This is a genomic window from Corynebacterium sp. HMSC06G04 (genome assembly GCF_001807365.1).
In the GTDB taxonomy this organism is placed as follows: domain Bacteria; phylum Actinomycetota; class Actinomycetes; order Mycobacteriales; family Mycobacteriaceae; genus Corynebacterium; species Corynebacterium simulans.
In genome coordinates this window covers 115,344-171,129 of the sequence record NZ_KV788598.1, presented here as the reverse complement: position 1 = coordinate 171,129, position 55,786 = coordinate 115,344, and the positions used below count along the sequence as shown (strand labels likewise).

General features: G+C 59.9%; 58 protein-coding genes and 1 riboswitch (2 of these 59 only partly in view). Of the genes, 24 read left to right on the top strand and 34 right to left on the bottom strand.

Annotated elements, in window-relative coordinates; all coding sequences use genetic code 11:
• Together nusA and rimP are read right to left on the bottom strand one after the other, a co-directional pair.
• Positions 1-762 carry the 5' portion of a transcription termination factor NusA gene (gene nusA / locus HMPREF3158_RS02635; RefSeq protein WP_061923138.1) on the bottom strand. Its footprint begins 255 nt before the window's first position, so 762 of the gene's 1,017 nt are visible here — the first part of the coding sequence; the start codon lies at positions 760-762; its stop codon lies beyond the left edge, outside the window.
• Positions 759-1,325, bottom strand: a complete 567-nt coding sequence (gene rimP, locus HMPREF3158_RS02630) for a ribosome maturation factor RimP (protein WP_061923141.1) — start codon at positions 1,323-1,325, stop codon at positions 759-761. Before rimP ends, nusA begins: the two co-directional genes overlap by 4 nt.
• A 37-nt stretch (positions 1,326-1,362) precedes the next feature.
• Between rimP and HMPREF3158_RS02625 the strand changes: the two genes are divergently transcribed.
• From HMPREF3158_RS02625 to HMPREF3158_RS02615, 3 genes are all read left to right on the top strand, one after another.
• Positions 1,363-2,250, top strand: a complete 888-nt coding sequence (locus HMPREF3158_RS02625) for a hypothetical protein (protein WP_070497220.1) — start codon at positions 1,363-1,365, stop codon at positions 2,248-2,250.
• Positions 2,251-2,386: 136 nt separating this feature from the next.
• Positions 2,387-2,608, top strand: a complete 222-nt coding sequence (locus tag HMPREF3158_RS02620) for a hypothetical protein (RefSeq protein WP_070497218.1) — start codon at positions 2,387-2,389, stop codon at positions 2,606-2,608.
• Complete coding sequence (locus HMPREF3158_RS02615; protein ID WP_371326193.1) at positions 2,587-2,808, top strand: hypothetical protein; 222 nt, start codon at positions 2,587-2,589, stop codon at positions 2,806-2,808. The genes HMPREF3158_RS02620 and HMPREF3158_RS02615 overlap by 22 nt, the downstream gene beginning before the upstream one ends.
• Here HMPREF3158_RS02615 and HMPREF3158_RS02610 read toward each other — a convergent pair.
• Positions 2,777-3,154: a DoxX family protein gene (locus tag HMPREF3158_RS02610; protein ID WP_070456424.1), complete on the bottom strand. Its 378-nt coding sequence runs from the start codon at positions 3,152-3,154 to the stop codon at positions 2,777-2,779. The two genes, HMPREF3158_RS02615 and HMPREF3158_RS02610, sit on opposite strands and share 32 nt — an antisense overlap.
• Positions 3,155-3,362: 208 nt before the next feature.
• Between HMPREF3158_RS02610 and HMPREF3158_RS02605 the strand changes: the two genes are divergently transcribed.
• On the top strand, positions 3,363-3,698 hold the full coding sequence (locus tag HMPREF3158_RS02605; protein WP_070456422.1) for a transglycosylase family protein: 336 nt from the start codon (positions 3,363-3,365) through the stop codon (positions 3,696-3,698).
• Between the two features lie 424 nt (positions 3,699-4,122).
• Here HMPREF3158_RS02605 and HMPREF3158_RS02600 read toward each other — a convergent pair whose 3' ends face one another.
• Positions 4,123-5,892 carry a proline--tRNA ligase gene (locus HMPREF3158_RS02600; RefSeq protein WP_070497216.1) on the bottom strand — a complete coding sequence of 590 codons (1,770 nt, stop codon included), beginning with the start codon at positions 5,890-5,892 and terminating at the stop codon, positions 4,123-4,125.
• Positions 5,893-5,923: 31 nt separating this feature from the next.
• On the opposite strand from HMPREF3158_RS02600, the gene yaaA reads away from it, so the two are divergent.
• A complete protein-coding gene (gene yaaA / locus HMPREF3158_RS02595; RefSeq protein ID WP_070433238.1) occupies positions 5,924-6,664 on the top strand; it encodes a peroxide stress protein YaaA in 741 nt (246 codons plus the stop codon).
• A 17-nt stretch (positions 6,665-6,681) separates the two neighbouring features.
• Here yaaA and HMPREF3158_RS02590 read toward each other — a convergent pair whose 3' ends face one another.
• Positions 6,682-7,989 (bottom strand): DUF4921 family protein, encoded by a 1,308-nt coding sequence (locus tag HMPREF3158_RS02590; protein WP_179294359.1) that lies wholly within the window; start codon positions 7,987-7,989, stop codon positions 6,682-6,684.
• Between the two features lie 56 nt (positions 7,990-8,045).
• On the opposite strand from HMPREF3158_RS02590, the gene HMPREF3158_RS02585 reads away from it, so the two are divergent.
• Together HMPREF3158_RS02585 and HMPREF3158_RS02580 are read left to right on the top strand one after the other, a co-directional pair.
• Positions 8,046-8,861 (top strand): PhzF family phenazine biosynthesis protein, encoded by an 816-nt coding sequence (locus HMPREF3158_RS02585; protein WP_070497214.1) that lies wholly within the window; start codon positions 8,046-8,048, stop codon positions 8,859-8,861.
• 2 nt (positions 8,862-8,863) lie between these two features.
• Positions 8,864-10,198, top strand: coding sequence for a protein adenylyltransferase SelO family protein (locus HMPREF3158_RS02580; protein WP_070497212.1), 1,335 nt, complete (start codon positions 8,864-8,866; stop codon positions 10,196-10,198).
• A 9-nt stretch (positions 10,199-10,207) separates the two neighbouring features.
• On the opposite strand, the gene mqo is transcribed toward HMPREF3158_RS02580, so the two are convergent.
• Entirely contained in the window at positions 10,208-11,710 is a 1,503-nt protein-coding gene (mqo, locus tag HMPREF3158_RS02575) for a malate dehydrogenase (quinone) (RefSeq protein WP_070497211.1), read from the bottom strand.
• A 317-nt stretch (positions 11,711-12,027) separates the two neighbouring features.
• Here mqo and HMPREF3158_RS02570 point away from each other — a divergent pair, with 317 nt between their 5' ends.
• From HMPREF3158_RS02570 to HMPREF3158_RS02555, 4 genes are all read left to right on the top strand, one after another.
• A complete protein-coding gene (locus tag HMPREF3158_RS02570) occupies positions 12,028-13,062 on the top strand; it encodes an alpha/beta hydrolase (protein ID WP_070497209.1) in 1,035 nt (344 codons plus the stop codon).
• Between the two features lie 56 nt (positions 13,063-13,118).
• Positions 13,119-14,531, top strand: a complete 1,413-nt coding sequence (gene mtr, locus HMPREF3158_RS02565; RefSeq protein ID WP_070497208.1) for a mycothione reductase — start codon at positions 13,119-13,121, stop codon at positions 14,529-14,531.
• A 319-nt stretch (positions 14,532-14,850) separates the two neighbouring features.
• Entirely contained in the window at positions 14,851-15,204 is a 354-nt protein-coding gene (locus HMPREF3158_RS02560) for a hypothetical protein (protein ID WP_062038504.1), read from the top strand.
• Between the two features lie 33 nt (positions 15,205-15,237).
• Entirely contained in the window at positions 15,238-15,666 is a 429-nt protein-coding gene (locus HMPREF3158_RS02555) for a hypothetical protein (protein WP_070497206.1), read from the top strand.
• A 172-nt stretch (positions 15,667-15,838) separates the two neighbouring features.
• On the opposite strand, the gene map is transcribed toward HMPREF3158_RS02555, so the two are convergent.
• The 5 genes from map to dxr all read right to left on the bottom strand — a co-directional run bounded on the left by map (position 15,839) and on the right by dxr (position 22,426).
• Positions 15,839-16,708 carry a type I methionyl aminopeptidase gene (gene map / locus HMPREF3158_RS02550; protein WP_070497204.1) on the bottom strand — a complete coding sequence of 290 codons (870 nt, stop codon included), beginning with the start codon at positions 16,706-16,708 and terminating at the stop codon, positions 15,839-15,841.
• Positions 16,709-16,787: 79 nt separating this feature from the next.
• The gene (locus HMPREF3158_RS02545; protein ID WP_070497202.1) at positions 16,788-18,644 is read right to left on the bottom strand and encodes a penicillin-binding transpeptidase domain-containing protein; all 1,857 of its coding nucleotides are present in this window, start codon (positions 18,642-18,644) and stop codon (positions 16,788-16,790) included.
• Between the two features lie 102 nt (positions 18,645-18,746).
• On the bottom strand, positions 18,747-19,910 hold the full coding sequence (gene ispG, locus HMPREF3158_RS02540; RefSeq protein ID WP_070433246.1) for a flavodoxin-dependent (E)-4-hydroxy-3-methylbut-2-enyl-diphosphate synthase: 1,164 nt from the start codon (positions 19,908-19,910) through the stop codon (positions 18,747-18,749).
• 125 nt (positions 19,911-20,035) lie between these two features.
• Positions 20,036-21,244, bottom strand: coding sequence for a M50 family metallopeptidase (locus HMPREF3158_RS02535; RefSeq protein ID WP_070433247.1), 1,209 nt, complete (start codon positions 21,242-21,244; stop codon positions 20,036-20,038).
• 15 nt (positions 21,245-21,259) lie between these two features.
• A complete protein-coding gene (gene dxr, locus HMPREF3158_RS02530; protein WP_061923187.1) occupies positions 21,260-22,426 on the bottom strand; it encodes a 1-deoxy-D-xylulose-5-phosphate reductoisomerase in 1,167 nt (388 codons plus the stop codon).
• 158 nt (positions 22,427-22,584) lie between these two features.
• On the opposite strand from dxr, the gene HMPREF3158_RS02525 reads away from it, so the two are divergent.
• The gene (locus tag HMPREF3158_RS02525) at positions 22,585-23,034 is read left to right on the top strand and encodes a DUF2631 domain-containing protein (RefSeq protein ID WP_061923190.1); all 450 of its coding nucleotides are present in this window, start codon (positions 22,585-22,587) and stop codon (positions 23,032-23,034) included.
• Positions 23,035-23,204: 170 nt separating this feature from the next.
• On the opposite strand, the gene rlmN is transcribed toward HMPREF3158_RS02525, so the two are convergent.
• Positions 23,205-24,311 (bottom strand): dual-specificity RNA methyltransferase RlmN, encoded by a 1,107-nt coding sequence (gene rlmN, locus HMPREF3158_RS02520; protein WP_070497271.1) that lies wholly within the window; start codon positions 24,309-24,311, stop codon positions 23,205-23,207.
• Between the two features lie 94 nt (positions 24,312-24,405).
• Between rlmN and HMPREF3158_RS02515 the strand changes: the two genes are divergently transcribed.
• A complete protein-coding gene (locus HMPREF3158_RS02515) occupies positions 24,406-24,786 on the top strand; it encodes a LapA family protein (RefSeq protein WP_061923193.1) in 381 nt (126 codons plus the stop codon).
• Positions 24,787-24,906: 120 nt separating this feature from the next.
• Here the strand turns inward: HMPREF3158_RS02515 and HMPREF3158_RS02510 are convergent, their stop codons facing one another.
• The 5 genes from HMPREF3158_RS02510 to rpsB all read right to left on the bottom strand — a co-directional run bounded on the left by HMPREF3158_RS02510 (position 24,907) and on the right by rpsB (position 29,224).
• Positions 24,907-25,788 carry a phosphatidate cytidylyltransferase gene (locus HMPREF3158_RS02510; protein ID WP_179294363.1) on the bottom strand — a complete coding sequence of 294 codons (882 nt, stop codon included), beginning with the start codon at positions 25,786-25,788 and terminating at the stop codon, positions 24,907-24,909.
• 83 nt (positions 25,789-25,871) lie between these two features.
• Positions 25,872-26,429, bottom strand: coding sequence for a ribosome recycling factor (gene frr, locus HMPREF3158_RS02505; protein ID WP_070433248.1), 558 nt, complete (start codon positions 26,427-26,429; stop codon positions 25,872-25,874).
• Between the two features lie 98 nt (positions 26,430-26,527).
• Positions 26,528-27,274 carry a UMP kinase gene (pyrH, locus tag HMPREF3158_RS02500; RefSeq protein WP_061923198.1) on the bottom strand — a complete coding sequence of 249 codons (747 nt, stop codon included), beginning with the start codon at positions 27,272-27,274 and terminating at the stop codon, positions 26,528-26,530.
• Positions 27,275-27,451: 177 nt separating this feature from the next.
• Positions 27,452-28,264 carry a translation elongation factor Ts gene (gene tsf, locus HMPREF3158_RS02495; RefSeq protein ID WP_070433249.1) on the bottom strand — a complete coding sequence of 271 codons (813 nt, stop codon included), beginning with the start codon at positions 28,262-28,264 and terminating at the stop codon, positions 27,452-27,454.
• 153 nt (positions 28,265-28,417) lie between these two features.
• Positions 28,418-29,224: a 30S ribosomal protein S2 gene (gene rpsB / locus HMPREF3158_RS02490; RefSeq protein WP_061923205.1), complete on the bottom strand. Its 807-nt coding sequence runs from the start codon at positions 29,222-29,224 to the stop codon at positions 28,418-28,420.
• Between the two features lie 393 nt (positions 29,225-29,617).
• Between rpsB and HMPREF3158_RS02485 the strand changes: the two genes are divergently transcribed.
• The gene (locus tag HMPREF3158_RS02485) at positions 29,618-30,175 is read left to right on the top strand and encodes a M23 family metallopeptidase (RefSeq protein WP_083286117.1); all 558 of its coding nucleotides are present in this window, start codon (positions 29,618-29,620) and stop codon (positions 30,173-30,175) included.
• On the opposite strand, the gene HMPREF3158_RS02480 is transcribed toward HMPREF3158_RS02485, so the two are convergent.
• The 8 genes from HMPREF3158_RS02480 to lepB (HMPREF3158_RS02445) all read right to left on the bottom strand — a co-directional run bounded on the left by HMPREF3158_RS02480 (position 30,153) and on the right by lepB (HMPREF3158_RS02445) (position 37,021).
• Positions 30,153-31,052: a tyrosine recombinase XerC gene (locus HMPREF3158_RS02480; RefSeq protein ID WP_061923208.1), complete on the bottom strand. Its 900-nt coding sequence runs from the start codon at positions 31,050-31,052 to the stop codon at positions 30,153-30,155. The two genes, HMPREF3158_RS02485 and HMPREF3158_RS02480, sit on opposite strands and share 23 nt — an antisense overlap.
• A gap of 91 nt (positions 31,053-31,143) precedes the next feature.
• Positions 31,144-32,322: a DNA-processing protein DprA gene (dprA, locus tag HMPREF3158_RS02475; protein WP_070497200.1), complete on the bottom strand. Its 1,179-nt coding sequence runs from the start codon at positions 32,320-32,322 to the stop codon at positions 31,144-31,146.
• Positions 32,319-33,839: a YifB family Mg chelatase-like AAA ATPase gene (locus HMPREF3158_RS02470; RefSeq protein ID WP_070497198.1), complete on the bottom strand. Its 1,521-nt coding sequence runs from the start codon at positions 33,837-33,839 to the stop codon at positions 32,319-32,321. Before HMPREF3158_RS02470 ends, dprA begins: the two co-directional genes overlap by 4 nt.
• Entirely contained in the window at positions 33,826-34,194 is a 369-nt protein-coding gene (locus HMPREF3158_RS02465; RefSeq protein ID WP_061923217.1) for a YraN family protein, read from the bottom strand. Before HMPREF3158_RS02465 ends, HMPREF3158_RS02470 begins: the two co-directional genes overlap by 14 nt.
• A gap of 266 nt (positions 34,195-34,460) precedes the next feature.
• Positions 34,461-34,766: a DUF2469 domain-containing protein gene (locus HMPREF3158_RS02460; RefSeq protein ID WP_061923219.1), complete on the bottom strand. Its 306-nt coding sequence runs from the start codon at positions 34,764-34,766 to the stop codon at positions 34,461-34,463.
• Positions 34,767-34,832: 66 nt separating this feature from the next.
• The gene (locus HMPREF3158_RS02455) at positions 34,833-35,474 is read right to left on the bottom strand and encodes a ribonuclease HII (RefSeq protein ID WP_070456400.1); all 642 of its coding nucleotides are present in this window, start codon (positions 35,472-35,474) and stop codon (positions 34,833-34,835) included.
• Entirely contained in the window at positions 35,461-36,240 is a 780-nt protein-coding gene (gene lepB / locus HMPREF3158_RS02450) for a signal peptidase I (protein ID WP_070433252.1), read from the bottom strand. The genes HMPREF3158_RS02455 and lepB (HMPREF3158_RS02450) overlap by 14 nt, the downstream gene beginning before the upstream one ends.
• Entirely contained in the window at positions 36,218-37,021 is an 804-nt protein-coding gene (gene lepB / locus HMPREF3158_RS02445) for a signal peptidase I (RefSeq protein WP_061923229.1), read from the bottom strand. Before lepB (HMPREF3158_RS02445) ends, lepB (HMPREF3158_RS02450) begins: the two co-directional genes overlap by 23 nt.
• A 160-nt stretch (positions 37,022-37,181) precedes the next feature.
• Between lepB (HMPREF3158_RS02445) and HMPREF3158_RS02440 the strand changes: the two genes are divergently transcribed.
• Positions 37,182-37,373, top strand: coding sequence for a hypothetical protein (locus HMPREF3158_RS02440; RefSeq protein ID WP_141740980.1), 192 nt, complete (start codon positions 37,182-37,184; stop codon positions 37,371-37,373).
• A 139-nt stretch (positions 37,374-37,512) separates the two neighbouring features.
• On the opposite strand, the gene rplS is transcribed toward HMPREF3158_RS02440, so the two are convergent.
• Complete coding sequence (rplS, locus tag HMPREF3158_RS02435) at positions 37,513-37,857, bottom strand: 50S ribosomal protein L19 (protein ID WP_062038443.1); 345 nt, start codon at positions 37,855-37,857, stop codon at positions 37,513-37,515.
• 175 nt (positions 37,858-38,032) lie between these two features.
• A riboswitch (TPP riboswitch) is annotated at positions 38,033-38,148 on the top strand.
• Between rplS and thiC the strand changes: the two genes are divergently transcribed.
• The 6 genes from thiC (at position 38,145) to HMPREF3158_RS02405 (ending at position 43,804) form a co-directional block, all read left to right on the top strand.
• Positions 38,145-39,902: a phosphomethylpyrimidine synthase ThiC gene (gene thiC / locus HMPREF3158_RS02430; protein WP_070497197.1), complete on the top strand. Its 1,758-nt coding sequence runs from the start codon at positions 38,145-38,147 to the stop codon at positions 39,900-39,902. (Overlaps the previous riboswitch by 4 nt.)
• On the top strand, positions 39,895-40,536 hold the full coding sequence (locus HMPREF3158_RS02425) for a thiamine phosphate synthase (protein ID WP_083281306.1): 642 nt from the start codon (positions 39,895-39,897) through the stop codon (positions 40,534-40,536). The genes thiC and HMPREF3158_RS02425 overlap by 8 nt, the downstream gene beginning before the upstream one ends.
• Entirely contained in the window at positions 40,533-41,657 is a 1,125-nt protein-coding gene (gene thiO / locus HMPREF3158_RS02420) for a glycine oxidase ThiO (protein WP_070456395.1), read from the top strand. Before HMPREF3158_RS02425 ends, thiO begins: the two co-directional genes overlap by 4 nt.
• A gap of 47 nt (positions 41,658-41,704) precedes the next feature.
• Complete coding sequence (thiS, locus tag HMPREF3158_RS02415) at positions 41,705-41,902, top strand: sulfur carrier protein ThiS (RefSeq protein ID WP_070456393.1); 198 nt, start codon at positions 41,705-41,707, stop codon at positions 41,900-41,902.
• Between the two features lie 4 nt (positions 41,903-41,906).
• Positions 41,907-42,686, top strand: coding sequence for a thiazole synthase (locus HMPREF3158_RS02410; RefSeq protein ID WP_070497195.1), 780 nt, complete (start codon positions 41,907-41,909; stop codon positions 42,684-42,686).
• Positions 42,686-43,804, top strand: coding sequence for a ThiF family adenylyltransferase (locus tag HMPREF3158_RS02405; RefSeq protein WP_070497193.1), 1,119 nt, complete (start codon positions 42,686-42,688; stop codon positions 43,802-43,804). The genes HMPREF3158_RS02410 and HMPREF3158_RS02405 overlap by 1 nt, the downstream gene beginning before the upstream one ends.
• Positions 43,805-43,818: 14 nt before the next feature.
• Here the strand turns inward: HMPREF3158_RS02405 and HMPREF3158_RS02400 are convergent, their stop codons facing one another.
• The 6 genes from HMPREF3158_RS02400 to rimM form a co-directional block, all read right to left on the bottom strand.
• The gene (locus HMPREF3158_RS02400; protein ID WP_070433311.1) at positions 43,819-45,924 is read right to left on the bottom strand and encodes a YhgE/Pip family protein; all 2,106 of its coding nucleotides are present in this window, start codon (positions 45,922-45,924) and stop codon (positions 43,819-43,821) included.
• Between the two features lie 118 nt (positions 45,925-46,042).
• Positions 46,043-48,373, bottom strand: a complete 2,331-nt coding sequence (locus HMPREF3158_RS02395) for a Tex family protein (protein WP_070433260.1) — start codon at positions 48,371-48,373, stop codon at positions 46,043-46,045.
• Positions 48,374-48,555: 182 nt separating this feature from the next.
• Complete coding sequence (locus HMPREF3158_RS02390) at positions 48,556-49,134, bottom strand: hypothetical protein (protein WP_070433261.1); 579 nt, start codon at positions 49,132-49,134, stop codon at positions 48,556-48,558.
• Between the two features lie 202 nt (positions 49,135-49,336).
• Positions 49,337-49,699, bottom strand: coding sequence for a hypothetical protein (locus HMPREF3158_RS02385; RefSeq protein WP_061923253.1), 363 nt, complete (start codon positions 49,697-49,699; stop codon positions 49,337-49,339).
• On the bottom strand, positions 49,689-50,555 hold the full coding sequence (gene trmD, locus HMPREF3158_RS02380; protein ID WP_070433262.1) for a tRNA (guanosine(37)-N1)-methyltransferase TrmD: 867 nt from the start codon (positions 50,553-50,555) through the stop codon (positions 49,689-49,691). The genes HMPREF3158_RS02385 and trmD overlap by 11 nt, the downstream gene beginning before the upstream one ends.
• The gene (rimM, locus tag HMPREF3158_RS02375; protein WP_061923255.1) at positions 50,552-51,052 is read right to left on the bottom strand and encodes a ribosome maturation factor RimM; all 501 of its coding nucleotides are present in this window, start codon (positions 51,050-51,052) and stop codon (positions 50,552-50,554) included. Before rimM ends, trmD begins: the two co-directional genes overlap by 4 nt.
• A 131-nt stretch (positions 51,053-51,183) precedes the next feature.
• On the opposite strand from rimM, the gene HMPREF3158_RS02370 reads away from it, so the two are divergent.
• Together HMPREF3158_RS02370 and HMPREF3158_RS02365 are read left to right on the top strand one after the other, a co-directional pair.
• On the top strand, positions 51,184-51,609 hold the full coding sequence (locus HMPREF3158_RS02370; protein WP_275436958.1) for a cupin domain-containing protein: 426 nt from the start codon (positions 51,184-51,186) through the stop codon (positions 51,607-51,609).
• Between the two features lie 23 nt (positions 51,610-51,632).
• Positions 51,633-52,349, top strand: coding sequence for a TetR/AcrR family transcriptional regulator (locus HMPREF3158_RS02365; RefSeq protein WP_070433263.1), 717 nt, complete (start codon positions 51,633-51,635; stop codon positions 52,347-52,349).
• A 105-nt stretch (positions 52,350-52,454) separates the two neighbouring features.
• On the opposite strand, the gene rpsP is transcribed toward HMPREF3158_RS02365, so the two are convergent.
• On the bottom strand, positions 52,455-52,961 hold the full coding sequence (gene rpsP / locus HMPREF3158_RS02360; RefSeq protein WP_062038405.1) for a 30S ribosomal protein S16: 507 nt from the start codon (positions 52,959-52,961) through the stop codon (positions 52,455-52,457).
• 456 nt (positions 52,962-53,417) lie between these two features.
• On the opposite strand from rpsP, the gene HMPREF3158_RS02355 reads away from it, so the two are divergent.
• On the top strand, positions 53,418-55,694 hold the full coding sequence (locus HMPREF3158_RS02355; RefSeq protein WP_070433264.1) for an acyltransferase family protein: 2,277 nt from the start codon (positions 53,418-53,420) through the stop codon (positions 55,692-55,694).
• Positions 55,695-55,764: 70 nt separating this feature from the next.
• Here the strand turns inward: HMPREF3158_RS02355 and HMPREF3158_RS02350 are convergent, their stop codons facing one another.
• Positions 55,765-55,786, bottom strand: partial view of a TIGR04053 family radical SAM/SPASM domain-containing protein gene (locus HMPREF3158_RS02350; RefSeq protein WP_070456387.1) — the final stretch only. The gene runs 1,121 nt beyond the window's last position; 22 of the gene's 1,143 nt are visible here — the last part of the coding sequence; its start codon lies beyond the right edge, outside the window; it ends in the stop codon at positions 55,765-55,767.

Below are 55,786 nucleotides of genomic sequence, written 5' to 3'. Positions count from 1 at the left end.
GATGTTGTTGACGCGCTGGCCACGTGGACCAATGCAGGCGCCCTTGGCGTTAAGGCCCTTAGCGTGGCCCACCACTGCCACCTTGGAGCGGTGTCCGGCCTCACGCGCGATGGCCACGAGCTCGACGGTGCCGTCGCCCACCTCAGGGACTTCCAGCTCGAACAGGCCGCGCACCAGCTCCGGGTGGGTGCGCGAAAGGGTGATCTGCACCTGCGCGCCGTTGCGGGTAACTCCCACAACATATGCCTTGATACGGTCACCGTGCTCGAGTTTCTCACCCGGCAGCTGCTCAGCGGGCAGCAAGATAGCGTCCTGGGAATCCAGTTCAGTACCGAGCTGGACCACAACGACGCCGCGCTCGTTGGCGCGCACATCGCGCTGGACGACGCCGGATACGACGCGCCCAGTCAGTTCCGAATAGGACTCATAGGTTTGCTCGGCTTCTGCCTCGCGCAGCTTGCGGATGATGGCCTCGCGCACTGCCTGCGCACCGAAGCGACCAAAGTTTTCTGGCGTATCGTCGTATTCGCTCAAAGTCTCGCCAGTTTCCAGGTCGGTCTCCGTAACGATGACGGAAACTGCACCGGTGTCGGCGTCGATGTCTACGCGGGACTTGGTGCCCTCCGCCTTGGTTTCTGCCGACTGCTTGCGATAATCCAGGTACGAATACAACAAGGCACTCGCGATCGCTTCGAGCAGGTCCTTGACGTGGACGCCGCGCTCGTTCTGGATCGTACGGAGTGCCTCTAGATCAATATTCACTTTTCATCCTCTCGGGTTGCCGAGTTCTGCTCGGCGTATTCAAACGTCTGCTGCGCTGCCTCCTGCTCGTCCGCAGAAGGTTTAGCAAATTCAATTTCTACCACCGCGCGGTGGATATTTTCCAATCGCTCGATGCGGAATTGGACGTCCTTCTTCACCGTAGTGATAAGCGCTACCGCAGCCTCATCCGCGGAAAGCGCACCAATACGAGCCACTTCGGTCTGGCCCGGAGTGGTTTCAAATGCGACGAGGCGGCCACGGTTGCGGCGCCAGTGGCGCGGGGCGGTAAATGGCAGATCGACGCCCGGGGTAGAGACCTCCAGGGTGTAGCCTGCGCCAAAGTTCAACTCGCCTGATTCTTCCTTGGCATCGAAGAATTGGGAGATCTGATTGGAGACTTCTTCCAGGACATCGGAGCTCGGGCGCGTATCACCATCGATGCGGATGATGACCTGGGATTTCTTTCCCGCCTTGGTGGTCTTTACGTCCTCCACGTCGAGTCCGCGGGGCTCCAGCAATGGTTGGAGTAGTTCAGTTAATTGTTCTGCATCTGGAAAAGCCATGCGCTCTAGCCTAACTGTTACGTGTAAGGTCTTTTGCGTGAACCGCCGTGCCCTAGCCCCCATCGCAACGCTTACCGCCCTTGGCGCACTCGCGCCCGCGCTGAGCGGATGCCAAGCCGTCGACTCCATCGTCGACTACTTTGGCCCCCGTCCCGATGAGGCACTCGTGGGCTTAGGCCGCAGCGCCGACGCGGACGCGCAGCAGCTCGCTGCGGTCGATCCCCACGCTTCGCAGTTGCGCTCCGAGCAGGCCGACGCCCTTTATGCCGAGGTCGAGCGGCTTTGCGGCCGCAACGAGAAAGGCGCTGCCCCGCGCTCCTGCGAGGTCCAGCGCGACCCGCAGGCCGCCGACCAAGAGCCGGCCGCAGAAAATATTGATGTCATCGAAGTCATGGACCAAGCCGCGGTGCATACCCGCGACGCCCTGAGCGAGGTCAGCGCGGAGTCCCGCGCGCTGGTGACCAACCAGGCCATCATCTTGGACGCGTGGGAGCCTTCCCAGCTGCCGGAGTCCCCGGAGCTTGAACCCAGCGAAGCCGCCCGCGCCCGAGAGCTTCTGGAATGGGAATACGAGCAGGTCTACGGCCTGGACTTCGCCCGCTCCTACGCCGCGCCGTCGATGGAAGAAAACATCGATGACCGCCTCGAGATGCACGAAAAACGCATCGCAGCGCTGCAAAAGTCACTCGCTCCGCTTGGCGAAGTCCCCCAACCGGCTCCCGCTTACGAGCCAACGCCTGAGGAAATGCCGCTGCCTAGCGACGCTGCTTCCGCCCAAGCTTTCGTCGACCACCTGGGGTGGAATGACTCCCTCGAGTGGTCTTCTGCCGCGTCACAAGCCGCCGCCCCCACTGCCGAGGGCGAGGAACGCGTGGCCTGGCGCAACTGGCTCATCGCCGTTGCTGCCCAATCCCGCGGTTTATAGAAAAGCGTGAATCCCTAAACAAGTTTTCGGGCCCCGCCTTAAGGCTGGGCTTTTACAATGGCCAGGGTGTCTCACCAGAAAATACGCCACTTTAGATGGCTCGCTCATCCCTAGCAAGGACGGCAACTCAGCCATCGTGCCAGTCCAGGTAACGGCCGGGACCTCTACCGAAAGCGCCGACAAGGTCACCCAGCTGCGCGAGTACTTCGGTGAGCACGCCGGCACCCGCAGCGAGGGCTCTGTACTGGTAGGCGGCCCCGACTCCCAGCTAGCTGACGAAGAATCCGCGGCCGCGAGGATGCCCGATCCGATACCCGCCGCGGCATCCTTAGTGCGTTGTCCGCGACGGGCGGCGTGATTACCTCCGCTGGCATCCTGCTCGCGGCAGTCTTCGCCACATTGGGCGTGCTGCCGCTGGTAGTCCTGGCGCAGCTCGGCATCACCGTCTTGGTACCGGCCTTGGTCCAGATCCTCGGCGAGAAGTTCTGGTGGCCCGCACACCTAAAGCGGGCTGCTACGAACAGCGCTAGCGCACAAGCTGCAACGCCTCGCGAATAATCAGCAACTGTGCTGGCTGACGCAGCACGTGATAGAGCTTCTTACCTACTCCCGTGGAGGATTGATTCCAATCCTTGCGGGCGTGATACATATTGGCGGGCCATACCGCGAGCAACAGTGCTACTGCGGACCAGCCGCCGGCGGAACGTGTGCGCTCATTAATTACTGCTGCACCGGTGGCCAGCTCCCAGATACCTGAGGCATAGTTATAGAACCGCGCACCGCCTGGCAGACGCGGCGGCACGATGGATTCAAATTCTTCCTTCTTCACAAAGTGCAGCGTGCCCATGCTTAGCATCACAGAGCCAAACGTAAGGGCACGGGCACGCTTCCAATCAATAGCCATGCCCTGACTCTACATCGCCGAGTTTTCTCCACCGAGCCCACAGCCGCTTAAGGCTTACTGAGTAGCGGCCAGACAATGAGCAGCAAACTTTACGACGCATTTCATTGCGAGGGCCCTCCCACCGCTTTTACGTTGGTTGGCCATGGACACACCGGAGATACCGCGTGGGTGTTCCTTTAATGACACAAAGAGAAGGAGAGCTTTCTCAATGCGTTCAAAGAAGAAGTTTGCAACCCTGTCCGCTGCCGCTGCAATGGGCGTTGCCGCACTGGCGCAACCTGCCGCAAACGCTGCCCCGGCCTCCGCATGGGAACAGGTTGCAGCATGCGAGTCCGGTGGTAACTGGCAGATCAACACGGGCAACGGCTACTACGGTGGCCTGCAGTTCAATGCACAGACCTGGAGCAGCTTCGGCGGCCAGCAGCACGCCCCAACCGCTGACCAGGCAACAAAAGAGCAGCAGATTGCTGTTGCCGAGCAGGTCCTGACTACCCAGGGTGCCGGTGCTTGGCCAAACTGTGGTGGCCCGGTAGGCGGCTACTAAAGCCACACTCATACGTGCCATAAGGCCCTGCCCCTCGAACCGAAAGGGGCAGGGCCTTCGCGTATCCACAGCAACCCACCGCTTTGCATCCCCCATCAACGTACTTCTGTGTGCAAATAGGCCGCCTAAAACACGGCAAACAGCTGCCCTATTTACACAGAGCGGTACTCACCCTCTAGCGGCTCACCTCAACCCCGCGCACCGCACCCCACAAAGCGCACCGCACCCCACAAACCGCACCACCCCACACGGAAACGCCCCGCGAACCCGCGCGGCCGGAGTGACCCCAACTGCCAGGTACTTATATATGCAAATAAGGCCCCCAAATCACAAGATTGGAAGCCTTATTTACATACAGCGGTACCTGCGCCTTAACAGCGCGCTCTTAACAGCACGCGCCAACAGCGCACTCTAACGGCACGCCTCAACCGCGCACGAGCTCCAAGAGCTTGTCCACGATCTGCTCAGCTGGCACCTCAAGCGTTTCGCCACCACGGATGCGCAGCTCGATGATGCCATCGGCAAACGAGCGGCCAAGGATGGCGATGAACGGCATACCCAGCAGCTCAGCGTCCTTGAACTTCACGCCCGGAGATACCTTCGGACGGTCGTCAAAGAGAACCTCGATGCCAGCAGCATCTAGGTCCTCGACCAGCTTCTGCCCTGCCTCAAGCGCAGCGGCGTCCTTGTTCGCCACAGCCACGTGCACCTGGAAAGGAGCAACTTCAACCGGCCAACGCAGGCCCTTCTCGTCGGCCATCTGCTCGGCCAACACAGCCATCATGCGGGAGATACCGATGCCGTAGGAGCCCATGGTCGGAACCGCACGCTTGCCGTTCTCATCCAGGATCTGAACATCGAATGCCTCGGTGTACTTGCGGCCCAACTGGAAGATGTGGCCCAGCTCGATACCGCGCTCCAGGGTCAGGGTGCCCATGCCGTTCGGTGCCGGATCGCCTTCCTTGACCTCGGCGGCCTCGATGAACTCGTCAACCTCGAAGTCGCGGCCAGCAATACAGCCCACCACATGGTGATTAGCCTCATCAGCACCAGTGATCCAGGAAGAGCCCTTCACCACGCGCGGATCCGCATAAACCTTCACGTCGTTTGCGTTGAGCGCACGCGGGCCCACGTAGCCGCGAACCAGGAATGGGTTCTTCTTGAAGTCCTCGTCACCGGCCAGCTCAAACTCGGCAGGCTCAAGGGAGGCCTCAAGGCGCTTTTCGTCCAGCTCGCGGTCGCCCGGAATCAGAACAGCAGCTAGCTGCCATTCCTTTTCTTCCTCGCTTGCCGCAGGCTGTGCCACCTTGATAACCATGCACTTCAGGGTGTCAGCGGCTTCCACCGCACGTCCATCAACCTCGATGCCTTCAGAGTTAGCCCACTGCACCAAAGAGTCAATGGTCGCAGCATCAGGCGTCTGGTATACCTTCGCCTCTGCCTGGCCTTCAATTGCCTTTTCTTCCGGCACAGGAGTAACCACGGCCTCAACGTTAGCCGCGTACTCGCCCTCCGTGGCGCGCACGAAGGTGTCCTCACCTGCCTGAGAGACAGCCAGGAATTCCTCGGACGCGGAACCTCCCATGGCACCAGAGGTTGCCTTGCAGATGGCGTAATCAATCTTCAGACGGTTGAAGATGTTCTGGTAAGCCTTGCGGTGGCGCTGGTAGGACTCGTCCAGGCCCTCGTCGCTCATGTCGAAGGAGTAGGAATCCTTCATCACAAACTCGCGGCCGCGGAGGATGCCCGCACGCGGACGCTCCTCATCGCGGTACTTGGTCTGGATTTGGTACAGGGTAACCGGGAAGTCCTTATAAGAGGAGTACATGTCTTTTACCGCCGAGGCGAACATCTCCTCGTGCGTCGGGCCGAGCAGCATGTCTGCGCCCTTGCGGTCCTTCAGGCGGAAGAGGTTATCGCCGTACTCGGTCCAGCGCTGGGTCTGCTCATACGGCTCACGCGGCAAAAGGGCCGGGAAGAGCATCTCCTGGCCGCCGATTGCGTTCATCTCCTCGCGCACGATGTCTTCAATCTTGGACAGGGTGCGCAGGCCGAGTGGCAGCCAGGTGTAAACGCCCGGCGCGGCGCGGCGGACGTAGCCTGCACGAACGAGGAGCTTGTGGCTGGTTACTTCGGCATCTGCCGGATCTTCGCGCAAGGTGCGAAGGAAGAGATTCGAAAGGCGAGTAATCATGCCTAGCACTCTACCCCGCTAGTATTTAGCTATGCTCATTCTCCTCCCTCCTTCTGAGACGAAAGCCCCCGGCGGCACCGGTGCCCCGCTCGACTTCGGAGCATTGTCCTTCCCCTCGCTGAACCCGGCGCGCCAGGAGATCGCGCAGGCGCTTGCCTCTCTCGAGGTGGATGAGGCGATGATTCAGCTAAAGCTCTCGGAAAAGCTCCGCGGGGAGGCCGAGGCCAACCAGGTAATTTATAGCTCTCCTACCCTGCCGGCCATCGAACGGTATACGGGTGTGCTTTATGACGCGCTGGATGCCGCCACGCTTTCCGACGCCGCTCGTTCCCACCTAGCCATCGGCTCCGCCTTGTTCGGCATCGTCCGCGCCGATGATCTGATTCCGCATTATCGTCTCTCCGGCGGAACGAAGCTGAGTGGAAACACTATGAAGTCTTGGTGGGGTAAGGCGATCACTGAGGCCTTGGAGGAAGTCGCGGCCCATGAGCTGGTGGTCGATATGCGCTCTGGCACCTACCAGCAGCTGGGCAAGCTCAAGACGGCGGCCACGGTTCGCGTGGAATCGGTTCAGCCTGATGGCTCGCGCAAGGTCATCTCTCACTTCAACAAGCACTACAAGGGCCTACTCGCCCGCCACGTGCTCAGCCAGCCGGTGCTTCCAACCACCTTCGAGGAATTTTCCGCAGCCGCCGCAAGCTTCCCCGAGTGGGAGACGGAAATCCGCGGCAGCGAGCGCGCCCCAGAATTGGTGCTCGTGCTTGACTCCTAGGACCGAACACCGGCAAATTAGCTGTTATAGCGCAGGCTATTGCGCTCTAGGCTGCATTCGGTGGCAATCGCAATCCCGGAGGCAAGCTTGCCTCGCTCGCGCAGGCGGTACAGCGAATCAACGATGCGGTCGCGCAATCCCCACGGCGAGATGGTGTTGATATAAATCTTGGTCCCGCCCTCAAAGCCGGCCAGCGTGGACACGCGCAGTTTGATCATCACTCGCCACGGCTGCGCGAGGTCGACCGATGGCGCCTTGTGGTGCCATTCCTCATTACAGGCCACATCGGGGCCAACTGCCGCATGGGCCGCGTGGATAAGGTCAGACATTCCGCGGATTTCCCCAGGCGTTTGCTTCCACGGCTCGCAGTGCTCGGACTTGGAGAAGATCTCCAGTGTGGGATAGCGATGGCCAAAACCGGCAAAGAGTACCGCATAATCGTTTTCTGCAATCACCAGGTTGTGCTGCGCCGCGTAGCCTACGGCCCAGTCGTTGTACATGTTGGGGTGTGCACGCAGGATGTCGTTTTCATGCGCGGCCGACATGCTGAGGTCATCAATGGCCACCAGCTGCTTGTGCAGATGGTCAAAGGAAGCCCCGGCGGGCGCCAGCCAGTTCTGGAAGGCCACCACATAGTCGGCGTAGCGGTTGCGCTCATAAAGGTCACGCATGGAGTCTGCGGTAAACGAAGTAAAGAGGAAATGCTCGTCGGGGCTGAGCGTGCCAGACGAGGCCAACTGCGAATCATCGGTAGCACCGTCCACAAAGTGGCGCGCGCCAATGATGACATCGTGACCGCCACCGAAAAAGCAGCCGGCGTGTGTAAGCAGTTCCTGCTCCCCTAGGTCCGCATCTCGACCGGCCGCCCTGAGCTTCGTCCGCACGATGTTTAGAACGTGCTCGCGGCCTACAGGATTCGCAATGTAGCCCTCCATCCTCTCTTTAGTCTCCGCGTCCATCTCATACTCGTAGTTGGCCTTCCAGTAGTCGAAGGAGACGATCTCAAAGAGGTTCGGTACGCGCCTAAAAGCAGGCTGGGTTGCATCCAACGAATCTGGCGCAACCCCACGCACTATCTCGCCAGAGGCTAAGATGCGTGATTTCTCAGGCGGGGTTTCCAGCTTGCGCGAAGAACAAAAAGCACAGGTGTTTCGCGCGGCATCGGCAGCCAGCGGTTGGGAGCTAGAGGCGGTATGCGCAAACGGACGATTCCCGCGGCCTGGAACGGTCCATACCTCGGTTCCGGAGAAGGGATTGACCTGTTTGACTGTGCCATCCGCCATCACTTGAATTGGCTCGATGCGGCTAAAAAGTGCTTCGCTCATGTTCCATAGGATAGACCGCGGCATGGCGGCTTGCTCGGGCTCGTAAGCTGGTGGCCATGCACCTTGATTACTTCGAAGTCGATGTCTTCGCCACCACGGCCTTTAGCGGCAATCCACTAGCTGTCATCGCCGGGGCGGATGAGCTTTCGACCGAGCAGATGCAGCGCATTGCTAACTGGATCAACTTCTCGGAGACGACGTTCCTGTTGCGCCCTACGACCGCAGACGCTGACTACCGGGTGCGTATCTTCACGCCGCACGAAGAATTCGCTTTCGCAGGTCACCCCACGTTGGGCACAGCACGGGTGTTCTGCGAGCTCACTGGACATACAGGCGACCTCGTTCAGGAATGCGGCGTTGGGCTAGTAGATATCAAGGAAGAAAAGGAAGTCTTTTCCTTTGCCACTCCCGCGCTTTACAAATCTGGGCCGTTGAGCGCGGCCGAGCTGAGCGAGTCCGCCGCAGCACTCGGCATCGATGAGGCCGAAATCTACGACGCCGCATGGGCTGACAACGGCCCCGGCTGGCGCCTAGTGCAGCTTCGCGACGCCGCCGCGGTCCGCACACTGCAGCCCAACAACGCGCGCGGCATCAAGGTCGGTGTCGTGGGACTTGAGTCCCCGCAACGAGCAGGTCAACCGCTCTACGAGATACGGGCTTTTACCCCTGGTTTCGAAGACCCAGTCACAGGCTCTCTCAATGGCACAGCAGCCCAATTCATGCGCAAGCGCGGCCTGGTACCGGCTAGTTACACCGCACGGCAGGGCAGCCAGCTTGGCAGGAACGGCTTGGTGCACATTACTGACGACGGCGCTAATGTCTGGGTCGGTGGAAACGTCCACGTACGAGTTCGCGGAAGCTTGGAGGTTTAGGCATGTCACTTCCCTTCGAACTGCACCACACCTTTGCTAAGCACCTTCCCGGCATGGCGCGGGAAAGCCGCGGCGAGCAGCAATCTGCGCCCCGCTTGCTCATCTTGAACGAGGATCTAGCTACGGAGCTGGGCCTCGACCCAGAGTGGCTGCGCAGCCCCGCTGGAGTCGATTTCCTTTGTGGGCGCAGCGAGGATAGCCCGGCACACGCGATGGCCTATGCCGGTTACCAATTCGGCCAATTCAATCCGCGCATGGGCGACGGCCGCGCCTTACTACTGGGTGAAATCGAGACTCCGGAAGGCCTGCGCGATCTCCATGCGAAGGGAACCGGCCCTACCCCGTACTCGCGCCCTGGGGCTGACGGGCGCGGAACAGTCCGTTCTATGTTGCGCGAGTACCTGTTCTCGGAGGCGATGCACGCGCTGGGCATTCCGACGACACGCTCGCTAGCGGTCCTTTCTACTGGCCGGCGCATCCAGCGCCAGGTGGAGGAAGAAGCCGGCATCTTGGTACGAGTAGCTGCCAGCCACATCCGCATCGGTTCTTTCCACTACGCGGCGCAAACAGGCCAGCTACAGCAGCTGGCGGATTTCACGATCGCCCGGCATTACCCTGGCGCGAGCTACAAGGAGCTGTTTACCCGCGCCCTCGACGCCCAGATTGCTACGGTCGTAGCCTGGCAGCACGTAGGTTTCATCCACGGCGTGTTGAACACGGACAACACCACCCTGTCTGGTGAAACCATCGACTATGGCCCGTGTGCCTTCATGGAGACCTACGATCCTGATACTTGTTTTAGCTCCATCGACACCCGCGGCCGTTACCGCTTTGGGCACCAGCCCGAGATCCTGGGCTGGAACTTCGCGCGTCTGGCGGAGAGCATGTTGCCGCTTTTCGACGCCTCCCCCAACGAGGCCATCAACTTCGCCCAAGAAACCATCAACAGCTACCACGAGCGCTTCGCTTCTCAACTTGAGCGCGACTTCGTCAAGCGCTTTGGCATCAGCACCGATGCTGAAGTCAGCGCTAGCAAGCCCGCTAATCTCCGCAGTGAGTACTTCACCGAGCTGGTAGAAAAGCAGCCGGACTTCACGCTGGCCAACCTAGAGCTGTGGGAGAAGCTGCACGGTACGCAGCCGACGAATCCGCCCGGCGGCCCGAAGAACAGCACCGTTCCGCGAGTCATCCCACGCCCGCACAACGTGGAGGAAGCGCTGCTCGACATTGACGCCTTCCAAGAATTCTTGGACGCCATTACTCGCCCGTTTGCGCCCAACGCCAAATACGAAACGCCCGGCAACCCTGAGGGCTACCGGACGTACTGCGGAACTTAGGCGAAGTTTTTACTTCTCGTCGAGCTTGAGGGTCTTCTGAGTGTAGTCCCACATCTCGTCGTAGAGCTTCTTATCCTTGGCCAGCTTGATGCCGTAGGAAGGAATCATCTCTTGGATCTTGTCGCCCCACTGGATCATGTTCTCGCCGAAGCAACGCTCAAGCAGCTCGATCATGACGGCCGGGGTGATAGAAGCGCCCGGGGAAGCGCCGAGTAGGCCGGCGATGTTGCCCTCTGGGTTGTTAACGAGGGTGGTGCCGAACTCGAGGGAGCCGAAGTGCGGTGCAGCGGCCGGCTTGATGACCTGAACGCGCTGGCCGGCGATGACGGTCTCCCAGTCTGCTGGGTCTGCGGAAGGAACGTATTCCTTCAGCGCCTCGACGCGCTTGTCGAAGTCCTTGAGAACCTCGGAAACCAGGTACTTGGTCAGACCGAACTCCTGCACGGCAACGCCGAGGTAGGAAGGAATGTTGTCCGGGCGGATGGACTTGAAGAGGTCGAGGTAGGAGCCCTTCTTCAGGAACTTCGGAGACCAGCCACCGTACGGGCCGAACAGCAGGCCCTCTTCGCCGTCGATGACGCGGGTGTCAAGGTGCGGAACAGACATCGGAGGAGCGCCGACGGCAGCCTTGCCGTACACCTTCGCGTGGTGCTGCTTGACCAGCTCAGGGTTCTTGGAACGCAGCCACAGCCCGGAAACTGGGAAGCCAGCGAAGCCGGAGACCTCGCGGACGCCTGCTTTGCGCAGCAGATCGAGTGCGTATCCGCCAGCACCAACGAAGACGAACTTCGCGCGGACCACGGAGTAGTCACCGGTATGCAGGTTCTTGGCGTAAACCTTCCAGGTGGAGCCGTCGCGCTTGATGTCAACGACCTCGTGGCCGTAACGGATCTCGGTGCCGGACGCCTTTGCAGCGGTGAAGAACTGCTTGGTCAGTGCACCGAAGTTTACGTCGGTGCCTGCCTCGGTCCAAGAAATTGCAACCTTCTTGGAGTTGAAGTCGCGGCCTTCGGACATCAGCGGCAGCTTCTCCTGGAATACTGCGTCGTCGTCGGAGAACTGCATGTTCGGGAACATGTGGTTGTCCTTGAGGGCCTCGAAGCGGCGCTTCAGGTAATCAACCTGGATGGAGCCCTGTGCGAAGGACACGTGTGGGACCGGGTTGATGAATGCCTTCGGGTCGGTCAGGATGCCGTTGTTGAGCTGGTGAGACCAGAACTGGCGAGAAACCTGGAACTTCTCATTAATGCCCAGAGCCTTAGAAATGTCGATGCGACCGTTCTTTTCTGGGGTGTAGTTCAGCTCGCACAGCGCAGAGTGGCCGGTACCAGCGTTGTTCCATGGGGAGGAGGACTCCAGAGCAGGTCCATCGAGGCGCTCGAAGACCATCTGGGTCCAGCTTGGCTCCAGCTCGCGGAGCATAGCGCCCAGGGTGGCGCTCATGATACCGGCGCCTACGAGGGCTACATCTACCTCATCTACAACTTGTGCTGTCTTCTTGTCGGAGGACACCTTGCTATTACCTCTTCAGATTGAAAGTTATTGCTCCTGGACAAAGCTCTCGCTGGTAAACAAGAGCCTTTTGTGTCTTACGTTCTCGCCCACCTTTTACATTCCACTATCAGGAGGACAAAGCCTGCGGCGGCTTTGGTCACGCAAAGGCCAGACAACTGCCCTAATCCTTTGTCGCTGACAACGGCTCATAACAAGGGACGCGTCACGCATTACCAAACCACCATACGCCCTTAATGTAGAAATTGGGATTCTTCAACCGGGAAAATGTCCGTTTTTCACAGTCCGTATCACCCCACTTTGCCTAGACTGTGCATATGACTGAGTCAACTCTGCAATGGAAACAAGACATTTTGGGCACGGGTTTCCAAGCCGCGGCCTTGCCCCTAGGCGCCGACCCCGACGGCGAAGGCGAAGTCGAGGCCACCTTGATTCGCTATACAGGCACCGCGAACAACGCCGACGAAGCCACGGACCGACAAGACGCCGAGCACACCGGGTTAGATAACCGGGTCGCCGTCGTGTGGGTTCACGGCATGACCGATTACTTCTTCCAGGCACACGTGGCAAAGCACTTCCGCGAGAAGGGTTACGCGTTCTACGCCCTCGATCTTCGCAAGTGCGGCCGCTCCCGGAAGCCGAACCAGAAGTGGCATTACACCACGGACATGCACCACTACTTTATGGACTTAAACGCGGCACTCGACGCCCTCCCGCAGGACAAGGTCGTGTTCTTGGGCCACTCCACCGCAGGTTGCATCCTTCCGCTGTGGCTTGACCAGTTGCGCCGTCGCGACGAGCAGCGCCATAACCGCATTGCAGGGCTTATCCTCAATAGCCCATGGCTTGACATGATGGGTGTGCCGAAGCCGGCTTACACGGCGCTCAAACCAGCCATCTTCGCTTTAGGCAAGCTCGCCCCCACTCTCCCGCTTTACGGCGGCAATCTCACAGCATTCGGTGATTCCATCCATTCCAGCCGCTATGGCGAGTGGAACTATGACCTTGAGAAGAAGCCCCTGGCGGGCCATAAGAAATATATGGGATGGATCCGCGCGGTGTTTAAGGCATTCGACGCCATCCACTCCGGCCGCATCGATGTCGGTGTGCCAATCCTGACGCTGACGTCCACCAAGTCGAATTTCACCGCACCGTATTCGGAGGAAATCAACTACGTGGACGCGGTAATTGATGTCAAGCAAACGCAGCGCTGGGCCAAGGAACTGGGCACGCACTACACGTTGCACCCGATTGAGGGCGCGCGCCATGACGTGTTCTTGTCTCGGGAGCCGATCCGCAACGAGGCCTTCCGCGTAGTCGATGAATGGTTGCCGGGCATACTTGAGCCCTAGCTAAAACAAACTGAATAAACGCACCCTAAAACGTTTCCTAAATAATAAGGAGAAAAATGGCTTCGCAAGATTCCACTTTCCCGGACGCTGAACACTTCGATCTGATCATTATCGGTACCGGTTCCGGCAACTCGATCCCTTCGGAGGATTTCGAGGATAAAAAGATCGCCATCGTCGAGGAAGGAACCTTTGGCGGCACTTGCTTGAACGTGGGTTGCATTCCGACGAAGATGTACGTCTACGCAGCCGACTTAGCGCACGCAGCAAAGGAGGGAAAGCGCCTGGGAATTGATGCGCAGGTAAATAATGTGGACTGGGAATCCATTATTGAGCGCGTCTTCGTCAACCGCATCGACAAGATTGCCGAGGGCGGCGAGGCTTACCGACGCGGCGATGAGACGCCGAATATTACGGTCTTTGACAAGCACGCCACGTTCGTAGGCCCCAAGGCAATTGCGGTGGGCGATGAAGTCATTACTGGCGAGCAGGTCGTCATTGCGGCGGGCTCTCGCCCATCTATCCCTGCGGTATACAAGGATTCCGGCGTGAAGTTCTATACGAACGAAAACATCATGCGCATGCCTAAGCAGCCGGAGAGCCTGATTATCGTGGGCGGCGGCTACATTGCCATGGAGTTTGCCCACGTCTTCGATGGTCTTGGTACGAAGGTCACGGTGGTCAACCGTTCCGAGAAGCTCCTGCGCCACCTGGACCACGACATTGTGGAGCGCTTCAACAAGCTCGCCCGTGAGCGCTTCGATGTCCGCATCGCGAATGCCCAGAACTTGGAGAAGACTGCGGGAGGTGTAGCGCTGACGCTGGAGGATGGTTCCACAGTTGAGGCCGAGGCAATCCTGGTGGCAACCGGCCGCAAACCAAACGGCGACTTGATGGACTTGGACAAGGCAGGCATTAAGGTCCGTGAGGACGGACGCATCAAGGTCGACGAGTTTGGCCGCACCTCCGTGGAGGGCGTTTGGGCGCTTGGCGACGTCTCGTCTCCCTACATGCTCAAGCACGTTGCGAATGCAGAGATGCGCGCGGTGCAGCACAACCTCCTTCACCCTGAGGAGCTTCAGGCTATGCCGCATGAGCACGTCCCAGCAGCTGTTTTCACCCATCCGCGGATCGCCAGCGTTGGTCTAACGGAGGAAGCAGCCCTCGAACAGGGGTACAACATTACCGTTAAGGTTCAGAACTACGGTGATGTTGCCTATGGATGGGCCATGGAAGACAATTCAGGAATTTGTAAGCTAATCGCTTGCAAAGAAACCGGCCGCCTACTAGGCGCACACCTAATGGGACCCCAAGCATCGACTCTTATCCAGCAACTCATCACCGCCATGGTTTATGACGTTGACATGCGCACATTTGCTCGGAAGCAATACTGGATCCATCCAGCTTTGCCGGAGCTCGTGGAAAACGCAGTCCTTGGACTAAACTGGCAAATGACTGTGTTACGTGACTAACATCACAATTACCCCCACAAGGGAACCTCAGAAGGAGAGTTTGCCCACTTGAGCACGGGGACCATCCCGAAATCCATCGTTGTAAATCCGACCGGTTACGGGGGCAGCCCCGACAACTTTCTAAATCAAATTACAAACGTGACGTGCAATTTAAGTACATATGGGCTACCTTGATTGAGGACACCGGCTCGAGCCGAAATTAAACCGGCGACCGTGTGTTTCTGGAAATCCTCTGAAAGCAATTTCGGGAGTAGTTTCCACAAAACACTTAGGTTTTCCATCGAAAGCCTTGCAAGTACGACATTTAAGGATTTTTGATATGCGTATCCGCAATGCAGCCCTCGCCGGCGCAACCGCAATCGCTGTAGCATTCGGTGGCACCACCGTTGCTTCCGCAACTGAGGCTAAGGACACCACCAACGTCAGCCTTTCCTCCAAGATTGGCGCAGCCTTGGAGAAGGACCAGAACGCTGATGGCCAGGCTATCTTCGGTTCCTCCAAGTCCGAGCACGGTGACGCTAATGAGACCGGCGAATACGAGACCCTTTCCTCCCAGCCGGCATGGGCTAAGGCTCTCTACGCCGCAACCATCATCGGTGGCGTTGGTGCCCTTCTTGGCGGCATCATTGGACCTGTCTACAACTTCATCGTTCACGGCCCATTCTCCCGCTAATCCCTTCCGTCAAGAATTCTGAAAGGTAAATAAATGCGTAACTTCCGCACTGCTGCAGTTGCTCTCGCAACCGCTACCACCGTTGCTTTTGGCGGCGTTTCCGCTGCTTCCGCTGCTGAGCTCGAGGACGGCGGCAAGCCATACGGCTCCTCCAACTGGAGCACCTCCGCCAAGGACGGCATCGAAGCCGGCAAGAAGGTCTCCGAGAACGACAACAAGGAGCAGAGCCTGTCCTCCAAGTGGGCAGGTGAGACCGACGGCACCAAGCCGGCACAGGGCCAGAAGCTCCTCGGTTCCTCTGTAGACGACGAGACCAACCCACTTTGGGCCAAGCTCTGGCGCGATGGCACCTACGCTGCACTGGCAGCTTCCGTCATCGGTGGCCTGATCGCTGCTTACAACCAGGCTGTCTACACCGGCATTCTGCCGCAGCACATCCTGGACCCAATCTTCCGCCGCTAATTTACGGTAGAAGGTCCTAGGACTTTCAAAGCGCTGGCGCTCCTCCCCTTTTGGGGACGGAGCGCTTTTCGCGTATCTGGGCCCAGTATTGAGACGGGTCAGATAGAAAAAGTGGCGCCTTCCAAGATGGAGGGCGCCACTATATTGTGTTGGCTTAGGTTTCTAGCTTCGGTTAGTTCTCGTCTGGCAGCGTGAGGATTTCGGCGCCGTCGTTGGTGATGACGAGGGTGTGCTCGAACTGTGCGGTGAACTTGCCGTCAACGTTCTGCACGGTCCAGTCATTGTCCCAGATTTCGTAATCAAGGGAACCGAGGTTGATCATCGGCTCGATGGTAAGGGTCATGCCTGGCTCGAGGATGTCACGGTACGTGGTGGAATCGTAGTGCAGAACCACGAGGCCGTTGTGGAAGGTAGGGCCAACGCCGTGGCCGGTGAAGTCACGGACAACGTTGTAGCCAAAGCGGTTGGCGTAAGACTCGATAACGCGGCCGATGACGTTAACCTCACGGCCTGGCTTTGCCGCCTTAATGCCGCGCATCATTGCCTCGTGGGTGCGTTCAACAAGGAGCTTGTGCTCCTCAGAAACGTTTCCAGCGAGGAAGGTAGCGTTGGTATCGCCGTGGACACCATTCTTGAATGCGGTGACGTCGATGTTGACGATGTCGCCATCCTCAATCACGGTGCTATCCGGGATACCGTGGCAGATGATCTCGTTCAGCGAGATGCAGCAGGACTTCGGGAAGCCCATGTAACCCAGCGTCGAAGGGTATGCACCATGATCCAGCATGTACTCATGCGCGATGCGGTCCAGCTCATCAGTCGTAACGCCAGCAGCGACAGCCTTGCCGGCCTCCTGCAGGGCGTTAGCGGCAATCTTGGATGCCTCGCGCATGGCCTCAATGGTCTCAGGGGTCTGAACGAAAGGCTCACCCATCGCTTCCTGGACGGTTTCCTTCCAGACGTATTCCGGGCGCTCAATGGAATCCGGAACGGTACGGATCGGGGTGGGCTTCTGAGGGGTCAATTTTGCGCGATTACTCATGTTTGACCATGTTAGTCCTGTTCCCCACCCCGCGGCTAACCAGGTTAAGTGCTGCGGCTAGCGCTGGGTTGTGTGCGTTCTATTCGCCTTCTTGTGGCGCGGGCGCCGAACCGTTGCCCTCGGCGCGGTAAGCGTCGAGCTTCTGCAGGAAGTTGTCGGTGATGTTGACCGAGGTATCGGAACCACCGCCCAAGACAACGAGCGTGGCGAAGGCGATGTCATCTTCGCGGTAGCCTGTGAACCAGGCATGGGAGCCTTCGTTGATCTCAGCCTCACCGGTCTTGCCGTAAATGGTGCCGCCGGCCTTCATGCCCGATGCAGTGCCGCCGGTGACCACCGCGCGCATCATGTCGCGGACATTCTCCAGCACGTGCGGGTCAGGTGCCGGGGCGTCCTCAGACGCCTTCGTCTTGTGATTCGACAGTAGAGTCGGCATCGGCGTCTTGCCGGCCGCCACCGTTGCAGAAACCAAAGCCATGCCGAACGGGCTAGCCAAGTCCGCGCCCTGGCCATATCCTGCCTCGGTGCGCTCCAACGGAGTCTTGCCCTCTGGAATGGAGCCCGTGATAGTGGTCAGCCCCGGGATGTCGTAATCAATGCCCAGGCCGTACTCCTTGCCCGTCTTCGCCAGCTCGCCTTCCTTCAAGTTGGTCGAGACCTCAGCGAAGGTGGTGTTACAAGACTGTGCAAAAGCCTGGCGCATCGGCACGCTGCCCAGTGAAAAGCCGTTGTAGTTGGTGACGGTGCGGCCAAACAGATTCATCGTGCCCGGGCACGGGACGATGGTATCTGCCGTAGCACCCTGCTTGTCCACCGCGGCCGAGGCCGTGATGATCTTGAACACCGAGCCCGGAGGGAACTGACCCTGCAGCGCGATATCACCCTTCTTGTCTGCCTGCTCAGTCTGCGCAACGGCAAGGATCTCACCGTTGGAGGGGCGGATGGCAACGAGCATCGCCTCGGAGTCAGCGCGCATGTTCACCGCTTCCTGGGCCGCGCGCTGCACATTGTAGTCCAAGCCAACGCGAATGGAGGGAGATTCCTCGGGTTGATGCAGCTCGACGTCGCTAAGCGCGGCACCGTTTTCATTGACCACCGAAATAGACCAACCAGAATTGCCCTCGACCTCATCCGAAACAATCGAGCGCACGCGCGCCAGGATATCCGGGGCCAGGCCCGTCTCCCTCGTCACCATCGCAGGCTCCTCGTTCAAACGCACGCCTTCGATGTGCTCCAACTGCGGGCGCACCTGCTCCGCCTGGGCCTCATTGAGCATCGTCACCGAGTAGCTATTGCCCTCAGAGCCCTCCAGCTCCTTAGCTAACTCCCCCGCGTCCTTCTCCGGCACGGAATCGTCCTGGGCATGCGCCTGGTTCAACGCGCTTGAAATCTTGGCAGCCAGCGGGCGCATATCCCCCGCCTTTTCCTTGTCCACCACCACGCGGTACTGCAGGCCCGGCGATAGTAGCTCCACGCCGTCGGAGGAAACCACGCTCGCACGCTTGGCGTCAATGGCGCGCAACTCCAAGTGCTGATGCGCTCCCAAGTTCGGGTGAACCAGGCTCGGCTGCCAGCGCACCTGCCAGTCCTTGTCCTTCTTGGTCAAGGTCATCTCGGTGTCGTAGCTCAAGGTGCGGTCCTTGGGCAGATCCCACGTCACCTTGTACTTGGCCGTGGCGTGCGAGTCATCCTGGGTTACATCACCAAGCTCAATATCAAGACCTTCTGCCTGCAGGCCCGAGTAGGTGGCATCCAGCGTAGACGTGGTGGCGTCCGGATTATCCACCAGCGTTGCCAGCTCATCGTTGTTGCGGGCTTCCATGTCCGCGATGAATTTTTCCGCAATAGGCTCCGCCGAAACAGGTTTCGGCGTGCACGCCACCAGCGAGCTAGCCCCAAACGAAGCCGCACATAGCAGCGCCACCATCTTTCTCATGTTTCGGCATACTAGCAGCCGAAAGGGACAAAAAGTCCGCCCCACACCGAAGCGGGAAGCGGACAATTTTTATCGTGTTTTGTGCTGAGTTTTCTGTGGGGTCTAGCGGGTTACGCGGACCTCAGCCTTGGCACCCTCGACGGCCTCCAAGCCTTCCTCGTCAGCAATGCGCATTGCTTCCTCGATGAGGGTTTCCACAATCTGGGACTCAGGGACAGTCTTGATGACCTCGCCCTTGACAAAGATCTGGCCCTTGCCGTTGCCGGAAGCAACACCCAAGTCAGCATCGCGCGCCTCACCTGGGCCGTTAACAACACAACCCATAACAGCCACACGCAGCGGGAACTCCATGCCCTCGAGACCGGCGGTAACTTCCTCGGCGAGCTTATAAACGTCCACCTGGGCACGGCCACAGGACGGGCAGGAGACGATCTCCAGCTTGCGTGGACGCAGGTTTAGCGACTGCAGAATCTGGTCACCAACCTTGATTTCCTCAACCGGATCGGCAGAAAGCGAAACGCGGATGGTATCGCCAATGCCCTCAGAAAGCAGGGCGCCGAAAGCCACGGAGGACTTGATGGTGCCCATGAACTTCGGGCCCGCCTCAGTAACGCCGAGGTGCAGCGGGTAATCGGTCTTCGCAGCCAGCTGGCGATAAGCCTCAACCATCAGGACTGGGTCAGAGTGCTTCACGGAAATTGCGATGTCGCCGAAGCCGTGCTCCTCAAAGAGGCCAGCCTCCCAGATAGCGGACTCGACGAGGGCCTCCGGGGTGGCCTTGCCGTACTTTTCGAGCAGGCGCTTATCCAGGGAACCGCCGTTGACGCCGATGCGGATCGGGATGCCAGCGTCACCGGCTGCCTTTGCAACTTCCTTGACACGGCCGTCGAACTCCTTGATGTTACCCGGGTTCACGCGGATAGCCGCGCAGCCGGCATCGATGGCCTGGAAGATGTACTTCGGCTGGAAGTGGATATCCGCGATGACCGGGATCGGCGACTTCTTCGCAATCGCAGGCAGCGCCTCGGCGTCGACTGGCTTCGGGCAAGCAACGCGCACGATGTCACAACCGGTGGCGGTCAGCTGCGCAATCTGCTGCAGCGTGGCGTTAACGTCGTGGGTCTTGGTGGTGGTCATGGACTGCACCGAAATCGGGTGCTCGGAACCAACGCCAACAGGGCCTACAAAAAGCTGACGCGTTTTGCGTCGTGGAGCCAAGGTAGGAGGTGGGCCGTCTGGGATACCAAGACCGATTGGGGTCGACATGAATGCTCCTTAACCAAGCATGGAATTTAAATGGGGATTTAACGTCACCACTTTAGCACCGCTAAGTGCCTAGCCTCGTGCCCGCCCTGCGCCTGGGACGAGCAATAGCGCTAAGCCAAAGAGGCTTAGCCGAAGAGGCGGATCGGGTTGACCACATCGGCGACGATGATGAGCGCACCAACCACCATCAGCACGGCCGCGATGGCATAAGTAATAGGCATCAAGGCTGTGTAATCGGCCGGACCCTTCGGCTCCTTGCCAAGCAGGCGGCGGATGGCGTCGCGAATCTTTTCATAAATGATGACCGCAATGTGACCGCCATCAAAAGGCGGCAGCGGAATGAGGTTGAACAAAGCCAGGAAGAAGTTCAGCGTCGCCAGCATCATGAAGAAGGTCGACCACAGACTACGCTCGACCAGCTCGCCGCCCACGCGGGAAGCGCCAACCACGGACATCGGACCGTTGACATCGCGCTCGTGACCAAAGATGGAGGCCACTACCCCAGGTACCTTGGCCGGGAACTGAATGATGCCGTCGACAGTCGCGTCTAAGACATAGCCCGCATAACGCGCCGTGGCCGGGAAGGCGCCGATAAAGTCATGCTTTTCCGTGGTATCTACCGGCTGGTTGACCAGGCCGATGGAGCCGGCGTCGACAAGCGCGCCCTCCTGATTCAAACGCTTGACCGAATCCAGAGTGATCTCCAGCGTCTTGTGCTGGCCATCGCGCTCGACCTCGAGTTGCACCTTCTCCCCCGGGCGCGGGAAGACCTCCTCGCGCAGCTGCGCAAAGCTTTGCAAAGGCTTGCCGTCCAAGGCCACGACGATGTCGCCGACCTTCACTCCAGCCTTGCCCGCAGGCCCCTCGCCCTGGCAGTCCGCAAACTCGCCCTGCTGGTTCTGATCTGCTGAGCAAACCACCTCGCCCACTCGTGGGCGCACGTCTGCATCCGGGTTCGGAATGCCCGCCGTCATGGCGATGAGCAGCAAGATGACAAAACCCAAAAAGAGGTTGACCGTGATGCCGCCAGCCAACACGATGACGCGCTGCCATGCCGGCTTTTTGTACATCGCATGCGGCTCTTCCTCCTCCGTGAGGAAGTCATCTTGTTCCGTCATGCCCGCGATGTCGCAGAAACCGCCCACCGGGAAGGCCGCTAGGCCGTACTCGGTGTGCCCGCGAGTAAAGCCCGCGATCTTGGGGCCAAAGCCGATGTAGAAACGGCGCACGCGCATGCCGAAAGCACGAGCGCTGAACATGTGTCCAGCCTCGTGCAAAGCAACGGTGATACCGATTCCCAGGGCGAATAAGACGATGCCCAGGATATTTGCCATAGTGGTGAAAGCTTTCTAGTTAGCCAAAGTGTCCACCAGCGCGTTTGCGCGCCGGCGGGCCTCGCCCTCAACGGCGATTACATCCTCGACGGATGAGGGTACACCAGCGAACTGGGAGGCCTCCCCCACGACCTTGTCAACCACGTCGACGATCTCTGGGAAGTGGATGCGGCCTGCCAAGAAAGCCGCCGCAGCCTCCTCGTTCGCGGCGTTGTAGACCGCCGGATGCGTGCCACCCGCCTCCGCCGCGGCGCGGGCAAGGGAAACGGCGGGGAACGCGGCGTCGTCAAGCGGCTCAAAGTGCCAATCGTGCGCCTTGGAAAAATCGAGCGCCGGCTGCGCACCGGGCACGCGATGCGGCCAATCCAGCGCCAGGGAAATCGGCAGCTTCATCGAAGGTGGCGAAGCCTGGGCAATGGTGCAGCCATCCTTGAAGGTAGCCATGGAATGAATGATGGACTGCGGGTGCACCGTAACGTCGATGCGCTCGGGGGCAATGTCGAAGAGCAAGGTGGCCTCGATAAGCTCCAAGCCTTTATTAATTAAGGTCGCGGAATTAAGCGTATTCATCTGCCCCATGGACCACGTGGGGTGCTGCGCCGCTTGCTGCGGGGTCACGTCCCACATCTCCTCACGCGTGCGGCCGCGGAAAGGGCCACCCGACGCCGTCAACACGAGTTTATCCAGCTCCCCTTCCGCGCCGGAGCGCAGGCACTGCGCCATGGCGGAATGCTCGGAATCGACCGGGATGATCTGGCCCGGTTTTGCCATGCGGGTGACAATATGGCCGCCGGCCACCAGAGATTCTTTATTGGCCAGGGCGAGAAACGCCCCCTGCTCCAGCGTGGCGATGGTAGAGCGCAGGCCCATCGAGCCCACCAAGGCGTTGAGCACCTTGTCTGCTTCGACTTCGCGCACCAACTGCTCAGCGGCATCCGCGCCCGTGCGCACCGGGCCTCCCAAGGCTGCTGAGACTTCGCGTGCAGCCTGCTCACTCGCCACCGCCACGTGGTCAAACGAAAGATTGAGAGCACGGGCCTGCTCTATCACTAATTGCGGGTTGGAACCGCCCGCGGCGATGCCGACTACTTGGAATTTATCCGGGTTATCGGCGATAACTTCCAGTGCCTGGGTGCCGATGGAGCCCGTGGACCCGAGAATAAGAATGCGCTGTGTACTCACCTCTCCAACCCTAGCGAGCCGCGGCCAAAATAGGGTGAGCGAAATTGCCGGGGGTGTTTCTTCGCTAACGCGGCGAGGATGATTTAAACTACTACACAGAATAAATGGCATTTCATGTGCGCGCGCAGAGTGCGCCATGTACACGCAAAGGAGAGCAAGTGTCTTCCCACAAGCCGGCACCGCAGGTTTTCGACGGCGTTTCCACTGAGGACGTCCCGTCCGCAGGTTTTGGTTGGTCCCGCATCAGCCGCTCTGGCGTTCAGATCGCTGGCTGGATTTCTGTACTCTTCCTGCTGGCCTACAACTTCGGTAACCACAAGGGCCACGTTGAGACCGTCTGGCTCATCGCTCTTGCCGTCGTTCTTGCTCTGGGCCTTATCATCTTCGCCCTGCGCCCGAACCTCTCCCAGGTGCGCACCGTCACCGCTCGCAACCAGCCGGTTGGCCACGTTGAGCCGGACTGGGTATATGACCAGAAGACGGTTTCCGGCTCCTACGCTGAGCTTAACGACGCAGAGCTGCGCGCCCTGAACATCGACCCAGCTCGCGTTTCCCACCTGCGCGTCGAGCGCGGCACCGCTCGTGCAGCCCGCAAGGCAATGCACTAAGCGCATACGCGAAATACTCCCCGCCACCCACCTTGTTGTTGGGTGACGGGGAGATTTTTATGCGCTCTTTAGCTGAAGCGCCGCCCAAGGCGAGCTTGGGGCGGCGTAAATGGATTGGGCGGCGTAAATGGGTTGGGCGGCGTGAATGGCTCGGGTGGATTGGCCGAGCTTTAGGCGGACTCGCGCTCGTCGGCAGCGAGCTGGCCGCAGGCGGCGGCGATTTCATCGCCCTTGGTATCGCGGACGGTGCACGGCACGCCTTGAGCGATGACACGGCGGACGAACTCGTCCTGGCGGTCCCTCGGTGCGGCGTCCCACTCAGAGCCCGGGGTTGGGTTCAGCGGGATGACGTTGACGTGCACCTTGGAGCCGAGCGCGCGGTGCAGCTTCTGCCCCAGCATGTCGGCGCGGAAGTCCTGATCATTCTTGTCACGGATGAGCGCATACTCGATGGAGACGCGACGGCCGGACTTGTCAGCGTAGTAACGAGCGGCGTCGAGGACCTCCTCGACCGGCCAGCGGTTGTTGACCGGAACCAGGGAATCACGCAGCTCATCGTCTGGAGTGTGCAGGGAGACTGCCAGGGTGCAGGAGAGGTCTTCGTCGGCAAGCTTGCGGATAGCTGGAGCAAGTCCCACGGTGGAAACCGTCACGTTGCGCTGGGAAAGGCCAAAGCCCGTCAAGTCCTGGCCGGTTATCTGGCGCACGGCGTGGACCACGCGCTTGTAGTTGGCCAGCGGCTCGCCCATACCCATGAACACCACGTTGGACAGGCGGCCGCCTTCTTCCTCCATGAGCTTGGCGGCGTGGCGGAACTGCTCCACGATCTCTGCGGTGGACAGGTTGCGGTCGAGGCCGCCCTGACCGGTAGCGCAGAACGGGCACGCCATGCCGCAGCCGGCCTGGGAAGAAATACACAAGGTGGCGCGGCCCGGGTAGCGCATGAGCACAGACTCGAGCATGGTGCCATCGTGCAGGCGCCACAGGGACTTGGTGGTCTCCCCGTCATCCGTGGAGGTCTGGCGGATGGGAGTCATCAGCGTTGGGAAGAGACGCTCCTGGACTTCCTCACGCTTGCCGGCCGGGATGTCCGTCATCTCGGAGACATCCGCGGTGCGGTGTACGTAGTAGTGCTTTGCCAGCTGGTTCGCGCGGAACTTAGGCAGGCCAATTTCCGCGAGGACGTCAATGCGCTCGTCGTGGGACAGATCCGCGAAGTGCTTCGGCGGCAAACCGCGCCGAGGGGCGGAGAAATTAAGTTTCAATGCTTCAGCCATGGTTCCGCCCATTTTTCCACGTTTTCGGCACTTTTACCCAATTGAAACCGAGGCGAAGTGGCACAATCGACAGCTCGCAGGATTAAATAGACATATGACACAAAACGAATTCCCCGCAGACGAGACCGCCTACGCGCCAGAGACCACCGCTGATAACACCACTGGCACGCACACCGAAGTTGAGTCCACTTACTCCCAGCAAGAGGACACGAAGGTCAAAGGATCTTTCGCAGCTTCCACCTGGGCCGCACTGATCGTGGGATTCCTGCTGCTCATCGTCCTCATCGTCTTTATCCTGCAGAACCAGCAGAAGGTGCCGATGAACTTCCTGAACTGGTCGGGCGAATTCCCGGCTGGCATCGCCTACCTCATCTTCGCCATCGCCGGCGCACTGATCATGGCACTGGTTGGCATGTGGCGCATGTTCGAGCTGCGCCGCCAGGTGCGCAAGCAGGCCAAGGCACGCAACCGCTAAATACCCAGCGAGCCAAACACTAATACATTAAAAATCTCCTCCCGCATCTTCTTAAGTCACGCTCGACGCGTGGCCGGAAGAGAGGGAGGAGTCTTTTAGGTTTTGCCTTCGGCTAAAAATTTAGAAACCGTGGAAATTAGCCAAGAAGTTCACGGCCACCCAGGTCACCATGGCGGAAGGAAGCATGCCGTCGAGGCGATCCATTAAGCCGCCGTGGCCGGGAAGAATCTGGGACATGTCCTTGATACCCAGCTCGCGCTTAAATTGGGATTCCACGAGGTCGCCCAAGGTGGCGCAGAACACCAGACCCAAGCCCATCAGGCCGCCTACCCATGCATCGTGGTGCAGCAGCAGCTTCACGCTAAGGGCACCGGTGGCAACGCCAAAGATGACCGAGCCGATAAAACCTTCCCACGACTTCTTGGGGCTTACTGCAGGAGCCATGGGGTGCGAGCCGAACATCACGCCGGCTACGTAGCCGCCGGTGTCAGAGGCCACGACACAGAGCATGAAGGCCACAATCGACGCCGCGCCAGAGGCGAACGGGGTCTCCACGCGGGACAGCATCGCCGCAAACGTGGCAAACAAAGGAATCCAGGTCAGGACGAAAAGTCCCACGGACATATCGCGCAGATAGTTAATCGGCGGGCGATGCCGGCCGTTGTGGAAGAGACGGCCAAACATGAGTGCCAAGACGGCGACGACGTAGACCGCTACGAGGCCGGGGGCTCCCAGAGGCCAGGAGACCCAAAGCATCGCCTGGCCCAAGACGATGAGCAGGGTGCGAGGCATAAAAAAGGAATGCTCGCGCAGGCGCGTGAGTACTTCCCACATTGCGATAGCGACGGCTACTGCCACGACCATGTACCAAGCAAAGGCACCGGCCCAGACGGCAAAGACAACGAGTGCGCCAAGGCCCACGCCTACCCCGACCGCCGCAGGCAGGTCACGGCCCGCGCCGTTCTTCGGCTTGGGCAGACGACGATTCGACTCGCTAGTCACGCGCGCTCCTTCCACAGGAAGATGGGATACTCACAAAAAAGCGCCGCCGAGCTGAAAGTGCCCGGCGGCCAGGTTCGAGGTGCTTAGACCTCCATCAACTCGTTTTCCTTGTTGGCAACGAGCTTATCCACCTGGTCGATATAACCCGCGGTGGTCTTTTCCATTTCCTTTTCGGCTGCAACGACTTCGTCCTCGCCGGCGTCGCCGTCCTTCTGCAGCTTCTTCAGCTGGTCCATGGCCTTGCGGCGGATGTTGCGGATAGCAATCTTTCCGTCTTCGCCCTTGCCTTTTGCCTGCTTGACGAGGTCGCGGCGGCGCTCCTCGGTCAGCTGCGGGATGGTTACGCGCAGAACGTGGCCGTCGTTGGTTGGGTTAACGCCCAAGTCGGAGTTGCGGATAGCGTTTTCGATCTCTTGGATCATGGACTGCTCATAAGGCTTGATGAGCATCATACGTGGTTCCGGAACGGAGATGGTAGCCATCTGGGTGATCGGGGTCGGCGCACCGTAGTACTCAGCAACCAAGCCGTTGAACATAACCGGGTTTGCGCGGCCGGTACGGATGGTGACCAGCTGCTCGCGGGTGTGCTCCACCGAAGCGGTCATGTGCTCTTCTGCTTCGAGCTGGATCTCGTCGATCATTGGGTTAAAACTCCCCTTTTCGAATTTAAAGTAACTGGGATTGAATCTAGCAGGATCGCACGCCTTCTGGGGCGAAGGACGTGGCCTAAAGTACTTTCTTAGTCTTCCTTGGACTGAACCAGGGTGCCGATCTGCTCGCCGTTGACGGCGCGCTTGATGTTGCCCTCAGTCAGCAGGTTGAACACCAGGATTGGCATGTCATTATCCATGCAGAGGCTGAACGCGGTGGCGTCTGCAACCTTTAGCCCCTTCTCGATGACCTCACGCGGGGTGATTTCGGAGTAGAGCTCCGCATCAGGGTTGGTGCGTGGGTCGTCGGAATAGACGCCGTCAACAGCCTTGGCGAGGAAGAGCACCTCTGCCCCAATTTCCAGCGCGCGCTGTGCAGCGGTGGTGTCAGTGGAGAAGTACGGCATGCCCATGCCAGCGCCGAAGATAACCACGCGGCCCTTTTCCAGGTGGCGGTCTGCGCGCAGCGGCAGGTAAGGCTCTGCGATCTGAGCCATGTTGATGGAGGTCTGCACGCGGCAATCGACGCCCTGCTGCTTCAGGAAGTCCTGCAGTGCCAGGGAGTTCATGACAGTGCCCAGCATGCCCATGTAGTCAGAACGGGCGCGGTCCATGCCGCGCTGGGAAAGCTCGGCGCCGCGGAAGAAGTTGCCGCCGCCAATGACTACGGCGACCTCGGTGCCCTGCTTTGCAATCTCGGCGATCTGCTGGGCGACGTTTTCTACAACGTCTGGGTCGATGCCGACCTTGCCACCTCCGAACATTTCACCGCCCAGCTTAAGCATTACGCGCTTGTATCCGGTTCGCTTGGTGTCAGGGTTAGCCACGGCCTTCATCGTCTCCTTAATGCGGGCGTTTTTAAGTCCGTTCCATCTTACCCATACAAGCTCTATTGCTCATATTCAATGGGGTGGATGCCACCCGCACAGAAAACGCGAAATGGTCCTGCCGCAATTGCGACAGGACCACTAGAAAGTCTGCAGCTAAAAAGCAAGCAGCTTTAGATCAAAGCCTTAGGCGCCAACCTCGTAACGCACGAAGCCCTTGATGGTGGTGCCAGCTTCCTCAGCAACCTGCTTGACGGTCTTCTTGGAGTCAGACAGTGCAGCCTGCTCAAGCAGAACGACGGACTTGTAGAAGCCGTTCAGGCGACCTTCCACGATCTTCGGCAGAGCAGCCTCCGGCTTGCCCTCCTCGCGGGTGGTAGCCTCAGCGATCTCGCGCTCCTTCTCAACGACCTCAGCCGGAACGTCCTCGCGGGTCAGGTACTCAGCGTTCATAGCTGCAATCTGCAGAGCAACAGCGTGTGCACCCTCAGCGTCGCCCTCGTAGGAAACGAGAACGCCAACTGCCGGCGGCAGGTCAGCGGAACGCTGGTGCAGGTAGACAGCGACGTTGTCGCCCTCGAGGGTGACTGCACGGCGTGCCTGCAGCTTCTCGCCGGTCTTTGCGGACTCTTCGTCGACGATCTCAGAAACCTTCTTGCCGTCGATCTCGAGGTTGTTCAGCTCCTCGCCGGAGTTGACCTTAGCCTCGCCAGCAGCCTCAGCGATCTTGGTAGCGAAAGCCTTGAATGCCTCGTTCTTTGCAACGAAGTCGGTCTCGCAGTTGATTTCGACCATGGTGTTGCCGGAAACAGCAACGAGGCCCTCGGTAGCCTCGCGCTCAGCGCGCTTGGAAACGTTCTTTGCGCCCTTGATGCGCAGGAACTCTACGGCCTTGTCGTAGTCACCGTTGGACTCGTCGAGTGCCTTCTTGCAATCAAGCATGCCGGAGCCGGTAGCCTCGCGCAGTGCCTTTACGTCTGCAGCAGTGTAGTTCGCCATAGTTCGGGCGATCCTCCTTGGTTTCAAACAGTATTCGATGTGACAGCGTACTCGACGCTAACGTTTTACGCCGCCCTTGGGGGTGAGTTTTTACAGAAGAATAAACCCCCGCGGCCGTAATCCAACGGTAGCGGGGGCTTAGCCTAAAGTCTTTTACTCTGCGGACTCAGCAGATGCTGGGTCGGAAGCAGCAGCAGCCTCTGCTGCGTCGCGAGCTTCCTTCTCAGCGGAGTCGCCGGCAGCTTCCTTAGCTGCAGCCAGCTGGCGCTCCTCGCGGGCCTTCTTGCCCTCTTCAACTGCGGTGGCGATGATGCCGGACAGCAGTTTGGTAGCGCGGATTGCGTCGTCGTTGCCCGGGATCGGGAAGTCAACGTCATCCGGATCGCAGTTGGTGTCCAGGATGGCAACAACTGGGATGTTCAGCTTCTGAGCTTCCTTAACCGCGATGTGCTCCTTGTTGGTGTCAACAATCCACAGTGCGGAAGGCGCCTTGGTCATCTCGGAGATGCCACCGAGAACGCGCTCCAGCTTGACGCGCTCGCGCGTCAACATGAGAACTTCCTTCTTGGTGCGGCCCTTGTAGCCGTCTTCAGCTGCGTCCATTGCCTGAAGCTCCTTCATGCGCTTCAGACGCTTGGAAACGGTCTGGAAGTTGGTGAGCATGCCGCCCAGCCAACGGTGGTTGACGTAAGGCATGCCAACGCGAGTTGCTTCCTCAGCAACTGCTTCCTGAGCCTGCTTCTTGGTGCCGACGAAGAGGATGGTGCCGCCGTGGGCAACGGTCTCCTTGACGAACTCGAAAGCCTCATCGATGTAGGTCAGGGTCTGCTGAAGATCGATGATGTAGATGCCGTTACGGTCGGTGAAGATGAAACGCTTCATCTTTGGGTTCCAACGACGGGTCTGGTGGCCGAAGTGCACACCAGCGTCGAGGAGCTCGCGCATGGTTACAACTGCCATGATTCGCTCGCTTTCTGTTGTTATTTCGGTTTTGCAAGAAAATGTGCGGTGTTTTATTCCGCACCCTAGCAACGAAGGCTCTGGTCAACACCCCACGTCATGTGGGGACCGCGTCAACACAGGGCTGTTTCTTCCTTAACCCAGGAAGCAACGACTTCGCCGCGCGTAGTCAGCGCATCGAAATGTTTTTAAACATGCCAGACACACTGCTGGGGCAAATTCTAGCCGCATCCTGCGCACTAGTCCAAAACGAGTGGCGTTTTTCCACAATTTTTCGCTGACGCGGCCCCAAACGGCACCACATCGCTCACATGCACCCCACTAACCCCAGTTTGTTCACAGCGCATTAATCAACTCTTTCGCCACCACTGCCCCATTGCAAAGACTAGGTCTATGAAACTCAACGCAAAGAACTTTTCTTGGATACGCACGAAGCCAAATGTCTGCTGGCTGGCTCTGTGCCTCGGCGCCTTTCAACTGGTCATTCTTCCCTGTGCTCCCGGCGCGCCCAACACGCCGACCGCGTGGGCATATGTCGATCCCACCACGGGCGCTGCCATGGCAACGCGGGTTTTGGAAGGTTTTGATCCACCGGCTCAGAAGTGGAGCGCTGGTCACCGGGGTGTGGACCTGGCGCTTTCGATTGGCTCTGACGTTCGCGCTGCTGGCGACGGCGAGGTCTATTTTGTTGGCAAGGTGGCGGGCAAACCCGTAGTTTCCATCGCGCATGCCGATGGCGTGCGCACGACCTATCAGCCTGTATTCGGGCATGTGTCCAAGGGCGATAAGGTCCGCGAGGGCCAAGTCATTGGCAGGTTAGCACCACCGGTGGACGGCAAGCCTGGCCTGCACTGGGGCGCGCTTATCGACGGCCCGGAAAAGACGTATATCGATCCGCTTTCGCTTCTCGACGCCCCGGTGATCCGGCTTAAGCCCGTGGATGGGCCTTAGAGTAAACATCCTTGAGCCGCTGTGCGGAAACGTGGGTATAAACCTGCGTGGTCTGCAAGGACGAGTGCCCCAAAAGCTCCTGCACCACGCGCAGGTCTGCGCCGCCTTCTAGAAGGTGGGTCGCCGCTGTGTGCCGCAAGCTGTGCGGGCTTAGCCCATTGGCGCCGGTTACCTGTGCGGCTTTCTCCACCACGCGGCGTACCTGGCGTTGGTCAATACGCCCACCGCGTGTGCCCACGAAGACGGCTTCCGTCTCCCCCGCCAATTGCGCGCGGCCCTTATCCAGCCAAGTGCGCAAGGCATCAGCGGCTGCCTCTCCAAAAGGCACCACGCGCTGTTTGTTTCCTTTACCGGTAACCCGCGCGGTCTGCCGGCGCAGATCGAGGTCACCGATATCGAGGCCGGCAAGCTCTGCCACACGCATGCCGGTGGCGTAGAGCAGCTCCAGCATCGCACTATCACGCAGGAAATGAACCTCGTCGGCCGAGACGGCATTGCCCACGAGCTCCCCTGCTTCGTTCTCCCCCAGAACCTTAGGCAGGTGTTTGCCCACCTTCGGAGTCACCAAGCGCGCTGCAACGTCCGAGCCAAGATGGCCTTCGCGCACCGCCCACGTCGAAAACGCTCGAACCGCCGCGGTGCGGCGTGCCAAGGTGGCTCGGGACTTGCCGGCGGTGACAGCCTCACCGAGCCAGGCGCGCAATGCGTTCAGGTCGAAACTCGCAAAATCTGGAACGCTACGAGCTAAGTCCCGAAGGTCGGAGCGGTATCCCTTCACCGTGGCCTGCGAGCGCCCACGGATGAGCAGCTGGTGCTCGGCGAAATCCTCGATTGCCTCCACCAGCTGCCCAGATAGCTCCTCCGCGCTCCGTGTCATGTCCCAGGAGTCTACTCCAGTTGCAGAAGGCTCAACATTCCCCTGTCTAGCGCAGCGCCTTTGTCGCCTTTGTCATTTGTGTTCTCGTATCTCATTCACTGCGCCGCCAGTGTTTGCCCTCGCGCATGACCAGCCCCTGTTTCTGCAAAGCCACCAAGAGGTGGACGCACAAGGCCACGCGCATGCCTGCTTGTTGAGCGATGTCTTCTGCGGTTGCACCTTCCTCGCTATTTTGTGGCGCGGCATCAAAGACCTTGAGCTCGTTGCGAGATAGCTGCTGCACCTTGCTCGGAGCAAAGTCGAGCTCGTATTGCCCTGCCGCATCCACACTTCCGACGTTGCCCACCAACCCGCGAATCTCATCCACCGATGTCACCAGCTGCGCCCGCTGGTCCTGGATGCGTTGATGGCATCCCAGCGAGCCTGCTGTGGTGACTGGCCCTGGCACCGCCATGGTTACCCGGCCGAGCGCCTCCGCCCAGTTCAAAGTGTTGAGAGCCCCTGAACGAAACGCGGCTTCTACCACCACAGTGCCGGCCGAAAGCGCCGCGACCAAGCGGTTGCGGGTGAGGAAACGATGACGCTGCGGGGTAGTCCCGGGCGCGAACTCAGAGATGACGCATCCGCTTTCCGCGATCCGCGCGAACAAGGACGCATTGCGCGCAGGATAGTTAACATCGATGCCGCATGGCGCAACCGCGACTGTTTGGCCACCTGCTTCCAAAGTTGCTTCATGGATAGTCGTATCCACGCCCAGCGCCCCGCCCGAAACCGTGGTCCATTGGTGGCTGGCCAAGCCCCCAGCCAGCAACTTGGAGACCTCCCAGCCGTAGCGACTAATCGCGCGTGTTCCCACGAGAGCTACCGACTGAGCCACGCATTCGCGCACGGACTTGCCTTTCACCCACAGCGCATGCGGTGGAACGGCCTGGCTATCAAAGGTCGCCGGGGCATCGGCGCCGCCTGCCTGATAGAAGCCGAAGGCCTGGGCGAATTCTTCCCGAGGCCATTCAGCATCCTCAGGAGTAATCAGCCGCGCGCCCACGCGCTGCGCCGCTGCCAAGTCTTCGTCCTGCCGCAGCCAGTCCCTCCTACTTGCCGTCTCATCGCGCAACGCACCAATCCAGTCCGCCGCGTGATAGACACCATGCGCCACCTCATCCACGGGGTACTGGGACAACAAACCGTGCAGGGTACGAGATGGACCTTCCACCACTCGGTTGAGATAGATCCAAGCATGCAGCGAAGTAGACAAATTTAAGCTACTCATGCCGCCAGCCTTTCCAGCACGCCCGCCCCACGCAGGTCTAGCGCCTTGCCCACATGGTCGATGTCAGGCTGGGCGCTGCCATCAAGGTCTGCCAGCGTCCACGCTAGGCGTAGTACACGGTCAACGCCGCGCTGGCTTAGCTCGCCATCTGCAAGATAGGCCGCAAGCATCGCCATTGCAGTCTCCGTCGCAGGACGATTCCGCCGCAAATACGAAGCTGGCACCGCACCGTTATTGTGAACGGCAAGTCCATCACCGCGCCAGCGCTGCTTCGCTCGATCCCGTGCTTGCGCGACCCTTTCCGCGATTGCCGCCGAAGGCTCCTCATCCACCGCATGCAAGCTCGCCGCCCGGCCCGATATATCCACCACCATATCCAAGCGGTCACGCAACGGCCCCGACAAATTTGTGAGATAGTTCCGTCGCTCAGACGCCCTACACCGGCACTTGCTTGGCTCCTCAGCGGCACAACGGCATGGATTGGCGGCCAGCACCAGCTGAAAACGCGCCGGGAAGGTAACTTCGCGCCGCGCACGCGAGATGGTCACGTGCCCGTCCTCCAAGGGAGCGCGCAGCCCGTCCAATACGCGCGCGGATACTTCGCTGGCCTCGTCGAGGAACAAGACCCCATGATGCGCCAAGCTCACCGCGCCTGGCCACGGATTCCCCGCACCGCCGCCGAGCAGCGCTGCCCGCGTAACCGAGGAATGCGGCGCAATAAACGGCGCACGGGAGACCACCGCGCCGGGAGTGCCCGCCAAGGAGTGAATGGCTGTGGCCTCGACGGATTGGTCGGTGCTCAGCTTGGGCAGGATGGAAGGCAAACGTGCCGCAATCATCGACTTTCCTGATCCCGGCGGGCCCACCATCAACAGGTGATGCCCGCCAGCGGCCGCAACCTCTGCGGCCCACTTCGCTTCCCTCTGGCCCGCGATGTCGCGAAAGTCTGGAACCTCCTCGCATGCGGGAACTGGTACTTCCATCCCCTGCGCCGAAGGCAAGTCCCGGCTGCCGCATGCCCATGCGAAGGCATCGACAAGCGTGTGCGCGACCAGCACGTTCATATCCGGCACCAGCGTCGCCTCAGCCGCATTGCCCGGCGGGATCACCAAGGTGTCGAAGCCCTGGGACCGCGCCGTTAGAAGTGCTGGAATGATGCCAGATACTGGGCGCACGCTGCCATCTAAGCCCAACTCACCAAGCACCAACGCATTGTCGAGGAGTTCATTGTGCGGCATCTGTGCAGACAAGATCGCCAACGCCATGGGAAGGTCAAAGTGTGCACCTGACTTCGGCAAAGCCGCCGGCGCCATTGAGACCACCACGCGCGTCTTCGCCCACGGCAGCCGCGAGTTAACCACCGCAGTACGGATGCGGTCTCGCGATTCCGAGATCGCCGTATCCGCCATGCCCACCACCTGCACTCCCGGCAGCCCCGTTCCCACGTTGGCTTCCACCGTGACCACGTGCGCGGTAACGCCTTCGAGGGCCGTCGTATGGCATCTACCGAGCGCCATGCTCAACCCCTTCGTAGTGCGTGAGCTCAAATCCCTGGCCGCGTGCCACCAGCGCCACGACGTCGAAGCGCACCACGGACAAGGGTTTATCCTGCAGCCACTGCGCCGCAGCCTTCCGCATGCGCACCAGCTTTCGCGGGGTAACGGCTTCGGCTACCCCAAAAGCATCAGAGGCCCTCGTCTTAACTTCTACGAAAACAATCGTGGCCCCCTCCTGCACGATAAGGTCAATCTCGCCCACCGCATAATGCACGTTGGCGGCCAGCACCTGTCCGCCGCGCTCACGATAAAACTGCGCGGCAAATGCCTCCCCGCGTTTTCCTAAAACCTGGTTCTTATTGGACCTTAAAAGCACGCTTTACTCCCCCAAATTCCGAGCTTTCGCCGCGCCCTGGGCTGCGACACCCGCTGAAACGCCGCAAAAGCCGCATCAACTTTTCTTTGTAAGACCCAGTCCAGCGCAGAAGCAGAGAATATAGCTAGCCCCAAAACGCAAAAAGCGCGCCAACTGTGGATAACTCACCGCGACTCAGGCAAGTTACCGCGACAGGGCGCGCAAAGATGGTGTCGTTTGCTAAGCCAGCACAGCCTTATTCAGGGGCTGACATTTTAAGGAAATAACTATTCCGGCAGGAGGAAGTCTGGCTTATCCAGCTCCTCGATGTTGACGTCCTTGTAGGTAATAACGCGGACGTAGCGCACGAAGCGAGCAGAGCGGTACATGTCCCATACCCAGGCATCAGACATGCGTACCTCGTAGTAGACATCCGGGCCTGAGGTGTGCGGGATGAGCTCCACGGCGTTCGCCAGGTAGAAGCGGCGCTCGGTTTCCACTACGTAGGAGAACTGGCTTACAACATCTCGATATTCGCGGTAGAGGGAGAGTTCTACTTCCGCCTCGTAGTTGTCGAGTTCCTCGGCGCTCACTTGCTAATCCTCCAAAGTTGTGGGGTCAATGGGCCTTAGCTTAACCCGGAAATCACCTGAACAGTTTCAGGCGCGCGCGAGAAATTTCGCGTGGGCTTGTGCCACGTTGCGATAGCTCATCCGGTGTTCCGGGCAGGCACCCAATTGGGCGATCGCTTCCTGATGAATAGCCGTTCCATAGCCCTTGTGCGAGCCCAGACCATAGCCCGGATACTGCCTATCGAGCTCATCCATCACGTGGTCGCGCGAGACCTTCGCCAGCACGCTGGCAGCCGCAATGCAGCGCGCCGCGGCATCGCCGCCCACCATGGGCAGCTGGGGTGCGGGCATGCCGGGGATCTTCAGGGCGTCGGTAAGCACGTAGTGCGGGCGCACCTCCAGGCGCGCTACCGCCCTACGCATCCCAGAGACGTTAGCGTGCTGGATGCCGCGAGAATCAATGTCATCCGCCCCAATATGCACCACAGACCAGGCCAGAGCCTTGTCTTTGATGATGGGATAGAGCTTCTCCCGCGTCTTGGGCGTGAGCTTTTTAGAGTCGGTGAGCTTATCCAACTCCGGAACGATCTTCTCCGGCAGGATGCATGCGGCGATAGTAATCGGCCCGCAGCACGCCCCGCGGCCGGCCTCATCGACGCCGGCTACCGGGCCCAGACCAGCCTTACTCAAGGCCACTTCGTAGGTGCGCTGTTGTTTAAGCCGCCGCATGTTGGATTTTGGGATCGTCGATAAGCTGTGCGCGTGGAATCGGCAGAACCACTGCCTCTACCTTGCCGCGAACATTGTCCACCGGAATCGTGCCCTGCAGGTTGTCGCCCAAGTGCGCGCGGGAGTCGAGCGAGTTCGTGCGATTATCACCCATCACCCAAATATTTCCCTCCGGGACCGTGACGGGGCCAAAATAGCTGCCGCCGCAGGCCTCCGAGCCAGCTGCGGTATCCACCGGCATCTCTGGCGGGGTTTTGGCATAAGACTGGTCGATGGGCTGGCCATCCACCATCACTGCCGGGTCACCTGCCTCGCAGGAAACGGTCTGGCCTTCGGTAGCGATAACACGCTTGACCAAAATGTTTTCACCATTAGGCAGCAAGCCGATGGCCGCGCCGGCATTTTCGACGCCGCGAACGAGCACGTTATCGGAGCGCTTTACTGCGAAGGAAGAATTCCAGGAATCGGTGCCTGCGAAGACCACGACATCACCGGGCTGCGGATCAGAGAAGTAATAGCTGAGTTTTTGGACCAAGATACGGTCGTTCTTACAGCCCGCACAGCCATGCAACGTCGGCTCCATCGAAGCCGACGGAATCAGATACATCCGCCCGATGAACGTCTGCACGAAAGCCAAGACCAGAAACACCACGATGACCGTAGGCAGAAGATCGCGCACGCGCACGCGCTCTTCTTCCGGGGCGTGGTCAACGGCGCGGTTTTCTAGGTTGGGACGCCGCTTTCTAGGCCTGGATGTCTGGGTCATCTACCCCACCGATGTGGTTGAACGGGAAGAACACGAACATGACCTTGCCGCGGACGTTTTCTACCGGAATGGTGCCCTGGTACTGATCCTGCATGTGATAGCGGGAGTCCGCGGAAGCCGTGCGGTTATCGCCCATTACCCAGATGTTTCCTTCCGGAACGGTAACTGGGCCAAAGTAGGCACCGCCGCAGGCATAGGAACCGGTCTTCTCGTCAACCTTGTAGGTTGGCGGATCCATGACGTAGTCCTGGTTAATCGGCTTGCCATCCACCATCACAGCTGGATCGCCCTCCTGACAGGACACGGTCTGGCCGCCCGTAGCTACGACGCGCTTGACCAAGGTGTTCTCATCCGGCGGGGTCAGCGAGACGTAGCTCAGTACATCCTGAATCTTGTGAATGACCTCGTTGGAAGAACGCGGCGACTGGTAATTGCGGTTCCAGTCATCGGTGCCCTTGAACACCACGACGTCGCCAGGCTCTGGGCCCTTATCTCCGTAGTAGGAAATCTTCTCGGTGAAGATGCGGTCATTGGTGCAGCCATCGCAGCCGTGGAGGGTTGGCTCCATCGAACCAGAAGGAATGACATATTGGCGGCCGATGAAGGTTTGTACGAGGCCTACCACGCACAATACGCAGAGGATGATGAGAAGGGTCTCCAGGAGCCACGGCAGCTCCTTTTTCTCCTTCTTTTCTTTCTTCTCTGATACTTCTTCTACCGGCTTGGCCTCGCTAGTCGCGACGTCTGCGCCATGGTCTTCGAATTCCTTCTCGTTATTCACGGGCTAAATCCTAGCAACAATGGGCCCGAAAACCGGTACCCTGACGAAAGCATTCAGCGAACTCTAAGTTCGCCGAATCCCCCATCAGTCCCCCGCGAGCTCCGCAAACTTCCATCAAAAAGTATTGAATTACTTTTTCGCCTGAAGTAGCGTGCTGTTTATGTCTTTGGGAATAATTGAACTTCTTTTCATACTCGTACCGCTACTGATCATCGTTGCGATCGTCGCGGGCGTCGTCTGGTGGGCGAAAAAGGTAAGGAGCGACCAACAAGACATTAAGCACATGCTCACCGAGCAGCAAATGGCCCAGGACTCCACCCAGCAGCCGGGCACCGGCTCAGCACAGATTTAAACGCCGGACCAAAACCAAGAAAACTAGAGCAAAGCTAACAGTCCAGACCTAAAAGTCTAGACATAGCAAAAGCGCCCGCTCTCCCTCTCGAACCTCGAATGAGGAACGAAGACGGAGGCGGGCGCTTTCGGCGCTAGAACTAGCGGCGCTCCTTGATGCGAGCCTTCTTGCCGCGCAGGTCGCGCAGGTAGTACAGCTTTGCACGGCGGACACGGCCGCGGCGTACAACCTGGATGGACTCGAGGTTCGGGGAGTGAACCGGGAAGGTACGCTCAACGCCGATGCCGAAGGAGACCTTGCGGACGGTGAAGGTCTCACGGATGCCAGCGCCCTGGCGGCGGATGCACACGCCCTTAAAGAGCTGAACACGCTGGGTCTTACCCTCGATGACCTTGACGTTTACGTCGAGGGTATCGCCTGGGCGGAAGTCTGGAACATCGTCACGCAGCTGTGCTGCATCTACCTTGTCAATGAGGTTAGCCATTGTTTTTCCTTTTCAGTTTAAGACAGAGGACCCTAGCGCCCCTTCAACCTTGAAGAAGCTGACCGGTTCGTGCCTGTTACATAGAACAAAGGAATTCTTCCATACCCACCGCGCGAACAGCAAATTCTTGCAATTCCAAGACAGACGCGCATCACAGGGTTTATGGTGTGTGATGCAAGTACCCCACGGGTGCCCACGAAGAAGTGGGCTGAGATAGGCGCCAAGGCCGCGTCTAGACCGTTCGAACCTGTCTGGTTAGCACCAGCGAAGGAAGTGAGGAAGGCGCCATGTCGGCTACCCCTAACGAGATCCATCCAAAGCACTCTTACTCCCCCATCATCCGTGATGGCCTGGAGGTACCGGAAACCCAGATCGAGCTCGATGACTCACCCACTGGGCCCAACGAGCCTTTCCGCGTCTACCGCACCCGCGGCCCCGAGTGTGAGCCGGAGGTGGGCCTGCCGGGTCTGCGCAGCGAGTGGATTGCAGGCCGCGGCGACGTTGAGGAGTACGCCGGCCGCGAGCGCAATCTGGCCGACGACGGCAAGTCCGCCCAAAAGCGTGGTGCGGCCTCAGCGGAATGGCGCGGCGAGAAGCGTGCCGTCCTGCGCGCCAAGGCCGGCAAGCGCGTCACCCAGATGCACTATGCCCGCAAGGGAATCATCACCAAGGAAATGGAGTTCGTGGCGCTGCGCGAGCACTGCGATCCCGAGTTCGTGCGCGCCGAGGTCGCCCGCGGACGCGCGATTATCCCGAATAACATCAACCACCCTGAGTCCGAGCCGATGATCATCGGCCGCAAGTTCTTGACCAAGATCAACGCCAACATCGGCAACTCCGCCGTGACTTCTTCTATCGCAGAAGAAGTGTCCAAACTGCGCTGGGCCACCCGCTGGGGAGCCGATACCGTGATGGATCTTTCCACCGGCGATGACATCCACACCACCCGCGAGTGGATTCTGCGCAACTCCCCAGTACCGATTGGCACCGTGCCTATCTACCAGGCGCTGGAGAAGGTAAACGGCGTGGCCGAGGACCTTACCTGGGAGATCTTCCGCGATACCGTCATCGAACAGTGCGAGCAGGGCGTGGACTACATGACCATCCACGCCGGTGTGTTGTTGCCCTTCATCCCGTTGACTACCAAGCGCGTCACCGGAATTGTCTCCCGCGGCGGTTCGATTATGGCCGGCTGGTGCCTGGCCCACCACAAGGAGTCCTTCCTCTACGAGAACTTCGACGAGCTCTGCGAGATTTTCGCGCAATACGACGTCGCCTTCTCCTTGGGCGATGGCCTGCGCCCTGGCAGCCTGGCCGACGCCAACGACACCGCGCAGTTCGCCGAGCTTAAGACCATCGGCGAGCTCACCCGCCGCGCCTGGGAATACGACGTGCAGGTCATGGTGGAAGGCCCCGGCCACGTTCCGCTGAACATGATCCAGGAAAACAACGAGCTGGAACAGGACTGGGCCCACGACGCCCCGTTCTACACACTGGGCCCGCTGGTCACGGACATCGCTCCGGGATATGACCACATCACTTCCGCCATCGGCGCCGCACACATCGCCATGGGCGGCACCGCGATGCTGTGCTACGTCACCCCGAAGGAGCATCTGGGTCTGCCGAACCGTGACGATGTCAAGACCGGCGTCATCACCTACAAGCTCGCCGCGCATGCCGCCGACGTGGCCAAGGGCCACCCCGGCGCGCGGGCGTGGGACGACGCCATGAGCAAGGCCCGCTTCGAATTCCGGTGGCACGATCAGTTCGCGCTTTCGCTCGACCCTGAGACCGCGCAGGAATACCACGATGAGACCTTGCCGGCTGAGCCCGCCAAGACCGCGCACTTTTGTTCGATGTGTGGCCCGAAGTTCTGTTCCATGCGGATTAGCCAGGACATCCGCGATGCTTTCTCGGATTCCCTGGGCATGCCGAGCTTTCCCACCGATGCCAAGGCCGGCGAGGCAATGATGTCAGCCGAGTTCAAGGCGCAAGGCTCCAAGCTCTATCAAACGGCAGACACGGAGCCAGCCGACCGTGCTTGATCTGCGTTGTTACTTCGTCACCGGCACCAATATGTCACCGGAGATTGCCGCGGCCGCCGTGCGTGGCGGCGCGGGCGTGGTACAGGTGCGCTCAAAGCCAATTTCTGCCCGCACGCTCTATGATTTGGGCGCCCGCGTGGCCGAGGCGGTGCACGAGGTAAATCCGCGCGCGCACGTGCTTATCGACGACCGCGTCGACGTCGCCCTAGCTCTGCGTTGCGCGGGCGCGCCCGTCCACGGCGTGCACATCGGCCAGGACGATCTCTGCCCACGTGCCGCACGTGAGCTGCTCGGCCCCGATGCAATCATCGGCCTGACCACGGGAACGCTTGAGTTAATTAGGGACGCAAACCAGTACGCGGACGTCCTCGACTACGTCGGCTGCGGTCCCTTCCGCGCTACCCCGACGAAGGATTCTGGACGCACCCCGCTGGGGCTCGAGGGCTACCCAGAGATCGTCGCCGCCTCGCAGCTGCCCGTAGTCGCCATCGGCGACGTCACCGCGGACGATGCCGCCGAGCTCGCTGCAACCGGCGTCGACGGCCTGGCCGTCGTGCGCGGAATCATGAATGCCCCGGACCCAGCCGCCTACTGCGAGCGTCTCCTGAGCGAATTCGAGAAAGGTCGCGCATGAGCACTGCCAGCACTGCCAGCTCAAGCGTTGCCATCGTCGGCGCCGGGGTCATCGGCCTTGCCACCGCAGTAGAGTTGGCCCAGTCAGGGATCAAAGTCGATGTCTTCGACCCAGCGCCAGCATCCGGCGCCACGCACCATGCCGGCGGCATGCTGGCTCCCGCCGCGGAGGTGGTCTATCAACAAGACCCGCTCTTTCCGCTAATGCAGGCCTCGGGCAAATGGTATCCGGAGCTTATCAAGGCCGTCGCCAAGCACAGCGACCTCGATACCGGCTACCGCGACGAAGGCACGCTCGTGGTAGCCGCGGACCGCGCCGATTCCCAGCATTTGTCAGAGCTCATGGACTACCAGAATGCGCACGGCATGCAGGTCGAGCGCATCACCGTGCGGCAGGCGCGCTCCCTCGAACCGGGGCTGAGCCCACGCCTGGCCGGCGCCGTCTCAATTCCCGGGGATACGCAGGTCTTCCCCCGGCAATGGGCGCTCGCGCTATACGACGCCGCGGAAAACCTAGGCGTGCACTTTCACCGCACAAAGGTCACACGCGTCGACGATGGAGTCGACGGCGGAGTGGTACACACCGAAGGAGGTACTTTCGCCGCAGACCAGGTGGTGCTGGCCGCCGGACTGGGGGCGAATGGTCTTAGCGAATGGTCGCAACCGCTGCGCCCAGTCTACGGCGACATCCTGCGCCTACGTGTGCCAGAGCAACGCCGCCCGCTGCTAGACCGCGTGGTGCGCGGATTCGTGGAAGACCGTCCTATCTATCTGATTCCACGCGGTGACGGAACCATCGCCGTGGGCGCGACCAGCCGCGAGGATAGCCTCAATGCCCCGCTGGCCGGCGGTGTCTATGACCTGCTGCGCGATGCCATCCGGGTGCTGCCGGGCATCGAAGATTGCGAGTTCCTAGAAGCCACCACCGGCGCCCGCCCGGGCACGCCTGATGATCTTCCCTACCTGGGTCGCGTGAGTGACAGGCTCATTGTCTCCACCGGGTATTTCCGCCACGGTATCCTGCTGGCCGCCTTCGGTGCACGGTGTACGCGCGAGCTCGTCCTCGGCGAGGACCCCAGCATCGACCTTTCGGCCTGCGACCCGCTGCGCTTTGCGCGCTAGAGCCGAAGTAAAGACAGCCATATCGAGACAGATATATAAGGAACACGATGACAATCACCTACAACGGTCAGAAGATGGATACCACCGCAGCAACAGTGGCGGCACTGATTGCCGAGGTCAATGCACCAGAGGCGGGCACTGCGGTGGCCATAAATGGCGCGGTGGTTCCACGCTCGGCGTGGAAAGACACCCGCCTCGAAGAAGGCGCGGTCATCGATGTTCTTACTGCAATCCAGGGAGGCTAGTAAAGTGCTGACAATCGCAGATAAGAGCTTTGAATCTCGGCTCATCATGGGAACGGGTGGCGCAAGCAGCCAGGACGCGCTGGAAAAAGCGCTGGTAGCCTCCGGCACGCAGCTGACCACCGTGGCGATGCGCCGCCACAGCGCGCAGGCAGGTGGCGAGAGCGTCTTTGACTTGCTGCGCCGGTTTAGCATTGAGCCGCTGCCGAATACCGCGGGCTGCCGCACCGCGCGCGATGCCGTGCTCACGGCGCAGCTGGCACGCGAGGCGCTAGGCACCAATTGGGTCAAGGTAGAAGTCATTGCGGATGAGCACACGCTGCTTCCCGATGTCGTAGAAACCATCGACGCCACCGAGCTCCTCGTGGCAGAGGAGTTTACGGTCTTGGCCTATACCAGCGATGACCCAGTGGCGGCGCTGCGCTTGGAGGATGCGGGCGCTTCCGCCGTGATGCCGTTGGGCGCGCCGATCGGCACGGGGCTGGGTATTTTAAATCCCCATAACATCAAGCTCATCGCCGCGCGCGCCAGTGTGCCCGTGCTTGTCGACGCCGGCATCGGCACCGCCTCCGACGCCGCCCTCGCGATGGAGCTAGGCTGCGACGGGGTTCTGCTGGCCAGCGCTATCAACCGCTGCCAAGACCCCGTGGCCATGGCCCACGCTATGCGTCATGCGGTGGCCGCCGGGCACTATGCCCGCCAGGCAGGACGCATCCCGCGCCGCGAGCATGCCCAAGCCTCTTCAACCTTTGAAGGCCTTGCCAGCTGGGCCGATGAGGTGCTCTAGTGGGCCTTAGCGAACTCGAGTCTGCCCGCACCGCGCGCCAACAGGTGCTAATCGGCCAAGATGCGCAGGTTGCTCTTAACCGCGCGCACGTGCTCATCGTGGGTGCGGGCGGATTGGGCTGCCCGGTCCTGCAGCAGCTGGCCGCCGCGGGTATCGGGCACATTACGCTCATCGACGATGACGAGGTAGCGCTGAGCAATATCCACCGCCAGGTGCTCTTCGGCGTGGATGACGTGGGCCAGCCCAAAGCCGCGGTCGCCGCCCGGCGCGCCCGTAAACTACAGCCAGAGATACACATCGAGGCGAAAGTCGCCCAATTTAGCGCAGACAATGCACTGCAACTGTGTCAGGACACAGACCTCGTCATCGACGGCACAGATACCTTCGACACGAAGTACCTCATCGCCGACGCCTGCGAGGCAACCTCGACTCCGCTGGTCTGGGGCACCGTCTTGGGTTTTCGCGGCGACGTAGCACTATGGCATTCAGGCACTAACACACCGGATGGCCGCGGCTGCGGTTTGCGCGACCTCTTCCCTGCCGCTCCCACTGCCGATGCCCTTCCCGATTGCGCCAGCGCCGGTGTTCTGGGAGCTACCACCTCCGTCATCGGCGGGCTGATGGCCACCGCCGCGATTGGCTGGTTCACCGGAATCGACACCACCGTGGGCCAGGTATCCAGCTACACCGCGTACCCAGCGAGCCTGCGCAGCTTCCGCGTCAGCGCCGATCCTGGGCGCGCACTATGCACCTCACTGGAAGCTCATGCCGAGCTCGACTCCGACGCCAGTGTTGCTGCTAGCGCTGGCGAAGCTGCGGAGTGCTTCCTCGACATCCGTGACCCGTCCGCACTGCTTTATAGCTCGCTGCCGGCGAACTTGCGCCAGCACGCTCTGCCTTTTCACAAAATTGCGGCAGGCACCGCCGGCGATGAGATGGTGCGCGCAGCACTGGGCTCCTTAGATGCTCCGGCTGGCGGCACCGTCTGGGTAATTTGTGATTCTGGCAGCCGCAGCGCCGGTTTCGCGCTGCGCTATGGCGAGCTCGCCGCGGGGCTTGGACTGCGGCTGCGCAGCTACCCCGGCGGCGCGGAGCGCCTACACCGGGAGCTTGGTTAGCTCGCGCACGCCGCTTAAGCCGTGGTCGCTGCCATGACCTTGTGCTCGTCCAGCAGGCGCGCGGTGCCGTGGTGGCGTGCGCGGAAGATGAGGTAGCTGGCGGCTACCGCCAAGACGGTGACGCTGAACAAGACCATGATGCCGCCGGCGAAGGTGCCATCATGAATGCCATCGGTGGCGCGGGTGAAGGCGTTCTTAGCATAGGTCATCGGGTGCAAAGGATGCAGCAAACGCAGCGGTGCCGGGATGGCCGCCGTGGGCCACACGCCGCCGAAGACCATGACTCCCATGGCAAAAACGCCGACCGAGAAGATGGCGCCAATCCTGCGCCCGAAGGTCACCAGCAGCAGCTGGTAGGTGGCAGCGCCCACCATCGCGATTGCTGCGAGCACTCCCAGCATCATCGGCCAGCTTGCCGGGTGCCAGCCCATAAGCGTGGACATCAGCGCCATACCCAGCAACAACAGGAAGTTGATGCCGCTAACCACCGCGAATGCGGGCAAAATACCACGCAGATAATAAGGCAGGGTCATAGCGAGCAACAGCATGGCTAGGAAGCCAAAGACGAGCACCAGAAGCATCGAGACGCCGCCCGTGATTTCCTTCTTGGTTGGGTCGACGGCACTAACGCCGGTCTGCACCGGATGGACGTTGGATTCGGTGAAGTTGATCGGCACCGCCATATTCTGTGCTGTCACGTCAGGCTGGGTAATATGCGGGGCCTTCGCAGCACCCTCGCCCAGCTTCGTAGCGAGCTGACCCGAACCATCCTTGAGCTGATCGATGCCGTCTTTCAATTGGGCACCGCCACCCTTCAACTGACCGGTACCATCCTTGAGACTCGTGGTGCCCTCTGCCAGGCGTCCCGCGCCTTCATCCAGCTGCACGGCACCGGTAGATAGCTCGCCCACGCCGCTTTTTAGCTGACCGGTTCCCTCCGCCAGCTGATGGGTGCCCTGGTTGAGCCTGAGCATGCCACCTAGGTACTCGGAATTCGGGTCGGACAAGTTGTAATTCAGCTGCTGCGTACCATCACGCAGCTTCTCCAGCTGGGAGACCATGTTGCTGCTATTTGCCGGATCCAGCTTCGTCAACAAAGCGGAAAGCTGGTCTGCCTGGGCCGTCATGCCCATTCCGCGCAGCACATCCACCAAGCCGATGAGGCTCGGCACCACTAACTGTGCTTGTTGCAGGAGTGGGATGAGCATGCCGGTGAGCTGGCCGACGCCGCCTTCGATTTGGCTGGCTCCTTGGCCAAGCTTGCCCGTGCCCTCCAGCAACTTATCGGAGCCCGTCGCCAACTCATTCGCGCCGTCGTCAAGCCGACCCGCGCCCGTGGAAAGCTCGCTTACGCCCTGGACCAGCCGGCCAGTGCCATCGTGCAGCTGACCCGCACCGTTGTTGAGCTGGCCCGCTCCGGCATCCAGCTTGTCGATGCCGGTCACAGCCTTCTCGCCGCCAGCCTGGAGCTTGCCCACGCCCTCGTCAAGACGGCCTGCGCCTTCGGCCGCGGTACCAATGCCATCGCTGAGCTTGACCATGCCCTCGATGACTTGATCCGCATACTTTTTGGAAATCGCGTTCTCAACGCTGGTCTGAACCTGCGGAACCAGGCTCGAAGAAATCACCGAGCCATTCGTTCCGTAATAGTCGTTGCTGGCGAAGTGGATCTGCGGTTTGACCGGCTTATCGCTAATGATGGTGACCGCTTGCTCCGAGAAAACCTTTGGGATGGTCACCACCATCAGGTACTTGCCCTTTAACAACCCATCGTTTGCCTCCTGAGCGTTCATCTCGGCGAAGTTCAGGTAGTCAGTTTCCAGGAGGCCTTCTACTACTTGATCGCCGTAGTTGACGTATTTGCCCTGCTTTTCCACGCCGGCGTCCTCATTGACCACCGCCAAGTCAATCTGCCGCATGTACTTGGAAGGGTCCCACATCGCCCACATCATCGTGGCTGCGAGGATGACTGGCGCTACCAGCAGGAAAACGATCAGCACCCGCGAGAGTGCGCTACGCGGGCGCCAGTCCAGGATGCGATGCCACCCCTTCGCTTCCGTTTCCTGCACGGCATGGGCAGCCGGCTGCGTGGCGTCGAACGGCGTTTGTTTCTGGTGCAAGGCGAAACCCTCCCTCATGAAGGTATGGTGACCGCGGTCACCCTTTTGTTTGTTTCACCAAACTTATCACTAACTCACCGCGCTGCACTAGCACGCCACGAAGCAACTTTTAATAAATTTAGTTGCCGAAGCCGGCCTTCTTCAGCGCATCCGCCATGGAGCCGCCGGCGGGACGCCCACCGGAATTGCCGCGGCCGCCACGCGCTCCACGGCCACCCTTGGCCCCATTGCCAGTGTTGCCGCCTTTGCTGCTACCGCCGTTGTCACCACGCTTGCCACCACCCTGGCGTTGTGCAGGCTGGCCTGGTTCATCATCGAGGCGCAGCGAGAGGCCGATGCGCTGACGCTGCACGTCAACCTCCATGACTTTGACCTTTACTACCTGCCCGGAGCGCACGACCTCATGTGGATCGGAGATGAACTTATTGCTCATCGCGGAGACGTGTACTAGGCCGTCCTGGTGCACTCCGACGTCCACGAAGGCGCCGAAAGCCGCAACGTTGGTGACGGTCCCCTCCAGGATCATGCCCGGTACCAGGTCCGAGACTTTGTCCACGCCTTCCTTGAAAGTAGCGGTCTTAAACTCTGGACGCGGGTCGCGGCCAGGCTTATCCAGCTCGGCAATGATGTCGGTGACAGTCGGGACACCGAAAGTATCGTCAGCGAAGTCTGCCGGCTGCAGTTTCTGCAGCACTCTGGAGTTACCGATAAGTTCAGCCACGCCGAGCCCCGTGGACTCCGCAATGCGGGCGACCACCGGGTAGGCCTCCGGGTGCACGGCGGAGGAATCAAGTGGGTCAACGCCGCCATTGATGCGCAGGAAGCCTGCTGCCTGCTCGAAGGCTTTCGGCCCCAAGCGCGGAACCTTCTTGAGTTCCTTGCGGGATGCGAAGGAACCGTTCTCGTCACGGTAGGCCACGATGTTGGTGGCGATCGTGGCGTTCACGCCCGCCACGCGCTCAAGCAGCGGAACAGATGCGGTGTTTAGGTCAACGCCGACACCGTTTACGGCGTCCTCAACCACGCCGTCGAGGGTGCGCGCCAGCGAGGTCTGGTTGACGTCGTGTTGGTACTGCCCCACGCCGATGGCCTTCGGATCGATCTTTACCAGCTCAGCCAGGGGATCCTGGAGGCGGCGAGCGATGGAGACCGCACCACGCAGCGAGACGTCCATGTCTGGGAACTCATCCGCGGCAAGCTGGGATGCGGAGTAGACCGAAGCACCCGACTCAGAGACCACGACCGGAGTTGGGCGCTGGCCGCCGGCCTGCTTCAACATGTCAGCGATCTCGTTGGCCAGCTTTTCCGTCTCACGGGAAGCGGTGCCGTTGCCGATAGCCATAAGGTCCACCGAGTGCTTCGCACACAGCGTGGCCAGAGTGTTTACTGCCTGGCTCCACTGGTTCTGTGGCTGGTGCGGGTAGACAATTGCGGTATCAAGAACCTTGCCGGTGGAATCAACTACAGCGCACTTCACGCCGTTTCGATAGCCCGGGTCCAGTCCAATCGTGGCGCGTTGACCCGCCGGTGCCGCCAACAAGACGTCGCGCAGGTTGGTAGCAAAGACCTTGAGCGCGCCCTCCTCCGCGATTTCTTTGAGGCGCATGCGCACATCAAGGCCAGAAGAGATGTAGAGCTTCGTGCGCCAGCCCCAGTGCACGGCGTCGGAAAGCCACTTGGAATCCTTAACCGCAAGATCAAAACGCTCGGCAATCATGCCCTCATAGACTTCGTCTTCACCGGCATCCAGGTTGAGCTGGAGAACGCCCTCGTTCTCACCGCGCAGCAACGCCAGGATGCGGTGCGAGGGCAGCTGGTCGAAAGGCTCAGAGAACTCGAAGTAGTCCTTAAACTTGGCGCCTTCGGTTTCCTTGCCAGCCACCACGGAAGCACCCATGGTGCCCTCGTTGAACATGCGCTCGCGCACCTCGCCGACCAAGTCGGCGTCGAGAGCAAAACGGTCAATGATGATGGAACGCGCGCCCTCGAGAGCCTTCTTGGTGTCTTCAAATCCTTCAGTCAGGAACTGCCCCGCCATCTCTTCTGGATTGGCCGTGGGGTTCTCAATGAGCTTGTCCGTCAACTCTTCCAGGCCGGCCTCACGAGCGATGTCCGCCTTGGTCTTGCGGCGCTTCTTGTATGGCAGGTACAAGTCTTCCAAACGCGCCTTGGTCTCACACTCGAGAATCTGGGCACGCAGCTCGTCGGTGAGCTTTCCCTGCTCATCGATAGCCGCCAAAATTGCCTCTTTACGCTCTTCCAATTCGCGCAGGTACGTCGCGCGCTCCTCGATGGTGCGCAACTGCGAATCATCCAAACCACCAGTGGCTTCTTTGCGGTAACGCGCGATGAATGGGACAGTGTTTCCCTCCGCCAGAAGCGTCAAAGCAGTCTCAACCTGAGACTCCTTTACACCAATCTCTGCGGCGATGGTAGCTGCAATCTTCAAAAGAAATCCTCACCTTTGTGGCTGATTTTCTGGACTCAACAAAGGTACCGCACCGCCCTTTCATCCCAGCGATGAGCGCTCCAACTCCTCAATTACTTTCCCCTCACGCAGTAACGCCCCAACACATTCGTGTCGGGGCGACTCGTCCAGGAAACGGAACGCTTTGACGTGCTCGCAGGGTGCTAGTAGATGAGAACTGCTGCGTTGTCGCCTCCAGAACAGCGGACAGAGGAGGACGTGCCGGAGCAGTACATGTAGTAGTTGCCGCCGGTAGCCGGAGAATAAACCTTCAGCGTTGCGTTCGGGGAGCCGGTCGCAGCGTAGTTGCTTACAAAGGATGAATAAACATTTGCTGCAAAGCTTTGCGAGGTGTTGCCGGTGAGCGCTCGATAGCTGGAGTATCCAGAGGAATAGGACGGAGCTTGTGCAACGCGCTCAACAGGTACGACGGGTTCTGGCGCCTGCGCGGTCACGGTGGCCGGGCGCTGCTCAGTAACAGTTACTGGGACGGCCTCCTGTGCAGGAGAGACGAGTGCTGGGGAGGCCGCACCAGCAGCAGCATCAGAGCCGCCAATTTTGCCCATGAACGCCATGACGCCCGCCACGATTGCAGCCAGGCAAAGACCAACGATGGCCGCAATAGCCACCGTCAAGCCGGTCGATATCCCGCCGCGCTGCTCTGTGGGTGCCACGTAGCCATCTGCCGGATTGGGGAAACCAGCGACGTTGTTGACCGGAGGGAAAGTATTGGGGATGGACATGCGGTGCACCTGCCTTGTATCGAGTAAAGAGAGAAGGAAGTAAGGAGACTTCCTTTTGATGACCTCATGCTAAGACGGGCGCTGCCAACGACGATTGAATCCGGGGAACATTCCTTTTTCCGCAGCTCACAAGATGATTCTGCAGCAACTAATCAGAGGGCGAGGTTCCCCATTTTCGTCGCCGAAGTTACTACCTAAAGATTTATGGTTGCCACGCGCAGGCGGTGCCCAACCCGAACTCGGTGTGACCGATCTCAGAGGTCCCGTACCACAGCGTGTGCGGCGGCAAACAGTCCACCACCGCCGCGGTGACCTTATGCAAGGGCAGGTCAGAGCTGCCGTTGACGATGACGCGCCACACGCTCTCGCCTACTGGTGCGCTGCCGTGCTTGGACATGTACTCGTTGACCAAGATGTTGTCTGGCTCGCAGGTAAAGGAGATGACCTCCGCGCTGATATTCGCCGGCTCATAGCCACCTTCTGCCAGCTGCTGCGGCATGCGGGTGAGAATGTCATTCCATTCTTTCTCCGTCATCAAAATAGATAGATCGGTACTAACTTCCATTGCGTAGCTGCTCCAAGTACTTGCGGTCGGCTTTATCGAGCTCCACGCCGTCCAATAGCTCGGGGCGGCGTTCAAAGGTGCGGCGCAGGGATTGCTCGCGGCGCCACTTATCCACGAGCGCGTGGTTTCCAGAGGTCAGCACCTCAGGCACGGCCAGCCCACGCCACTCGCGTGGTTTGGTGTAGCTCGGCCCCTCCAGCAAACCATCGGAGAATGAATCTTCCTCATGAGAGCGCTTGTTGCCCAGCACTCCTGGGATGAGGCGCACGATGGCCTCGGCCATGACGAGCACCGCCACTTCCCCGCCGATCAACACGTAGTCACCGATGGAGACCTCGCGTACGCGGTAGCGCTGCGCTGCATCGTCAATGACGCGCTGGTCGATGCCCTCGTAGCGCCCGCAGGCAAAGACGATATGTTCCTCATTGGACCACTCTTGGGCGTCTGCCTGCGTGAAAGGTTTTCCGGCAGGCGTCGGGACGATAAGCAGCGGCAAGGACAGATCCTCGGCAACGCCGTCCTCCCCTACCGACCGCTCGTAGCCGGTGGCCTCCACGCCCTCGACGTCGTCGTGGCGCGGCTTATTGAGGTGCGGGAGCGAGGATTCCAGGTCCGCGGTGCGCGCGGCGCCACTGGCGACGTCGTCAAGCGCAGGGCCCCAGACCTCCGGCTTCATCACCATGCCGGGGCCGCCACCGAAGGGCGAATCATCCACCGACTTATGTGTATCGGTGGCCCAGCCGCGCAGATCGTGCACGCCCACCGAAAGCTTGCCTTGTTCGATGGCCTTGCCCAGCAGAGCATGGCGCAGCGGGTCTAGGTATTCAGGGAAAATTGTGACGACGTCTAGCCTCACAGCTCTAGCAATCCTTCCGGTGGCGTAATCGTGCAGGTGCCTTCCTCAAGGTCGACCTCGGGAACGATTTCTTCAACGAAGGGAATCAAGGCTTCCTTGCCAGATTCCAATCGCACCTCTAGCAAGGACTGGGTTGGCCCATGGGTAATTCCGGCGACTTCACCGATGTCGGCCCCCTCGTGGATGACGCGCAGACCCTCGAGCTCGTGGTCGTAGAAACCTTCGTCGTCTGGGTTATCCAGTGGCGGCGCAAAAAATTGGGTGCCGCGCAGGCTATCGGCTGCGGTTCGGTCTTTTACTTCCTCGAAGGTAATGAGCAGGCGGCCCTTGTGCGCGCGCACTGCCTTGACGGTGAGATCGTGTTCCTTCTTTCCCTGGCGGCCATGGAGCACTTCGCCCACCGCGAAGCGGATTTCGGGCTCGTCGGTGGTGGCTTCGACGCTCAGCTCGCCTTTGATTCCGTGCGATTTGATGACACGGCCGATCATTAGTTCCATTTGCTCAACTTTAATCGCTTCCAACTGACGGCACGAACTACAATATTTTATACGGCTTGAGTCTTATTAAATCTGATGTTTTTGGGTAACGTTGAGAATGAAACCACCGCCTTTAGATAAAGGAGAAGCCCATGACAGATAGGCCCGTGGCAGAGCTTCCAATCAATGACGTAACCACCTTCGGCAATGCCAGCCATCACGGCGAGAAAATGCTCAACCTGGACCTCCTGGCGGAGGCGCCGGAGCCGAACGCGCAGCGCCCACGCCCGGCCGTCAAACGCGTGTTAAGCGCCGATGGCGGCAACCTCATCCTATTCACCTTTAACGCGGGCCAAAGTTTGCCGGATCACAAGGCTGCACATCCGATTACCGTACAAACGTTGCGCGGAGAAGTCTTGTTTACGTGTGGAGGCAAAGAAGTCCTCCTCCGGCCAGGCCAGATCATCCACCTTCCGGCCTATGTTCCACACCGGGTTGACGCGGTGGAATCTGACGGCGATTCACCGGCAATTATGCTGCTCACAATGTTGACAGGAGAAACAATAGTAAGCGCTTAAGACGGTGATAGCATAGCCAAATCATGAGTACCTCCAAGCCATATCATCACGGAAATCTGCGCGCGGAGATGTTGCGTGTAGCAGTAGAGCTCGGCCGAAAGCATGGGCCTGACGCGGTGAGCATTCGTGCAGTCACGCGCGCCATTGGTGTGTCCCCCACCTCAGCGTACCGCCACTTCACGGATCAGGAGGAACTGCTACGCGCGGTTGCCGACGCCTCGATTGATGAGCTCCTCAAGCGCCTCGACGCCGCGCTGATCGAGGCCGAGGACTTCGCCGCGCAGGAAGAAAGTCCAGGCCCCATTCACGTCGAGCAGCTCATGCACGCCGCAATGGCTTATCTCCGCTTCGCTTTGGACGAAAACGGCTTCTTCCAATGCATCTTGTCTGGACGCGGCTTTAATTACCCGCGGGCATTCAACGACGATCTAGACATGGGCGCTTCCGACGGCCACTCGTCTACGCTGCACCGCTTCTATCACCTACTGGCCAAGCACGCGATAGACACCGATGGCACAGCGGATTACACGCACTTTCCCGTCAACGCGCTTGCTGCTTGGGCCACGGTGCACGGCTTTTCGGTACTCGCCACCAGCGGTCACCTCAGCGCGCTGCCGGAGCAAATGAAGCTCGACATCGCCAAATCCGTCTTCGCCGCCTCCATCCGCGGCACCGATTTTAAGAATCCGGAAAATCCTTATCGCAACTACCCAGGCAGCGTGCGCCCGGAAGCGCAATAGCAAAGGAAGCAAAGGGCGCCTGTTACCGTTCCCCTTTACGGGAGGTAACAGGCGCCCTTTAGAAGATCTGATTAGAAGATCTAGTTACGCAAAAGCGCGGCGAGATTACTCTGCGGACTCCTCAGAAGCCTCAGCGGACTCCTCGGACTCTGCAGCAGCAGCCTCAGCAGCAGCAGCTTCTTCTGCAGCCTTCTCAGCAGCAGCCTTAGCCTCTGCTTCTTCCTTGGCCTTCTTCTTCTTTTCGGTAATAGCCTCGATGGTCGGGCCGTTGTTGGCCTCAGCCAGTGCAGCGTTGAACAGCTCCAGCTTGGAAGGCTTCTCCTCAGCAACCTTCAGGGTGCCCTCAGCACCTGGCAGGCCCTTGAACTTCTGCCAGTCACCGGTCACCTTCAACAGTGCGAGAACCGGCTCGGTCGGCTGTGCGCCGACGCCCAGCCAGTACTGTGCGCGCTCGGAATCGATCTGGATGAGGGAAGGCTCCTGCTTCGGCTGATAGATGCCGATGTTCTCGATAGCCTTGCCGGAACGGCGGGTGCGTGCATCAGCGATGATGACGCGGTACTCAGCGTTGCGGATCTTACCCATACGCTGCAGCTTGATCTTGACAGCCATGATTGGCTCCTTTTCTAGTCACCGAGCAGTTCAGACGCGTGGATTCAAACCACGCCGGTTCAGCTCTTGGATTTACCCTGCGCGTGACGTGCCGGCCGTCCGTAGGCGGTATACGGCGTTACGCAGAATGTTAAGTTTGCAGTGTTGTCTATCTAGTGTTGTCCATCTATAGAACCAACTACCTATAGACAACCCCGACTATATTAGCGGCAGACTCCCCAAAACGGAAATCCTCCCGCGGCGAACTCTGGTGGCACTTTTCCTTTGACTTTTATGCAATCTTCGGCGGCACTGCCCGTGGAGTTATGAACAGCGCGGCCCGAGAGAGTAACCTATTTGCCGCTAACCTAAACACCTTTCAGGCCAGTTTGCCCTTATTTACTTCCAAACACTTCCCCTAGAGGCAAAACCTTTAAGGGGCAGACGTATGCCTTAATTGGCCTGCTGAGAGAAATTATGACTGAAAATTCACCACGCAGCTTCCGTTACCGCTATGACCTCGATGGTCTGCGCGGCATCGCCATCGCACTCGTGGTCATTTATCACGTCTTCGTCGGCCGAGTCTCGGGCGGCGTGGACGTGTTCCTTTTGCTTTCGGGCTACTTTTTCTTAGGCTCCCAGCTGCGTTACGCGGCCAAGCCTAATGCTTCTTTGAATCCATGGTGGCCAATCTGGCGCACTTTGCGACGCCTCGTTCCCAGCCTCGTGTTGGTCATCGGCGCCACCTATATCTTGGTTCGCATTTTTACTCCGGAACTGATGCGCACAGAGCTCGCCCAGCAAATCACGGCCACGATGCTGTATTTCCAGAACTGGGAGCTAGCCCGCCAAAACGCGGACTACACCGCAGCTTCTGCTAGCACCTCCCCTCTGCAGCACATGTGGTCCATGGCTGTACAGGGTCAGTTCTACATCATGGGCATCGCCTTTGCGCTGATTCTGGCAGCCATCATGAAACTGCGCCCAGCGCCGGACCCGAAGCGCCTCAAGCAGGTGCGCTTCCCCACCGTCAACCAGATTGCTGGCCCTATCCTTATCGTCGTTACCGTCGCGTCCTTTGCCTATGCTTCCCGCGATGGCCTCTACGGCACGGCCGCGAACTACTACTCCACGTGGTCGCGCGCATGGGAGCTGACCCTGGGTGCGGTTTTAGCTATTTACGGTACGAAGTGGAATATTTCTAACCGTTTTTCCAACCTGTTTACTGGCCTCGGCCTGGTGTGCCTAGCGTTTACCGGCGCTATCATCGCTGAGACCACGGCTTATCCAGGCCCGCTCTCCCTGCTGCCGTTGGGTGGTGCGGTGCTCATCATCTTGGGCGGCGGCGGTTCCATCTCCCGCCACATGGCTTCAAAAAAGGCGCGTTGGCTTGGCGACGTCGCCTACCCGCTCTACCTCTGGCACTGGCCGCTTCTGATTTTGTCCACCAAGGCCCTCGAGCTGGAGACCCCTCCATGGTGGCTGGGCATCATTATCATCGCCATCTCCCTGGTGCTGGCAGATCTTACCCACCGCTTCTTGGAGAAGCCGCTGCGCCAGGCCCGCAAGCGCCCGACGGCGGACGATATGCCGGTCAATAGCGCAATTGCCTCAATGAAGCAGCGCGCTGGCGCATTCCGAGCAGTAGGCGGCGTCGTCGTGGGCGCCTGCGTTGTCGGTTTGCTTTCCATTCAGCCGCTGTGGATGAACACCATCTACTCCGAGAATGCGGAGAACCTCGACCCGAAGCTCTACCCAGGTGCCACGGCCCTCGCACTAAATAAGCCGGTGCCGAAGGACGTAGAGTACAAGCCGGACCCGATCCTCGTTGGCGGCCTCATGCCGCCAACCGCAGTGGCCTATTGCTTTATTGGGCAGGACATGCCGGCGGATTACCTGCCGGATGCCCGCCGCGACGGCACTCCATGTGAGTGGGGCGACCGTGAGTCAAAGACCGAGGTCTACGTCGTCGGTGGCTCCCACGCGGAACAGTGGATGTCCGGCTTGGACCGCCTGGGCCGTGAGATGCACTTCAAGATCATCCCAATGCTGCGTCAGGGTTGCCCGATTGAACTTGGCGAAGACCTGACCGTTACCCCTGAATGCCACGAGTGGGGCGAGATGGTCACCGAGCGCATCCTGGATGCGGATCCGGCGCTGGTCATCTCGAATACCACTCGCCCATCCGGCCCGCTGGGCGAAGGCCCAGACTACGTCCCGGCAGGCTACGCCGAGTTCTGGAAGCAATTGGCAAACGCCAAGATTCCATTTATGGGCCTGCGCGATAACCCGTGGGGCTTTGACGATGCTGGCAAGGGCCGCGAGTTCGACGAGTGCTATGTCGCCACCGAGGACGAGAAGGGCTGCGGCATGACCTTCGACAAGGTCTACGCACCGGTCGATCCAGGCGCGGAAATCCTGTCCCAATACGACAACATGCTGTCGCTGGATACCTCTTCCTGGTTCTGTGACAAAAATGGCGACTGCCCGGTGGTCATCGGCAACACGATGGTCTACCGCGATATGCACCACATCAGCAACGCCTTCGCGGAGTCCGCAATGCCAATGCTGCGCGAGGCCATCGAGCCGTTCCTGGCCGGCAAAAAAGTAAAGCAGGCACCGCCTAAGGTGCCTGCTAACATGCCGACCTCAACCGCACCGACCACGCCGTCAGCACCGGCCGATTCCACGGCCACGGCCTCCAATGCCCAGCCGGTCCCCTACCCGTATCTGACCGACAACGACGCAGTCTAAGTCGCGGATTACTTAATTTCCTCACCCTAGAGCAAAGAAAGCGTGGTGCCAGATGGCACCACGCTTTCTGCTATTTGACCCACGCCGCGGGC

What these genes read in the sequence shown, in the direction of transcription:
- rimP (WP_061923141.1), bottom strand. Translation starts at nt 1,325, where the DNA reads ATGGCTTTTCCAGATGCAGAACAATTAACTGAACTACTCCAACCATTG.
- HMPREF3158_RS02610 (WP_070456424.1), bottom strand. Translation starts at nt 3,154, where the DNA reads ATGGCTATTGATTGGAAGCGTGCCCGTGCCCTTACGTTTGGCTCTGTG.
- HMPREF3158_RS02605 (WP_070456422.1), top strand. Translation starts at nt 3,363, where the DNA reads ATGCGTTCAAAGAAGAAGTTTGCAACCCTGTCCGCTGCCGCTGCAATG.
- HMPREF3158_RS02600 (WP_070497216.1), bottom strand. Translation starts at nt 5,892, where the DNA reads ATGATTACTCGCCTTTCGAATCTCTTCCTTCGCACCTTGCGCGAAGAT.
- yaaA (WP_070433238.1), top strand. Translation starts at nt 5,924, where the DNA reads ATGCTCATTCTCCTCCCTCCTTCTGAGACGAAAGCCCCCGGCGGCACC.
- HMPREF3158_RS02590 (WP_179294359.1), bottom strand. Translation starts at nt 7,989, where the DNA reads ATGAGCGAAGCACTTTTTAGCCGCATCGAGCCAATTCAAGTGATGGCG.
- HMPREF3158_RS02585 (WP_070497214.1), top strand. Translation starts at nt 8,046, where the DNA reads ATGCACCTTGATTACTTCGAAGTCGATGTCTTCGCCACCACGGCCTTT.
- HMPREF3158_RS02580 (WP_070497212.1), top strand. Translation starts at nt 8,864, where the DNA reads ATGTCACTTCCCTTCGAACTGCACCACACCTTTGCTAAGCACCTTCCC.
- HMPREF3158_RS02570 (WP_070497209.1), top strand. Translation starts at nt 12,028, where the DNA reads ATGACTGAGTCAACTCTGCAATGGAAACAAGACATTTTGGGCACGGGT.
- mtr (WP_070497208.1), top strand. Translation starts at nt 13,119, where the DNA reads ATGGCTTCGCAAGATTCCACTTTCCCGGACGCTGAACACTTCGATCTG.
- HMPREF3158_RS02560 (WP_062038504.1), top strand. Translation starts at nt 14,851, where the DNA reads ATGCGTATCCGCAATGCAGCCCTCGCCGGCGCAACCGCAATCGCTGTA.
- HMPREF3158_RS02555 (WP_070497206.1), top strand. Translation starts at nt 15,238, where the DNA reads ATGCGTAACTTCCGCACTGCTGCAGTTGCTCTCGCAACCGCTACCACC.
- map (WP_070497204.1), bottom strand. Translation starts at nt 16,708, where the DNA reads ATGAGTAATCGCGCAAAATTGACCCCTCAGAAGCCCACCCCGATCCGT.
- HMPREF3158_RS02545 (WP_070497202.1), bottom strand. Translation starts at nt 18,644, where the DNA reads ATGAGAAAGATGGTGGCGCTGCTATGTGCGGCTTCGTTTGGGGCTAGC.
- ispG (WP_070433246.1), bottom strand. Translation starts at nt 19,910, where the DNA reads ATGTCGACCCCAATCGGTCTTGGTATCCCAGACGGCCCACCTCCTACC.
- HMPREF3158_RS02535 (WP_070433247.1), bottom strand. Translation starts at nt 21,244, where the DNA reads ATGGCAAATATCCTGGGCATCGTCTTATTCGCCCTGGGAATCGGTATC.
- rlmN (WP_070497271.1), bottom strand. Translation starts at nt 24,311, where the DNA reads ATGGCTGAAGCATTGAAACTTAATTTCTCCGCCCCTCGGCGCGGTTTG.
- HMPREF3158_RS02515 (WP_061923193.1), top strand. Translation starts at nt 24,406, where the DNA reads ATGACACAAAACGAATTCCCCGCAGACGAGACCGCCTACGCGCCAGAG.
- frr (WP_070433248.1), bottom strand. Translation starts at nt 26,429, where the DNA reads ATGATCGACGAGATCCAGCTCGAAGCAGAAGAGCACATGACCGCTTCG.
- pyrH (WP_061923198.1), bottom strand. Translation starts at nt 27,274, where the DNA reads ATGAAGGCCGTGGCTAACCCTGACACCAAGCGAACCGGATACAAGCGC.
- tsf (WP_070433249.1), bottom strand. Translation starts at nt 28,264, where the DNA reads ATGGCGAACTACACTGCTGCAGACGTAAAGGCACTGCGCGAGGCTACC.
- rpsB (WP_061923205.1), bottom strand. Translation starts at nt 29,224, where the DNA reads ATGGCAGTTGTAACCATGCGCGAGCTCCTCGACGCTGGTGTGCACTTC.
- HMPREF3158_RS02485 (WP_083286117.1), top strand. Translation starts at nt 29,618, where the DNA reads ATGAAACTCAACGCAAAGAACTTTTCTTGGATACGCACGAAGCCAAAT.
- HMPREF3158_RS02480 (WP_061923208.1), bottom strand. Translation starts at nt 31,052, where the DNA reads ATGACACGGAGCGCGGAGGAGCTATCTGGGCAGCTGGTGGAGGCAATC.
- dprA (WP_070497200.1), bottom strand. Translation starts at nt 32,322, where the DNA reads ATGAGTAGCTTAAATTTGTCTACTTCGCTGCATGCTTGGATCTATCTC.
- HMPREF3158_RS02470 (WP_070497198.1), bottom strand. Translation starts at nt 33,839, where the DNA reads ATGGCGCTCGGTAGATGCCATACGACGGCCCTCGAAGGCGTTACCGCG.
- HMPREF3158_RS02455 (WP_070456400.1), bottom strand. Translation starts at nt 35,474, where the DNA reads ATGCGGCGGCTTAAACAACAGCGCACCTACGAAGTGGCCTTGAGTAAG.
- lepB (WP_070433252.1), bottom strand. Translation starts at nt 36,240, where the DNA reads ATGACCCAGACATCCAGGCCTAGAAAGCGGCGTCCCAACCTAGAAAAC.
- HMPREF3158_RS02440 (WP_141740980.1), top strand. Translation starts at nt 37,182, where the DNA reads ATGTCTTTGGGAATAATTGAACTTCTTTTCATACTCGTACCGCTACTG.
- rplS (WP_062038443.1), bottom strand. Translation starts at nt 37,857, where the DNA reads ATGGCTAACCTCATTGACAAGGTAGATGCAGCACAGCTGCGTGACGAT.
- thiC (WP_070497197.1), top strand. Translation starts at nt 38,145, where the DNA reads ATGTCGGCTACCCCTAACGAGATCCATCCAAAGCACTCTTACTCCCCC.
- thiO (WP_070456395.1), top strand. Translation starts at nt 40,533, where the DNA reads ATGAGCACTGCCAGCACTGCCAGCTCAAGCGTTGCCATCGTCGGCGCC.
- thiS (WP_070456393.1), top strand. Translation starts at nt 41,705, where the DNA reads ATGACAATCACCTACAACGGTCAGAAGATGGATACCACCGCAGCAACA.
- HMPREF3158_RS02390 (WP_070433261.1), bottom strand. Translation starts at nt 49,134, where the DNA reads ATGTCCATCCCCAATACTTTCCCTCCGGTCAACAACGTCGCTGGTTTC.
- HMPREF3158_RS02385 (WP_061923253.1), bottom strand. Translation starts at nt 49,699, where the DNA reads ATGGAAGTTAGTACCGATCTATCTATTTTGATGACGGAGAAAGAATGG.
- rimM (WP_061923255.1), bottom strand. Translation starts at nt 51,052, where the DNA reads ATGGAACTAATGATCGGCCGTGTCATCAAATCGCACGGAATCAAAGGC.
- HMPREF3158_RS02370 (WP_275436958.1), top strand. Translation starts at nt 51,184, where the DNA reads ATGACAGATAGGCCCGTGGCAGAGCTTCCAATCAATGACGTAACCACC.
- HMPREF3158_RS02365 (WP_070433263.1), top strand. Translation starts at nt 51,633, where the DNA reads ATGAGTACCTCCAAGCCATATCATCACGGAAATCTGCGCGCGGAGATG.
- rpsP (WP_062038405.1), bottom strand. Translation starts at nt 52,961, where the DNA reads ATGGCTGTCAAGATCAAGCTGCAGCGTATGGGTAAGATCCGCAACGCT.
- HMPREF3158_RS02355 (WP_070433264.1), top strand. Translation starts at nt 53,418, where the DNA reads ATGACTGAAAATTCACCACGCAGCTTCCGTTACCGCTATGACCTCGAT.